The organism is Rathayibacter sp. AY1F2, assembly GCF_002930885.1.
Lineage (GTDB): Bacteria > Actinomycetota > Actinomycetes > Actinomycetales > Microbacteriaceae > Rathayibacter.
Genome location: NZ_PSVG01000002.1, coordinates 167,076 through 222,017, shown reverse-complemented (window position 1 = coordinate 222,017; position 54,942 = coordinate 167,076). Strand labels below are relative to the sequence as shown.

Genomic DNA, 54,942 nt, shown 5'->3' with positions numbered 1-54,942 from the left:
AGCGGAGTGAAGGTGCTCGCGGGCACCGACGCGCCCAGCATCCCTCCGACGAAGACGCGGACCAGCGCGCCGGGCAGCTCCACGGGAATGCCGCGGTGGTGCTCGAAGAACGGATCGACGAGCCGTGCCTCCTCGGGCAGCGCGACCCAGAGCTGCACCCCGTGCAGGACGGGCGCGCCCCCGGTCGAGACCTCCGAGTGCGAGATGCCGCGTCCGGCCGTCATCAGGTTGAGCTCGCCCGGGCGCACCACGGCGAGGCTGCCGACGCTGTCGCGGTGCTCGATCTCGCCCTCGAAGAGCCAGCTCACGGTCTGCAGGCCGGTGTGCGGGTGCGGCGGGACGTCCATCCCGGCCTCCTCGCCGAGCCGCACCGGGCCGTAGTGGTCGGCGAAGCACCATGCGCCGATCGTCGAGCGCGAGCGCTGGGGGAGGGTGCGGCGCACCTCGATCGCGCGCGGACCGCCGAGCGGGACGAGCCGCGCCGCCAGGATCTCGACTGCGCCGGACTCGCGAGGGTCCGGCTCCGCGGCGACGGGGAGCTCGTCGGGATGCTCCTCCAAGTTGCTCATGCGGGAAGTGTATGCCTTCGCATGGACCGGTGGACGGGACCGCCGCCCGCACCCCTCCGGATCGCGTGCACGCCCAGGGCGAACAGGCCTGCTCACCGGGGGGAGCGCTGGTTACAGTCGACGTATCGGAGCCCACCCCTGCGGGTTCTGTAGGGAGTGACAGCATGTTCGAGAGATTCACCGATCGCGCGCGGCGCGTCGTCGTCCTGGCCCAGGAAGAGGCCAAGATGCTCAATCACAACTACATCGGCACGGAGCACATCCTGCTCGGCCTGATCCACGAGGGCGAGGGAGTGGCCGCCAAGGCGCTCGAGTCCCTCGGGATCTCGCTCGACGCTGTGCGCGAGCAGGTGCAGGACATCATCGGCCAGGGGCAGCAGCAGCCGACCGGCCACATCCCCTTCACGCCTCGGGCGAAGAAGGTCCTCGAGCTGTCCCTGCGCGAAGCGCTGCAGCTCGGCCACAACTACATCGGGACCGAGCACATCCTGCTCGGCCTCATCCGCGAGGGCGAGGGCGTCGCCGCTCAGGTGCTGGTCAAGCTCGGTGCCGACCTGAACCGCGTGCGCCAGCAGGTCATCCAGCTGCTCTCCGGCTACCAGGGCAAGGAGCAGGTCGCCGTGGGCGGTGAGCAGCAGCAGCCTCAGGGGGGATCGCAGATCCTCGACCAGTTCGGACGCAACCTCACCCAGGCGGCGCGCGACAACAAGCTCGACCCGGTCATCGGGCGCGAGAAGGAGATCGAGCGGGTCATGCAGATCCTCTCCCGCCGCTCCAAGAACAACCCCGTCCTGATCGGCGAGCCCGGCGTCGGCAAGACCGCCGTCGTCGAGGGCCTCGCCCAGGCGATCGTGCGCGGCGACGTGCCCGAGACGCTGAAGGACAAGCAGCTCTACACGCTCGACCTCGGCTCGCTCATCGCCGGATCCCGCTACCGCGGTGACTTCGAGGAGCGCCTCAAGAAGGTCACGAAGGAGATCCGCACCCGCGGCGACATCATCACCTTCATCGACGAGATCCACACCCTCGTCGGCGCGGGGGCCGCTGAGGGCGCGATCGACGCCGCCTCGATCCTCAAGCCGCTGCTCGCCCGCGGCGAGCTGCAGACCATCGGCGCGACCACGCTCGACGAGTACCGCAAGCACTTCGAGAAGGACGCCGCTCTCGAGCGCCGCTTCCAGCCGATCCAGGTCGCGGAGCCGTCGCTGCCCCACACGATCAACATCCTCAAGGGCCTGCGCGACCGCTACGAGGCGCACCACAAGGTGTCCATCACCGACGGCGCGATCGTCTCGGCGGCCAACCTGGCCGACCGCTACATCAGCGACCGCTTCCTCCCCGACAAGGCGATCGACCTTATCGACGAGGCAGGCGCACGCCTGCGCCTCTCGATCCTCTCGGCGCCGCCGGAGCTGCGCGACTTCGACGACCGCATCGCCGTGGTCCGCTCCGCCAAGGAGGCCGCGATCGAGGACCAGGACTTCGAGAAGGCCGCGTCGCTCCGCGACGAGGAGAAGCAGCTGCTCGGTGAGCGCCTGCGCCTCGAGAAGCAGTGGAAGTCGGGCGACGTCAAGGCCACCGGCGTGGTCGACGAGGGCCTGATCGCCGAGGTCCTCGCCCAGGCGACGGGCATCCCGGTCTTCAAGCTCACCGAGGAGGAGTCCTCGCGGCTCGTCTTCATGGAGAAGGCCCTGCACCAGCGCGTCATCGGCCAGGAGGAGGCCATCGCGGCCCTCTCGCGGACGATCCGCCGCACCCGCGCGGGCCTCAAGGACCCCAAGCGCCCCTCGGGCTCGTTCATCTTCGCCGGCCCCACGGGCGTCGGAAAGACCGAGCTGGCCAAGGCGCTCGCCGAGTTCCTCTTCGACGACGAGAACGCGATGATCTCGCTCGACATGTCGGAGTACGGCGAGAAGCACACCGTCTCGCGGCTGTTCGGCGCCCCTCCCGGGTTCGTCGGCTTCGAGGAGGGCGGCCAGCTCACCGAGAAGGTGCGCCGCAAGCCGTTCAGCGTGGTCCTCTTCGACGAGATCGAGAAGGCGCACCCGGACATCTTCAACTCGCTCCTCCAGATCCTGGAGGAGGGTCGACTGACCGACGGCCAGGGCCGTGTCGTCGACTTCAAGAACACCGTCATCATCATGACCACCAACCTCGGTGCTCGTGACATCGCCGGTGGTCCCGTCGGGTTCCAGATCGAGGGCGACAACGCCACCGGCTACGACCGCATGCGCGGCAAGGTCAACGAGGAGCTCAAGAAGCACTTCAAGCCCGAGTTCCTCAACCGCGTGGACGACGTCATCGTCTTCCCGCAGCTGTCGAAGCCCGAGCTGCTCCAGATCGTCGACCTCTTCATCAAGCGCCTGGGCGACCGTCTGCTCGACCGCGACATGACGGTGGAGCTGACGCAGCCGGCCAAGGAGCGCCTGATCGAGGTCGGGTTCGACCCGGCCCTCGGTGCGCGCCCCCTGCGCCGCGCGATCCAGCGCGAGATCGAGGACCAGCTGTCCGAGCGGATCCTGCACGGCGAGCTCGGCGCCGGAGACCACATCCACGTGGACTTCGCCGAGAACAGGTTCGTCTTCACCACGACCCCGCGTCTGATCTCGATCAGCGCCGGCGCGTCCACCGGAGCAGCCACGGCCGGCCCGGCGACGCCCGACCTGATGTCGTAGCAGGCTGCCGAACGACCCCGTGCCCGTCCCCTTTCGCGAGGGGGCGGGCACGTCGTCGTCCGGGGGTGCGCGCCTGCTCGCAGGATCCCGCGCCCGGTGCGCCCTAGGCTTGTCGAATGGCCGATTGGAAGTACCCGGTGCGCCGCGCGCGCACGAGCGATGTCCCCTTCATCCAGGAGCTCAGCGAGCCGCTCGTGAACGAGCGCATCCTCCTGGGCAAGGACCGCGTGGTGCTCTACGGCGCCGTGCAGGAGTTCCGCATCGCCGAGGACGGCCACGGGACGGCGATCGGCTGCGGTGCGCTGCATGTGATGTGGGACGACATCGCGGAGGTGCGCACCCTCGCGGTCGCGCAGGACTGGCTCGGGAGGGGTGTGGGCCACCACATCCTGGAGCGCCTCGAGAACGACGCGCGCGAGCTCGGCCTGAAGCGCCTGTTCTGCCTCACCTTCGAGGTCGACTTCTTCGCCCGCCACGGCTTCGAGCCGATCGGCGAGAAGGTCGTCGACCCCGAGGTCTACGCCGAGCTGCTCCGCTCTCCCGACGAGGGAGTCGCCGAGTTCCTCGACCTCGCCCGGGTGAAGCCGAACACGCTCGGCAACACCCGCATGCTGAAGACGCTCTGACCGCCGCCACGTCGTAGCCTGTCCCGGTGACTCCGCCGCCCCGCCGCCTGCCCTCCCGGGTCTACCGGCGACGCCGCGCGGGAGTGCTGCTCGCGCTGGTCGTCATCGTCGGGGGCCTGGCGGTGGTGCTGTCGCTGCTCCCGCGGATGACCGGCTCCGACGCCGCGTCGAGCCCCACGCCGACCGTCGTGCTGCCGACGCTCTACCCGACCACCTCGCCCGGTGCGACGCCCGGCGCCGCACCCGCCTGCTCGGCCGACTCCGTCGCCGTCACCGCGGTCACGGACGCCACGAGCTACGCGCCCGGCGAGGATCCGCAGCTCTCGCTCTCGCTGGCCAACATCTCGAGCACCGACTGCGTGATCGACGCGGGCACGAGCAAGCAGGTCTTCACGATCACGAGCGGCTCCGAGCAGATCTGGACCTCGACCGACTGCCAGACCGGCGCGGCCGATCTGCCGGTGCTCCTCCAGGCGGGCCGCTCGGTGATGGGCAGCGCGCTGACGTGGGACCGCACCCGCTCCTCCGCCGACACCTGCTCCGGCGGACGCGAGGCGGTCGAGGCGGGCGGCGCCGCCTACAACCTGTCGGTGTCGGTCGCCGGCATCCCCTCGGGCTCGCCCACGCAGTTCCTGCTCCAGTAGTCCGCCCGGGGGACGTGCCGGGCGTGCGTCGGCGCGTAGCATCGCAGGCATGTGGGGGCTGCTCGGCACGATCCTGTCCGCCTCGACCGGCCGGGCGGGGGTGGTCGCGCGGCGCGCGGCGGCCGTGGCCCTCGCGGTCCCGCTGCTGGTCGGCGGAGCGGCGGCGCAGGCCGTGGCGGCTCCGCACCCTGTCGCGGCTCCGCAGCCCGTCGCGGGTGTCGTGCGCGCGGATGTGGACGGCTTCCGGTTCTCGGAGTACTCGGCCGACTTCCGCCTCGACCGCGACGAGGAGGGCCGCTCGACGCTGACCACCGTCGAGACCTTCGTCGCCGAGTTCCCGCCGTCGCAGAACCGCGGCATGCAGCGCGCGATCCCGCTCGACTACGAGGGGCACCCGACCGACGTCGACCTGGTGTCCGTCACCGACGGCGACGGGGCGGCGCGGCCGGTCGACACCGAGCGCGAGGACGGCTTCCTCCTGGTCACCAGCGCAGCGGACGAGTTCGTCAGCGGCAGCCAGACCTACGTCTTCACCTACACGCAGCACAACACGACCCTCCCTGGATCCGGCACGCGCAGCGGCGAGGACGAGTTCTACTGGGACGTCAACGGCACGGGCTGGCGCCAGTCCTTCGACCGCTACGACGTGCGCGTCGAGCTCGCCGGGTCGCTGGCCTCCGCCGCGACGGGGACCGTCAGCTGCTACCGGGGACCGGAGGGCTCGACGACGCCCTGTCCGATCGGCCGCGACGGAGCGGTCGTCACGGCATCGGGGGAGTCGCTGGCTCCGGGGGAGAACGTGACCGTGGCGCTCGGCTTCGCTCCCGGGACCTTCACGCCGCGCGACGACCGCTACCTCGCCTCCGGCTGGTCCTGGGTGCAGCTGGGCGGCCTCGCCGCGGTCCTGATCGGCCTCGCGCTCGCCGTGCGCCGGCGCCGGACCGTGCTCCGCGACGCTCCCGGCCGCCCGACCGTCGTCGCCGAGTACGACCCGCCCGCGGAGGGGCTGTTCCTCTCCGCCGCGCTGCTGCGGAAGACGTCGAAGGCCCCCGCGGCCGGACTCCTGGACGCCGCCGTCCGCGGTCTCGTGCGCATCGAGGAGACGGGGGAGGGGCGGAAGCAGGAGTACGCCGTGCGGGTGCTCGACCCTGCGACGACGCCGACGCGACGCGCGGGACGCCCGCGGCCCCTCGCCTCCGACGACCGCGAGTTCCTCGACATCGCCCTCGGCCGCGTGCCGGGGACGGTGCGTGAGCTCTCCGGCAAGGACAAGGAGTTCGGCAAGGCCGTCGGACAGTTCCGGACCGCGCTGGGCAACCGGGTGACCGAGGCGGGACTGAAGAAGGCCGGGACGATCGGCGGCAGCGTGCTCGTGATCGTCCCGCTGCTGCTGGGTGTCATGGCCGCCTTCCTGGGCGCGATCCTCCTGATGACCCGCTCCTTCGGCGGAGCGCTCCCGCTCGTGCTGATGCTGGTCGCGATCGTCGCGGCCGTCGTGGGGACGGTCCTGGTCTCGAGGGTGCCGCTGACGGCCGCGGGCGCTGAGCTGCGCGACCATCTGCGCGGACTCGAGCTGTACATCCGCCTGGCCGAGGCCGACCGGATCGCGATGCTGCAGTCGCCCCGCGGGGCGGACCGGCGCAGGATCGGACCGGTCGAGGTGGTCGAGGTGACGGAGCGCCTGCTGCCGTGGGCCGTGCTCTTCGGTCTCGAGAAGGAGTGGTCGGCGGAGCTCGCGTCGGCCTACGAGCGCACCGGCGAGGAGCCGGTCTGGTACTCCGGACCGAACGGCTTCCACGCGGCGGCCTTCGCCGGCAGCGTGTCCTCGTTCTCGTCGTCGACGTCGAGCTACGTCGGATCCTCGTCGAGCTCCTCGAGCGGCGGCGCGGGCGGCGGCGGCAGTTCGGGTGGGGGCGGCGGAGGCGGCGGCGGGGGCGGCGTCTAGGGGCAGGCTGCGACGGGCGGCCGCGGCGGAGCGGACGCGTGCGGTGGTCGCGCGGAGCTGTCGGGTAGTGCCCATGGAGCCCGTGTTCGCCTCCGGTGGCGATCCTCGACCATGCGGTGGACGGGGGCACCCGCGGCTCCGAGCGGTGGACGGGTGCCTGTGCAGCATGCCGGGGACGCGGCCGTCAGTGCGCGGGGACCCGCTCCGGACGGATGCGCTCGGGAACGGGGACGAGCGCGTGGGTGATCGCGCTCGAGAGGGTGAAGGCGCTGGAGTCGAGGTGCGAGGAGTGCCCGAGTCGTGTCGCTTCGGAGGCGCGCTGCTTCGCTCCGGAGGCGGGCCGGATGTCTCCCGAGAGGCTGATCTCGCCGAACGCGGCGATCCCGGGCCGCAGCGGCGTGTAGGCGTGGGCGGAGGCGATGGCGACCGCGATCGCCAGGTCCGCCGCCGGCTCCATGAGCTTCACGCCGCCGACAGTCGACACGTAGACGTCGCAGCGCCGCAGGGGGATGCCCGCCTGCCGCTCGAGGACCGCGAGGATCATCGCGACCCGGGACGCGTCGACTCCGTTCGTGACGCGGCGGGGGTGCTCGCCGTCGTTCGCGATCACGAGCGCCTGGATCTCGACGGGGAGCGCGCGGCGTCCCTCCATCGCGACCGTGACGCAGATGCCCGGGGTGGGGAAGCGGGTGCGGCTGAGGAACAGACCGCTCGGGTCGGGGATCTCGGCGATGCCCTCGGCGGTCATCTCGAAGCAGCCGACCTCGTCCGTCGGGCCGAAGCGGTTCTTGAGCGAGCGGACGAAGCGCAGCGCCGTCTGCCGGTCGCCCTCGAAGTGGCAGACCACGTCGACCAGGTGCTCGAGCAGGCGCGGCCCCGCGATGGAGCCGTCCTTCGTGACGTGTCCGACGAGCACGAGGGGGAGCGCCCGCTCCTTGCAGACGCGGATGAGGGTCGCGGCGACCTCGCGGACCTGGCTGGGACCGCCGGGCAGGCCGTCGACGGTGTCGCTCGCGACCGTCTGCACCGAGTCGACGATGAGCAGGTCCGGCCGGACCTCGTCGATCTGGCCGAGCACGGTGGCGAGGTCGGTCTCGGCCGCGAGGAAGAGGCTGTCGTGCATCGCGCCGGTGCGCTCGGCCCGCATGCGCACCTGCGCGGCCGACTCCTCCGCGCTGACGTAGAGGACCCGCTGGCCCTCGGCCGCAGCGCGGCTCGCGACCTCGAGCAGGAGGGTCGACTTGCCCACGCCGGGCTCTCCCGAGAGCAGCACGACCGCGCCGGAGACGATCCCGCCGCCGAGCACGCGGTCGAGCTCGCCCACGCCGGTGGGGCGGTGCGCCGCCGACGTGATCTCGATCTCGGTGATGGGCCGCGCGATGCGGCCGGCGGCCGGAGCCACAGCGGCGACCGCGCGGACGAGGCCGGTGCGCTCGGTGCTCTCGATCACGGAGCCCCACTGCTGGCACTCGCCGCAGCGGCCTACCCACTTCGCGGTCGTCCATCCGCACTCCGAGCAGCGGTACGGGGCGGTGCGCGTCTTCGAGGAGGCCATGAGGTCCTTTCGGGGCGGAGGAGGGGGACGAGCGCGACGCTACGGGGGACCCCCGACACCGCCGCTCGTTCGAACGTGTCTTCGACAGTACCGTCGACCACCGATGCCGGGAGCGGGGCGCGCCAGGCCGGGGGAGAGGTCGCGTGGAAGCCGTCTGTGGAGGAGCGTCGTCGCGGAGGGGGCGGAGGCGGAGGATCGCGCCACGGAAGACGACGCCGCCCCGAGCGCCGCTCCGTCGGCGTCGGACGTCTGCGGGAGACTGGGGGACATGCCCTCGACAGTGCACGTCCTCAAGTCCGGCCGCCCGCTCGGAGTCAGCTGGTCCGGCCTCGAGGGCGCCGAGCGGGTCGTCGTCCTGGCGCATCCCGCTCCCGGCTCCTCGGACTTCGACCCCGACCCGGAGGCGACCGCGCGCCACGGGGTGCGCCTGCTCTCGTTCGACCGCCCGGGCTACGGCGCCTCCTCCCTCCTGACCGACCTCGACCCCGCCGGAGCGGGCGTCGGAGCCAGCCCCGAGCAGGCCGCCGCCGACATCGCCGAGTACCTCGCGACCGTCGGCATCGCCTCCGTCAGCGCCGCCGGCTGGTCGGCGGGAGGCCGCGTGGCCCTCGCGCTCGCCGCGAACTACCCCGGCCTCGTGGAGCGCGTCGCCGTGATCGGCACGCCCGCTCCCGACGGCGCCGTGCCGTGGGTCGGCGACGAGAACCGCGCCGAGCTCGCCCGCCTGGCCGACCTCCCGCTCGACGAGGCCGTCCGCGCGCTCACCCGCACCCTCGAGGGCGCCTTCGGCCCGACCCCCGCCCCGGACGCCCTGTTCGGGATGCTCGGCTCCGGCGACGCCGACACCGCGGTGCTCGAGGCCCCCGGAGTCCGCGAGCGGCTCTCCCGCATGCTCGAGCGCGCCGTCGCCCAGGGCGCCCTCGGCATGGCCGCCGACCTCATCGGCTACGGCGTGCAGGAGTGGGGCTTCGCCGTCGAGTCCGCCGAGCCACCGGCGCTCCTCCTCTACGGCGCGGAGGACGCAGTCGCCGGCCGCCGCCACGCCGAGTGGTACGCCGCACGGCTGCCCGACTCCCGCCTCGAGGTCGTGCCCGGCCGCGGCCACCTGCTCGCGATCCCGGAGTGGGACCGCGTGCTCGGCTTCCTCCTTCCCGCCTGACGGCGGCCCGTCCGCTCGATTGGCGCGACTTCCGGCCGTCGCGTACACTCGACCCCGGTACCGTGTCCGAGCGGCCGAAGGAGCATGTCTCGAAAACATGTGTGGGCTTGCGTCCACCGTGGGTTCAAATCCCACCGGTACCGCCAACGAGAAGGCCCCCCGCTTCCACGGAAGCAGGGGGCCTTCGTCGTTCTCGGCGTCGTGCGGCGGTCGCGACGTGCGGGTCAGCCGGCGCGGAGCAGCCAGGAGCGGCCGGCGCGCAGTGCCCGGTACAGGCGCCTGATCGCGTGGTCGGCCTCGGCCGAGCCGACGTCCGAGAAGGAGCCCGCCCCGCCCCAGAGCCCGAGCGCGTCGGCGGCCGCCGCCCGGACGTCTCGGCGGGTCGTCGCTCCGGCGAACAGCTCGTCGAGCCGGTCCGCGACGCGGGCCCGCGCGCCGTCCTGCTGCGACCGTCGACGTCGCGCACCTCGGCGACGGCCGCCGTGATCTCGGCGAGCACAGCGGGGATCGTGCGGTCCATCCTCCTGAGCCTAGGAGCGGGAGCGCGAGCGCTGCGAGGCGGCGTGGGTCAGGAGCGTCGCCACGACTCCGACGAGCACGCCCAGCGCGGTCTCGAGCGCCCGGTCGCGCAGCAGCACGAGCTCGTCGACGGGATGCGCGAGCTCGACCATGAGGATCGCGAGCGGAGTGACGAAGGCGAGGGTCAGGCCGTAGTTGCGGCCGACGACGAGCTCGGCGGTCATCTGGAGGAGCACCACCACCACGATCACGGCGAGCGGGGAGAGCGGCAGGGCCAGGAGCGCGGCCGCGATCAGCACTCCGACGATCGTGCCGAGCATCCGGTGGCCCGCGCGCACGAGCCGGGCGCCGGCGTCTGCTCCCGAGACGGCTGCGACGGCGGAGACCATCGCCCAGTAGGGGTGGCCCAGGCCCGTCGCGGTCGGCACGGTGCCTGCCACCAGGACGACGGCCCCGAAGCGGAGCAGGGCGGCGCGCGTCGCCGGACGGGCCGCCGCCGCGCGGAACGAGGTGCGCCACGGCGTCGGGGCGAGGCGGCGTGCGCGGGGGAGGGCGAGACCGCTCAGGCCGACGACGAGCGAGAAGGCGGCGGAGCCCGCAGCGAGAGCGACGGCGAGTGGGATGCGCGAGGGCTCGGACGGGACGGACGCGCACGCCGTGACGGCGAACACCGGGAACAGCGGGCCGGGCGGATGCCAGTGCAGGGCGTCGCTGAGATAGGCGGCCGCGACGGTCACGGCGACCACGACGGGGATGATCAGCCAGTCGCGGTGAGGAGAGAGGGAGACGACGGTGCCGAGGGTCACGGTGGTGACGAGGAACGCGGCTGCCGACAGCTGCATCAGCAGGCGCGGCCGGTGCGTGTGCTGGCGTCCGTAGAGGGCCGTGAAGGCGCCGAAGGTCGCATAGAGGGCGAGATCGGTGCGGCCGAGCGCCCAGAGGACGAGCAGCGGGACGGCGATCGAGACGCCGGCGCGCAGGGCGACGCGATGGGCGCCGGCGTGCGGGCCGAAGGCGAGGAGCTCGCGGGGGTGGGGCAGAACGGGGGTGGCGGCCATCGAGTCCTCTGATCGGGGTCCGAGCGGCGGCGGCCGGAGAAGTGTTTCACGGGTGAAGCAGATATACTTTACGTGTGAATCAGTCTGAAAGCCAGCCGGGCGACGCGGTCGACGAGATCACGGCGGGCTGGGCGGTGCTGCGGCCCGAGCTCGACACCTCCGCCGTCGACGTCGTCGGGCGGGTGATCCGCGCCTCCGCGCTGATCGTCCGGGCGACGGAGGAGCTGCTCGCCGCCCACGGGCTGACCCGCGGCGAGTTCGACGTGCTCTCCACGCTGCGTCGCGCCGGCGCTCCGCAGTCGCCGACGACCCTCCGGACGATCGCCCTCGCCTCCGCTCCCGCAATCACCAAGCGCGTGCACTCGCTGGAGCGTCGGGGCCTGGTGCGGCGCGCCGCGAACCCGGCGGACGGGCGCGGCTCGCTCATCACGCTGACTCGCGAGGGGGAGGAGCTGGTCGACCGGGCCTTCCCCGAGGTGCTCGACGCCGAGCGGGTGCTGCTCTCGGGGGTGCCCGCCGATCTGCGGGCGGAGGCGTCGCGCTCGCTCCGCGCGGTGCTCGCGAGCGTCGAGGCGGCCGCGAGCCGGTGATGCGCGCGGGGACCGCGAGGCAGCGGGTGCTCGCTACCGTGGTCCCATGCGCCTGACCTCGAGCTTCACCGTGCCGACGCGGCCGCCGGTGCTGCAGCTGGTCAAGACGGCGGCGGCCACGGTCGTCACCTGGCTCCTCGCCGGCGTCGTCTTCCCGGGGACGCTGCCCGTCTTCGGCGCGATCGCCGCGCTCCTCGTCGTCGCGCCGAGCATCAACCAGTCGTTCTCCAAGGCCCTCGAGCGCTCGGTCGGCGTCATCATCGGCGTGATCGTCGGATCCGTGATCGGCACGGTGCTCGGCGGCGAGAGCATCATCGTGCTCCTCGCGATCGTGGCCGCGATCGCCGTCGGGTGGGCCGTGCGCCTGACCCCCGCCTCCGCGGTGCAGATCCCGATCAGCGCGATGCTCGTGCTCTCGGTGGGCGCGGTCACGCCGAACTACGCGCTCGACCGCATCCTCGAGACCCTCCTCGGCGCGGCGGTGGGAGTCGTCATCAACGTGCTCATCGTCCCTCCGGTCGTGCTGGCACCGGCCGAGCGGGCGATCGGAGACCTCACCGCTCAGCTCGCCGCCGCCCTCGACGACCTCGGCGACGCCCTCCAGGCCCCCGTCCCGCGACGCCGGCTCGACGAGCTGCTCATCAACGCCCGGCTGCTGCAGACCATGCAGAGCAAGGCGGAGGAGGCGATCGCGACCGGCGAGGAGTCCCTCCGCCTCAACCCGCGCCGCTCCGCCCACCGCGACCGGCTGCTGGCCCTCGACTCCGTCGTCCCGCGGCTGGGGCGCATCGTGACCCGGGTCCGCGGCATGACGCGGACCGTTCACGACCTCTACGACGACGAGCTCGTCGGGGAGCCGACGATCGCCGACATCGCCGTCCAGCTGCACCGGGCCGCCCACGATCTGCGGCTCCTCGTGCAGTCCTCGGTCGACGTTCCCGAGCCGGAGGCGATCACGGACGAGCTGCCCGCTCTCACCGCGCCGCTCGTGATCGCGACCCCGCATCCGCAGCACTGGATCCTGCTGGGGGCGCTCGCCGAGGATCTGCGGCGCATCCGCGAGGAGATCGTCGGCGCGGAGTCCTGACGGGCGGGCGCCGAGTGGCGTCGGCGGGAGGGCTGCTCTTTCTGCGCTCGGCGTCTCACGCCGCGCGACATGCGGCTCGTGGTGGCCTGCGGTGGTCAGCCGTCCTGCTCGCCGTCCTTCCTCGGTCCGCCGCCCTCGACGAGCTCGCCGTCGCCCGGGTCGGGAGCGACCTGGCGCAGTGCCTCGGGGTCGCTCGCCTCGGCGTGGAGGGTCTTGCCCTCGGCGATGAGGGAGTCGTCGTCCACGAGGATCCCGGCCAGCTCGGTGATGCGTCCCCGGAGAGCGCCGATCGGGTCCTCGGTGGGCGCGTCCTCCTCGGAGTGATCGACCTCCGAGTCGGGGTAGCGGCGGAGGGCGGCCTCGTCCCGGTCGGGCCGCGGTGCACGGGCGTGCTCGACGCAGAGGCGGGCGACCTCCTCGGCGTGCGCGTGCATCACGGAGTGGGAGGCGTCGGGGATCTCCCAGGCCCGCGCATTCGGCATCGACCGGGCGATCTCCTCCGCCCACTCGCGCGGAACGAGCCGGTCGAACTCGCCGCGGATGACGAGGGCGGACGCGCGGATCCGGGGGACGGTCTCCTCGATCCGGTAGTGCATCATCTCGGGCAGCACGCGGGAGAACCAGCGCGGTCCGCAGAGGAGGTAGGCGCCCGCGGCGAGGATCGCGACCTTGAGGGGCTCGCGGACGCTCGACTGGGCGAAGCGGAGCGCGGCGGTCGGGAGGCGGCGCTCGTGCCGGTTCATCACGGGTCCGAGCAGGACGATGGTGGTCAGCTCCGGACGGCGGGCGGCGAGCTCGGCCACCACCTGCGTCCCCATCGAGTGGCCGAGGACGACGGGATCGTCGAGGCCGAGCTCGTCGATGACCGCGCCGACCAGCTCGGCGTAGTCGCCGATGTCCATGCGCCGCGCGTCGATCGGGTGCGGCACGCCGCCGAAGCCCGGCAGGTCGAGAGCGTGCACCGGGCCGAACTCGTTGAGCGCGGGCGCGAGGCGCTCGAAGTACGTGGCCGCGACTCCGATCCCCGGCACGAGGACGAACGTGCGCTCGCCGTCGCGCCCCACTGTGCTCACCCGCGCCCAGACGTCGCGGTGGTGCACGCGCTGGACCGAGACGTCGGTGCTGCGGGTGCGGCGGTGCGGATCCCGCCCCCGAGAGCGCGTGGTCGCGAAGACGTCGCGGACTCCGCGCCGCAGAGTCGTGGCGAGAGTGGGGAGGAGGTCGCTCGGGCGGAGCACGGGGCCTCCTTCGATCGGGGGAGTCGGTCGCTGCGAGCCTAGGCGCTCGCCGCCGGGCTCAGATCAGCATGTCGTCCGACCTGTGGAGGATCAGGCGGGCCGGCCCGGTGTGGAGGACGCCGTTCGTCAGGGGGGCGGTGCGGACGCCGCCGCGCCTCCGCATCGCCCGGAACGCCCCGGGGGCGAGCACGACGTCCATCCAGGCGCAGGGGTTGGCCGGTCGTCCGCCCTGGAACTCGATCCGCTCCCCGCCCTGCTCGATCGCGAACGTGCGGCCGGCGAGCGCATCGACGTCGGCGCCGCGGACGATGATGTTGCGGCGGGCGTCGGCGGGGTCGAAGGGCCCTGCGCCGAGCTCGGCGGCGATGTGCTCGAGGGTCTCGACCGCGAAGAGCGTGATCGCCGCGGGGCGGTGCGCGCGCTGGGCGAAGAAGCGGTCGCCGACGATGCCGAGGCCTGCGCGGATCTCGATCCGCTCGGGCTGCTCGTTGCCCTCGGACGGCACCGGGCCATCGGCGGGGCGGCCCTCGTAGCGGTGCAGCGGAGAGACGACGAAGCCCACGAGCTCGATCGCGGCGGCCTCCATGAGCCCACGGTACGCCGTGAGGGGGAGCAGCGGCGTCCGCCCGTCGGAGGCTCTGCGAGGCGCTCCGGGACACCGCGACGGAGCCTGGGTTCTCGTGGCTGCGGCGGCGTCCCGAGACGGAGCCGTCTGCGCCGCCGCCGCCGATTCGCGGAGGGGGCTCCCGGCATGTATAGTCGTACCTCGTTGCGTGCGCCTCTGGCCCACGCGATGGACTGCGCCCGTAGCTCAACGGATAGAGCATCTGACTACGGATCAGAAGGTTGGGGGTTCGAATCCCTCCGGGCGCACTCTGGTTGAGACAGAGCAGAACGGCCCGCTTCGGCGGGCCGTTCTCGTTTTAACGGTCGCTCGTTCCGGTGGCTGTCGGCGTCGGTCTCCCGGAGAGCGCGGGGCGACGGAACGGCCGGTCCTCCGTCTCGCAGGACGCCTCTTCGCGCCGTCGACGGCGCCGACCGTCTTCCGCCCGCATCCGCGATCAGTCCTCGCCCGCGCTCGCGGTCACTCCGCGCAGGCTCCGCGATCACCCGTCGCGAGCACGCCGCTCGGCTCTTCTCGCGCGCCGTTTCCTCCTCCACAGCGCCCATCTCGCGCCGTTCTCCACGGATGCAGCCGTACCGGCCGCGGTGACGTCGAACCGAGCAATACTCTCCTTCCGTGGGGCTGAACGGTCGCCGCCGACGCAGTGCGCTCGGTCGGCAGAGGAGAGGACATCGGATGAGTCGAACGGAACAGTCGGGGCGGGACGAGCGCGGACGACCCCGAGCGCGGACGGCGCGAGCGCTGGTCGGCACGACGGCGGGCTGCGTGCTCGTGAGCGGGCTGCTGGGCGGAGGCCTCGCACCGCTGCCCGCCCTCGCCGCCGACGGTCCTCACACGACGATCGAGAACACCCTCCTGCAGGGAGGCGCGACGAACGCCGGCGTGACGACCGTCTCGGCCTGGGTCCAGAAGGGCGAGACGCTCCGGGTGGACCTCCACCCGCTCCAGGCGGGCTCGGGGACCGGCGAGGGCGAGACCGGCGGCGGTACCGCCCGGGTGACGGCTCCGGGCGGAGCCGTCCTCGACGAGCAGGACTTCGCGCCCGGAGCGGCGCCCTCGGTGTCCGCCGGCGGCTCGTTCGTGGCAAACGAGACCGGCGTCTTCCAGATCCGGGTGTCCGACGACGACGTGACGGCGCCGGTGAACCTCGTCTGGAGCATCGGCGTCCAGGACGCGCGGGGCGCGGCGGTCGCGGGCCGCGTGTGGTCCGACTCCTATGCGATCCAGTCCGGGGCGAAGGAGTCCTACTCCTCGCCCGAGGAGCGGCGCTCGTCCTTCACGCTCCACGCCGTCACGGAGACGGGCGCCCGCTACGAGCTCGGGCTGCGCGGCTACGACGGGGTCGCCTCGACGGTCCAGGCCACGAACAAGGGCAACGTGAAGGTCGGGTCGTCCGATCCGTCCTACCTCTCGGTCCCCATGCCGCAGTCGAGCGAGGCGGGCGGCATCGGGGCGCAGTACGTGCAGGCGTCCGGACGCTCCGGGATCGACGGCCTGCAGACCTACAAGCTCTTCCTGGACCCGCCGTCGTCCGACCTGCCGGAGTCGATCGCTCCGGCCTACCGCGCGCCGACGATCGAGGGCCTCGCCTTCCGCCGGTCGACCGCGGGCTCCGACGCGGGCACGCTGACCGGCGTCCTGGGGACGCAGCCGGGCACCGTCGTCGTGGACGTCGATGCGGACGGGGACGGCTCCTACGACGGCGAGCGCGACGTGCACCTCACCCGGATCGCGGGGACGACCGGTCCCTTCTCGGTCGACTGGGACGGACGGGACGCGAAGGGCGGGACGGTCGACGTGACCGACCCCGACGTCACCTTCCGCGCCTCCATCGGCCGCACGAACGAGTTCCACTTCACGCGGGTCGACGCCGAGACGTCCGCCGGCGGCGTGTCCGTCGTGAGGTCGACCGGCGGCGGCGACGACCCGTCGATGGTCCACTGGGACGACTCGCTCCTCGCCGGATCGAACTCGGAGCGGTACTCCGGCACCTCCGCGGTGACGTCCGGCGACGGCGGCACCGACTCATCCGGCGGGGTGCACCGCTGGGAGGGCGACGACTCCGGGCGAGGCCGCATCCCCAACGCCAACGACTCGGTGCACGGCTCCTACGGCGACCTGCGGGCGATCGACGACTGGGCCTACGGCTCGGACGGTGCGGTCGCGGTCGCACGCCTCGATCCGCTCGCGCCGCACGTGACCATCGCGAAGACCTCGTCGGTCGACTCCACCACTCCGCTGCTCCGCGGCGCCCGCGTGCCCTACCGGGTGACGCTGACCTCGGACGGGACCGGGGACTACTCCGACGCCGCCGTCATCGACTACCTCGACAAGGGCGTGCTCGACGACGCCGAGCTCGACTCCGGCTCCCTCCGCGCCTCGCAGGGCACGGCCACGATCGATGCGGAGACGGGCCGCATCTCCTGGGCGGCCGGCAGCCTGCCTGTCGGGGCGACGGCCGAGCTGACCTTCGACGTGATCGTGACCGGCGAGGGGGACCGCGCGCTGACGAACACGGCCTGCCTCGCCGATGCGCCCTTCGCTCCCGCCTCGTCCGGCACGGGGACCGACGCGAACCCCTGCGCCACCGTCCCGCACGACATCGGCGAGGGGTCGCTCCTGATCCGGAAGACCGCGTCCCAGGCGAGCGCCGAGCACGGCGGCACGGCGGGCTTCGACATCGTCGTGGCGAACACCGGAACGGTCGACGCGACGGACGTGACCGTGACCGACGTCCCGACGCTCGACCACCTGCTCGAGGCGACCATCGAGAACGGCGCCGGAGGAACGCAGCCGGCCACGGAGCCCGTCACGGGTCTCGACATCCCCGCCGGCGGCCAGGTGTCGCTGCACGTCAGCGGCCGGGTCGCCGACGGGTACGACGCCGCGACCCTGCCCAACCGCGTCTCGATCACCCACCAGCCCGAGGGCTTCGACCCGCCGACGGTCGAGAACGCCTGCGCTGACGATGCGACGTCGTCCTGCGCCGAGATCCCGGTGCCGCCCGTCGAGGGAAGGCTCTCCATCGAGAAGACGGCGATCGGGAATCAGGTCGACCACGGCGGGCGTGCCGGGTTCCGGATCGTGGTCGCCAACGAGGGGGCTCGGCCGGCGGACGGGGTGACCCTCACCGACATCCCCGAGCTCGCGCACCTGAGCGACGTCACGATCTCCCGGGACGGCGGCCCGGCGTCGTCCGACCTGACTGTCGAGAACCTGTCTCTGGCCCCGGGAGCGTCGACGACGTTCACCGTGACCGGACGGGTCGCCGACGGCGTGGACGCGTGGACCATCCCCAACCGGGCACGCCTGACCGAGGTCCCGGAGGGCTTCGATCCGACGACCGTCCTGCACCCGTGCGCGGACGACGGCGGAGCCAGCTGCGCCCAGGTGGCGGTGCCTCCGGTCGGACTCGTGCCGACGGTCCTCGCCTCGACGGGAGCGGCGGCCGGGCCCCTCGCGGCCGGAGCCGGCGCTCTGCTCCTGGCCGGCGGCGCCCTGACGGCGCTGCGCCGTCGCTCGACCCGCACCTCGTGAACCGGAGCCCGGGCCGCTGCAGCGCGGCCCGGGCTGCCGGACCCTCTCCTCGAAAGGCACTACTGCATGACCGAGCACGGCCTCCCCTACCGCATCACCGAGCGCTTCCCTCTCCCCGATGGACGCGTCGGCGTCAGCACCTGGTGGTCCGCCGACCCGGAGCAGCTGGAGCAGCAGCTCCGCACGCGCTCCGGGCATCCGCATCCCGAGAGGGAACCGGTCCGGAGACTGCACCTCGCGACTGCGACGATCGTGCTGATCGAGGAGCGGACCGCGGGAGGCTTCCGCCCGCTCGACCCCCGCCTCCGGGCCCGCACCGATCCGCGCTGGCGCCGGGCTCTCCTGCGGTCGCGCAGGTCGGCCCGGCTCCGGCAGATCATCGGCCCGCGGGACCTGCCGAGGACGGATCCGCCGGTCGAGGTGTCACGGCACGTCGATCCGACACGTCGAGTGTGAAGGAGGCGGGCGGAGAGCTCGGCACCTGATGCGCGGTGAGGGTCTCCCCGCAAGGACGCCGTCAGGTCAGGCGGCTTCCTCGAGGTCGTCCTCGACTGCGACGGGCGCGTCGACCGGGGCGCACGGGGGAGCCGACTCGGCTGGGGATGCCGAGGCCGCGATGCGCGAGCGCTCGAGCCCGGCGAGGAGCACGGCGAAGGCCTCCTCGAGCTCGGCGGTGTCGCGGAGCAGGACGCGCTCACCGCTCGTCGGATCGAGGCGAACCGTCCGGTAGGCCGGGCGGGGGAGATCGGAGACCAGGGTGATGATGCCGAGGACGACGCCGCTGCGGCGGGCGCGCGCGGTCCAGCGGTTGGCGTGGGTGCGGAGAAGGATCATGACCGGGGCCGTCCTCGGTGACGTGGTGCAGGAGCGGGGGGAGGGGGGTGTCGCTGGCGGTGCGGGGATCCTCTCGAAGCTTGCTGCACGAAGGGCCTCCGCTTCCTGTGCTTGACAGCAGAGCCGAGCAGCGGTCACCGGCGCCGGGCGGCCGCCGCGGCGTGCAGGGCCCGCAGGAACTCGGGGACGACCGGGTTCCCGGTGTCGCGGGCGAGCACACCGATCTCACGGCTCGCGCCCGGATCGTCGATCGGGATCTCGCGGACGTCGTCGTCGACCGAGGACGGGCTCGGCGGCAGGATCGTGAGTCCGAGGCCGGCTGCCGCGAGTCCTCGGGCGGCGCGGTAGTCGCCGACCTCGAACGCCGGCACCGGGTCGCGGCCGTCCACGGCGAGCAGGCGCCGGGCCGACTCGTGGAGGCCTTAGCCGGGCGCCAGCATGATCAGGTCGAGGCCGCGGAGGTCCTCGACCGTGACCGAGCGCCGCGAGGCCAGCGGATGACGAGGGTCCACGACCGCGAGGAGAGGCTCCGAGTAGAGGGTCGTCGTGGTGGTTCCGGGCAGATCGGGCGGATCCGCGACGATCGCCAGCTCGGACTCGCCCTCCGCCACGGCCCTCAGGCAGAGGGCTCGGGAGCCGTGACGGAGCCCGAAGCCGACCTGCGGCCAGCGGCGGCGGAACCGGCGGATCACATCCGGCACGAAGCTCTCCCCGAGGAGCGTCTGGAAGGCGAGGTCGATCCGGCCGTGCTCCACGTCGCCCGCCTGCCGCACCTCCGCGAGGCCGGCGCGGATCACCGACATGCCGTCCTGAGCGGCCTCGGCGAGACGGGTCCCCGCCTCCGTCAGCACCACCCCGCGGCCCTCCCGGCGGACCAGGGGAGTGCCGACCAGGGCGGACAGCCGGGCGAGCGACCGGCTCGCGGTCGGCTGCGGGATCCCGAGCTCGGCGGCCGCCGCCGTGACGCTCCCGGTCTGGGCGACCGCGACGAGCAGGGGCAGGAGGCGGAGGGTCGCGGGCCAGTCGTCGGACACGCCACCACCCTAGATCCGGACATGACCAGAACGCATGAACAGTACGAGGAAGGACATTAGTCATGCACCCGCAGGCGGTCTACCGTCGGAATCATGAGCACCGCCGCACGCCTCCGACCGATGCGCGCAGCGGCACCCTTCTCGCAGCGGCGGCTGACCATCGCCCTCCTCGCCGCCGGAGTAGCGACCTTCGCCGAGCTCTACGCCGTGCAGAGCGTCCTCCCGCAGCTCGCGCGGGAGTGGGCCCTCGCCCCGTCCGACGCCGCGCTCACCGTCTCGGCCGCGACCCTCGGACTGGCGCTCTCGGTGCTGCCGTGGGCCTCGGTGGCCGAGCGCATCGGACGGCTCGAATCCATGCGGATCGCGGTCCTCACGTCCGTGGTCCTGGCGCTGCTCGCCTGCGTCGCCCCGACCTTTGAGCTCCTCCTCGTCCTGCGCTTCCTCGGGGGAGCGGCACTGGGTGCCGTCCCGGCCCTCGCCGTCGCGGCGATCCACGACCGGGTCGGAGGCGCCGGAGCGACGGCCGCCGCGACGGCGTACGTCTCCGGGACCACGATCGGCGGTGCCGCCGGACGACTGCTCGCCGGACCGCTCGCGGCGGCGCTCGGATGGCGCGGCGCACTGCTCGTCGTGACGGCCGTCTGCGCGGCGGCGGCGATCGTCTTCGCCGTGCTCGCGCCCCGGGGCGGCGGCGCGCGCGAGGCTGCTCCCGGCGGCTGGCGAGGGAAGACGGCGCAGGTGCTCCGCGATCCGATGCTCGTCGCGATCGCGCTGCAGACGTTCCTCGCGGTCGGCGTGTTCGTCGCGGTCTACAACTACCTGGCGTTCCGGCTCGAGGCGCCGCCGTTCGCACTCGCGCCCGCGCTCGTCTCCCTCCTCTTCGCCGCCTACCTCGCGGGAACCGTCTCCTCCCGGCTCGCGGGGAGATGGGGGCCGCGGATCGGCCCCCGCCTCGTCATGCGGATCGGCGTCGCCCTGATGATCGTCGGACTGCTGGTGATGCTCGCCGAGAACGTCGCCGTGGTGATCGCCGGACTCCTCGTCTTCACGGCCGGCTTCTTCGCCCTGCACGCGACCGGCGCCGCCTGGACGGGAGCGCGCGCGGCTCCGGCACTCCGCGGGCACGCCGGCGCGGTCTACACGATCGCCTTCTACGCGGGCTCGGCCGCCGGAGGCTGGCTCCTCGGCCTGGCCGTCGGAGCCGGTGGCTGGCCGGCGCTGACGGCGGTGACGATCGGCCTGCTGCTGGTAGGAGCGGGGATCGTCGGCCTCCCGTCGCGCACCACCGCGGCCGGGCGCTGAACCCCCGCCTCCGTCGACCGCACCCCGAGCTCCGCCCGGCACCTCCCCGCAGCGGGCGACGTGCGACATGATGGCCCGACTGCACGAAGCGGGGGACGGCATGGCGCGGAGCACCGGAGCGGACGGCTCCCCACGCGAGAGCGGCGGGACGGACGAGGGCGGCACCGACCCGCGCTACCACGCGGGCTTCCAGCGCGGCTACGACGGACGCGAGGCCGAGCGGCGCGGCAGCGGCGAGGAGCGCCTCCGCTCCCCGTTCCTGTCGGGCGGGACCTCGGGCATCGGGCGATCGGCCGGCCGGCGAGGTGGCGGGTCCGCTTCTGATCAGGAGGACGTGCGATCGGTCGGCGGCCCGACGGGCTCCCGAGTCTCCGGCCGACGGACCGCTCCGGAGCGCGCGAGAGCGGCGGTGCGGGCCGTCCCGACACCCGCGGAGCCGACCGCGCCGCGACCCGCGGAGCCGACTGTCCCACTCCCGACCGAGCCGACCGTCCCGCTCCCCGCCGAACCCGACTCCGCTCCCGGCGACGCGGCGCCCGACTCCGGTGACCGTCACGACGCGACCGACGCCGACCCCCGCCCTGCTGTCTCCACTCGACGCATCGCCGGAGCACTGGCGGTCGTCGGCGCCGTGAGCGTCCTCGTCGGACTCCTCGCCCTCTGGAACAGCTCCCACAGCTGGTACGACTACTCGCCGTCGCAGAGCGCCTTCGGGCCCGAGCAGTACCTCCGCGTGCTCAGCGACAACGCGATCGGACCGTTCCTCACCGTCGGCCTGATCGCGCTCGGCCTGGCGGTCGTGGTGCCGCTGCTGAGGGCTCCCCGCCGATGAAGCGGGTCCGCCTGCTCTGGGCCGCCGCCATCGCGGTCACCGTCGTCCTCTGGGCCGCAGTGCTCGCGCTCCCGGTCGTGGTCCTCCTGCTGCCGAACCAGTACCAGGGCGATTCGATCACGGTCCCGCCGGAGCTCTACGTGCGGCAGGCGCTCGCGATGGTCGCGCCGCCGCTCCAGACCGCCGCCCTGGTGATGCTGGGGGCGCTGATCGTCGTCGCGGTCGCGCGGCGCCCGCCGGCGAAGGCCCGTACGACGGACGCGGCGAGCGGCTGGGACGACGCCGTGCTCCTCGACCCGGACGGCCGCGAGCAGCACGGGACGGGCCCCGCAGGCCGCTGAGCATCCCCTGCTCGATCGGAGTCCGCCTCCCGGGAGCACCCGCTGCTCCCCGGTCTGAGCCGCTCCTCCGGACGCACCCGCCCCTCACGCCGACAGCAGCTGGAACCGCTCCCGCGCCGCCCCGCCGGCGACGAGGTCCGCGAGCAGCTCGCCCAGGACCGGTCCGAACGTGAAGCCGTGCCCCGAGAACCCGGTCGCCAGAGTCACGCGGCCCACGCGGTCGAGCACGAAGTCCTCGCCGGGCGTGCTGTCGTAGAGGCAGCTGATCGGAGCGGCGCTCTCCGCGTCCACGCCCGGGATCCACTCCGCGACGTAGCCGACGAGGCGGGCGAGCGCTCGGGGCTCGGGTTCGAAGGTGCGCTCGTCCGGATCGACGACGACACCGGTGCCGTGCTCGCCCACCTTCACCCCGACTCCGGGCGTCGCGAGCCCGTAGACGACGGGCAGGCCGGGGCGGTGGTGGGCGAAGCTCGGCCAGGAGTCGAGGGGCAGGTCGGTCGCGAAGTGCGCGGGCTGCTCCTGTGTGACGCGCAGCGGAGGGAGGCATCGGCCGGCCGCGCGGACGAGGCCGTCCACGAGGGGCGGCGTCCAGGATCCGCCGGCCACGACGACCGCGTCGGCGTCGAGGGCGCCGTCCGAGGTCAGCACGCGCACGTCGTCGGCGCGCTCCTCGATGCCCAGCACGCGCGTCCGCGTCCGGAGGACGGCGCCGCGTCCGAGGGCGGAGTCGAGCATCGCGTCGATCGCGGCCGCCGCGTCGAGGCGTCCGCCCTCGGGGTGCAGCAGGACGTCGGTCTCGAAGCGGAGTCCCGGCCAGCGCCGTTGCGCCTCGTCCGCCTCGATCCGCACCACGGGGATCCCGTCGCGCAGGAGGACAGCCTCGACGACGGCCAGGACGGCGGGGTCGCCGTGGTCGATCGCGCCGACCGGGTGCAGCAGGCGGCGGCCGGTCTAGGCTTCGAGCCGTGCCCAGGCGCGCCCGGCCCGTCCGGTGAGGGCGCGGTAGTCGTCCTCGAGGTAGCCGCGGCGGAAGATGCGCGTCTCGCCGTGGGACGAGCCGCGGTCGTGGCCCCGCTCGAACTGCTCGACGAGCACCACGCGATCGCCGCGCTCGGTGAGGGCGCGGGCTGTCGCCGCTCCGACCAGGCCGGCTCCGACGACGACGACCTCACGGGTCACGGGGTCTCCCGGGAGGCGCGGCGCACGCCGAGCAGGACGACCAGGCGGAGGAACCCGACGAGTCCCGTGCCGATCAATGCGGCGATCAGCATCAGCACGGCGACACCGGCCACCCAGGTCGTGTCGCCCGTCACCGACTGCGCCGCGAACTCGGTGCAGAACAGCGCCAGCCCGGCGTAGCTCAGGATGAGGACGGTGATCGTCCCGGGACGGCGGAGGCGCTGCGCAGGCGTCCGCCAGAGGGCGGGCGGCTCGAGCCAGCGGCGCAGCAGCCGGATCACGAGGGTGCCGACCAGGCCGAGGAAGCCGGCCGCGATCAGGATGATGCCCGCGCCTCCCAGCCCCGACGCCTCGACGCCGGCCAGCTCGAGGGCGATCCCGATCGCGACGCCGACGGCTCCTGCGCCGCCCGCGATCATCGCCGCCCACACTCCGAAGCCGCCGCGGAGGACGCTCTCACGCTCGGGACGTGACGGGTCGGCGTCCATCGGACGCTGCTGACGCGGACGGATCGGCGCAGGGGGAGCCGACGCCGGCGCTGCTGCCGGAGCGGCCGCGGCCTCGGACACGCCCCAGACCGGAGCGGCGTCCGGCGTCTGCGACTCGATCACGTTCTCGCGCACCGGCACGTAGCGCAGCGGCGCGTCGATCCGCACCTGCGGGCGCCCGCGCACGACGATCGTCGCCCCCAGGTCGGCCCCGCGCTCCAGCGCGACGGGTCCGAGGAGGAGCCCGACCGCCGGATCGATCCGCCACGCGTCCGACCGGGGAGCCGACCCGTACCACTCCGCTGACACGGCTCCGCCGAGGTCGACCGAGATCGGCCGCCCGTCGCTGTAGCTCGTCACCGGCACGAGCGACCGGCCGGAGTTGCGCACCCGCACGCCCACCCGCCACCAGTCGTCCCCGGCGTGCGTCAGCCGCACCTCGACGTCGACCAGCGACGCCGGCACCGCCCGCCGTCGTCCGATGACCACCGCGACGACCGCGAGCCCGGCGATGACCAGCCCGCCGAGCAGGCCGACCACTCCGATGAAGATCTCCATGGGAGCAGTCAAGCAGGCGCGGGTCGCCGGCGCGGGCGCGACGAGGTGGCCTCCGGGAGGCTTGATCCCGACCGTCGACGCCGTCGCTCCGCGCGGCCGCCCCGTTCCCGACGCTCCGCCCGACCGTCGAGCCCGGAGCGGGTCACTCCGCATACTGAGGAGGCGCGTCGCGTCGACCGCATCGCGGGTCTCGTCGCAGGAGGGGGCGATCATGCGCCACTGGTCGGCCGCCCCCGTGCGCCGGCGCCCTCGTCGACGGGCCGGTGCGGTCCTCGCTCTGCTGGGGGCCGCGGCGCTCGCCGCCGCAGCCGTCGCGCTGTCGGACACGGCGGGAGGAGGCGGACCGGAGGTGGTGTCCTCCTCGGCCGGTGCTTCTGCGGCGTCGAGCAGTCCCGCTGCTCCCGCGCCGAGCAGCCCGCCGGCGGCCGTCGAGCCGTCCGCTCCGGGAACGGAGCCGTCCGCTCCACAAACGGAGCCGTCCGCTCCACAAACGGAGCCGTCCGCTCCGTCCCTCGCGACGCTGGCCGCTCTCCCCTCGGTCGAAGGCCCCGCCGCCGTCCCCTACGACCGCGACCTCTTCGGACAGGCGTGGTCGGACGTCGACCGCAACGGCTGCGACACCCGCAACGACGTCCTCGGCCGCGACCTGCTCGCCCCTGTGTTCAAGCCCGGCACCCGCGACTGCAAGGTCCTCACCGGCACCCTGATCGACCCCTACGACGGCACCTCGGTCGCCTTCGTCTCCGGGACCGACACTTCCCGCCTCGTACAGATCGACCACGTCGTCGCCCTCGGCTGGGCCTGGCACCACGGCGCCTGGTCGTGGACGGACGACCAGCGCCTCGCCTTCGCGAACGACCCCGCGAACCTCGTCGCCGCCTCCGAGCAGACCAACCGCGCGAAGAGCGACGCCGGCCCGGGGGAGTGGCTGCCACCGGCCGCGGAGCTGCGCTGCGGGTATGTGGAGCAGTTCGTGGAAGTGCTCAGCGAGTACGGGCTGGGGGTCGGGGCGCAGGACCGGGAGGCGGCGGAGGCGGTGCTGGCGGGGTGCGGGGAGTGAGGGGGAGAACCTCTTTCCTCTGATGGAGGGTCGTCCCGACGCCGCAACAGCGGCAGACGCGACCGCATTAGCGTCTTTCAACTCTGGCGATAGTGAGTAATGATCTTTTCCGTGACCTCTTTTCTGGGACCTATGCGGCACAAAGTTCGGCAGTTACGCAAAATGAGTAACTCTGTCGCTAACACGAGTGCACCTCGACAGAACGCGCTCCGAGCATTCCTAGTCTCGCGAGATGCCTCCCGTTACTCCCGCCACACTCTCACTTGAACTGGGCGTTTCTCAGCGTCGAATCCGAAGCCTCCTCCGCTCCTCCTACGGAACTCTTCCCGCTGAGGAATCTCGGTGGGATCTGACCGAAGAGCAGGCGGAGGCTGTCCGCTCCCGTCTGCTTCGACGAGACACCACCGAGCGTCGGTTCACCTTGGAAGTGGGCGACCAGGTCCTCCGGCGTGATATCCACCGCGCCTACGGAGGGCAGCAGCAGCAGGGGATCGTGACGCCGCGAGCGCTCCGTGAAATCTTCATCTTCACCGATCCGGCGAAGGGAGCTCGATACGGCTACGACCGGTTCGAGGGACTTCGCGAGGACGGGTCCTACTCCTACACGGGAGAAGGGCAGGTCGGTGACCAGGTTTTTCTTCGCGGCAACAAGGCTCTCCGGGACGCGGCGCAGGATGGGCGGGTGCTTCGGCTGTTCACGGTGCAGGGAACGAGCGTGACCTACATCGGTGCCTTCACGACAGGGACTCCGACCTACCGGTGGGAGATCATCCCGGACACCGAAGGGACGCAGCGACGCGGCATCATCTTCACTCTCCTGCCGCTTGCGGCGGACATCACTCGGCTGCCGACCTACGGTGGCACACAGGAGTCCGCCGCCTCGCTCGGCGACTGGACGCCTCCCGAGCACTCCGACATCGTCATCGCGGGTGCGGATGTCAGCCCTCTCGATGACCGGGTCGTCTCCCGAATCGAGTTCGAGCTGCAGTCCGACTTTGGGCTCTGGCTGACCGAGAACGGCACGCCGCCCAGTCGTCTGACGCTCCCGGTCGGCAGCTCACGGGTCGAGCCGGACCTCTACGTCCGATCGAGCGGCTGGATTGTCGAAGCCAAGAAGTCGACCGCCCGGTCCTTCGTCCGCATGGCCATCGGGCAGGTGCTCGACTATGCCCATCTTGCGCAGCGCGAGGGCTACGCGGCAGTCCCCGTCATCCTGCTTCCCGGTCGCCCGGAAGAGGACATGCTGGATCTCATCCGCAGCCTCTCGATCATCACAGCGTTCAGGTCTGACGAGGGCTTCGACCTCATCGATCCGTAGAGGAAAGAAGCCGAACGGCCGGCAGATCGGGGTGGGCCCACTCCAGTCCGGGGAGTTCGCTCGGAAGGAGCCAGAGGAGTTGGTCGTGGTCGGTGCTCTCCGTGGGGCGTGGGCCACGAACCACGGCTCGGAAGCAGTGCAACCGAATGGTGAGAGCGCCGACCTCCGTTTCGTCTGACGTCAGCTTGGGGCCGACCTCGATCTCCACGCTCAGCTCCTCACGGATCTCCCTCGCGAGGGCGCCTTCAGGTGTTTCGCCAGGTTCTCTCTTGCCGCCGGGAAATTCCCAGAGCCCGCCAGCCGCCTTGTCCGCCCGCCGACGGCAGGCGAGAATACGGCCGCGATCGCTGATGACCGCCGCAACGACGTCGAGAGTGTCCACGTGTCCATCATGCCGACACCGGTGCAACGACCGCCCTATACGCGATGGCCGTGCGCACCCCCCTCTTTGACGCCCCACCCACCCCCGTGTTAGCGTCACTCTCGGACATGTGACTGGTCGTGCAGGCAGGATCCGACGAAACGCGTAATGAGCGTCGTCGGGTCCTTTTTTTGTGCCCGGACGCCTCCTGACGCTCCGCCGGAGCACCGATGACGGTGCCGGAGGGGGGCGGGGACGGCGACGGACGGCCGGGCAGCACAGCGCAGGGAAGCGCGCGTCCCCCCACACCCGGAGGAGTACCGATGAGTACCCAGGAGAGCGCGAAGGCGATCCTCGAGCACGTCGGCGGCGCCGCCAACGTGGCGAAGCTGCAGCACTGCTCGACCCGTCTGCGGTTCGCGCTGGCGGACGACGCGAAGGCCGACGTCGAGGCGCTGAAGGCGGTGCCCGGCGTGATCGGCGTCGTCACAGGCCCGCAGACGCAGGTCATCGTCGGCAGCGGCGTCAGCGAGATGTACGCGGCGGTCGAGAAGCTGCGCGGCGGCACCACCGCATCCGCGGAGCAGGCGAAGCAGCCGCGGTCCCTCAAGCGCCTCGGCGCGACGATCATGGACTTCGTGGTCAGCGTGTTCACGCCGATCATCCCGGCCATCGCGGGCGCCGGCATCTTCAAGTCGTTCCTCGTCCTCGCCTCGGCGCTGGGCTGGCTCGACCCGGCCTCCGACAACTTCAAGCTGCTGTCCGCCATCCCGGACGCGGTGTTCGGCTTCCTGCCGTTGCTCGTCGCCTACACGAGCGCGAAGAAGCTCGACGTGAACCGGCCGCTCGCGCTCGGGCTCGTCGGCGTCCTGGTCTTCCCGGCGTTCACGACGCTGCTCAACCAGGAGGGCGGCGTCGCGCTCTTCGGCATCCCGGTGCCGGTCATCGCCTACAACGCCCAGGTGTTCCCGGCGATCCTGGCCGTGCTGCTGCTCTCGGTCGTCGAGCGCTTCTTCACGAAGCACTCGTGGGGCCCGATCCGCACGTTCTACGTGCCGCTGATGTGCCTCGTGATCGTCGCTCCGGCCACGATCTTCCTGCTCGGCCCCCTCGGCTACTGGCTCGGCTCCATGCTCACCGGCGCGATGATCGGCCTCTACGGGGCGCTCGGCTGGGTGGCCGTCGCGCTGCTGGCCGGCGTGCTCCCGCTGATCATCTCGGTCGGCATGCACAAGGCGTTCATCCCGCCGACCATCGCGACGATGGCCAGCGCGGGCAAGGACACCTTCTACCTCGCCTCCTCGCTCGCCCACAACGCGGCGGAGGCGGGCTCCAGCCTCGCGATCGCCCTGCGCACCAAGAGCGCGACCCTCCGCGCCACCGCCTTCTCGGGCGGCCTCTCGGCCCTCTTCGGGATCACCGAGCCGGCGCTCTACGGCGTCACGCTGCAGAACAAGCGCGCCCTCGTCTCCGTCATCACGGGCAGCGTGGTCGGAGGCGCCTACATCGGTGCCACCCAGGTCGCCGCGTTCGCCCTGGTCAGCCCCGGCGTCGCGAGCATCTCGATGTTCATCGACGGGCTGAACCCCTGGAACCTGCTCAACGCCGTGATCGGCCTGCTGATCTCGGTCGCCGTCTCGTTCGTCGTCTCCTTCGTCATCTGGCGCGACGACGCCTCCGCCAGCGTCCAGGCGCTCGGCGACGTGGCGGCCGCCGCCGGGAGCCCGCTCGCGCTGCAGGCGCCGCTCACCGGCTCCGTCATCCCCCTCTCGGAGGTTCCGGACCCCGTGTTCTCGGCGGGCGTGCTCGGCGAGGGGCTGGCGATCCGCCCCACCGACGGAGCCGTCCGGGCGCCGTTCGCCGGCGAGGTCATCGCGCTGCTCTCCTCCCGCCACGCCGTGGGGCTGCGCCGCGCGGACGGCGTCGAGGTGCTCATCCACGTCGGCATCGACACGGTGCAGCTGGACGGCGCGCCGTTCGAGGCGCACGTCGCGGTCGGCGACCGGGTCGAGGCCGGGCAGCTGCTCCTCATCGCCGACCTGGCCGCGATCACCGCGGCCGGCTACGACACCACGACCCCGGTGCTCGTGACCAACTCCGCCGAGTACACCGTGCTCGTCGAGGCCGCCGAGCGGATCACCGCCGGCGACCGGATCATGACCGTGACGCAGAGAGAGAAGGAGCTCGCCGATGGCGCTTCCTGACGGATTCCGATGGGGCGGCGCCCTCGCCGCCAACCAGGTCGAGGGCGCGTGGCGCGAGGGCGGGCGCGGCCCGGCGGTCAGCGACGTCGCCTCCTACAAGCCGAAGGCGGACCCGAAGGAGTACGCGATCCACCACCGCAACACGGTGGAGAGCATCACGGCGGCGATGTCCGACGACGACACCGAGTACTACCCCAAGCGCCGCGGCATCGACTTCTACCACCGCTACCCCGGCGACCTCGCGCTGTTCGCCGAGATGGGCTTCACCACCCTCCGCGTCTCGATCGCCTGGACCCGCCTCTACCCGACGGGGGAGGAGGCGGAGCCGCTCGAGGAGGGCATCGCCTACTACCTCGCCCTCTTCACCGAGATGCGGCGCCTCGGGATCGAGCCGCTGGTCACGCTCTCGCACTACGACCCGCCGCTCGCGCTCGCGCTGAAGCACAACGGCTGGGTCGACCGCCGCACGATCGGGCTGTTCGAGCGCTTCGCCCGCACCTGCTTCGAGCGCTTCGGCCACCTCGTCGACATGTGGCTGACCTTCAACGAGATCGACGGCATCATCCGCCACCCGTTCACCTCGGGCGGGATCATCGAGGAGACCGTCGAGGGCAGCGTGGAGCAGGCCTGCTACACGGCTCTGCACCACCAGTTCGTCGCCTCCGCCTCGGTCACGAGGACGCTGAAGGAGCTGTGGCCCGAGTCGCGGATGGGCTGCATGCTCACGATGCTGACCACCTACCCCAACACCTGCCACCCCGACGACGTCGCGGCGACGCAGGCGAAGGAGCGGATGCTCTACCTCTGCACCGACGTCCAGGCGGGCGGCGCCTACCCGCGCCTGGCGCTGCGGGCGCTCGAGAGCCGCGGAGTCGAGATCCCGTTCGAGGCGGGCGACGTCGAGCTGCTGCGCGAGCACCCCGTCGACTTCATCTCGTTCAGCTACTACATGTCGATGACGGAGTCCGTGCGCCCCGACGCCGAGCGCACCCCCGGCAACACGGTCCTCGGCGTCAAGAACCCGTTCCTCGAGTCGAGCGAGTGGGGCTGGCAGATCGACCCCGTCGGGCTGCGGATCTCGCTGATCGACCTCTACGACCGCTACGGCAAGCCGCTGTTCATCGTCGAGAACGGGCTCGGGATGCGCGACGAGCTGACCGAGGACGGCCGGGTCCACGACCCGTACCGGATCGACTACTTCCGCGCGCACTTCGAGCAGATGATCCAGGCGGTGGACGAGGGCGTGGAGCTGCTCGGCTACGTGAGCTGGGCGCCGATCGACCTGATCAGCGCCTCCAGCTCGCAGATCTCGAAGCGCTACGGGTTCGTCTACGTCGACATGGACGACCTCGGCCACGGCAGCACCGAGCGCTACCGGAAGGACTCGTTCTTCTGGTACCAGAAGGTCATCGCCTCCAACGGCGCGGATCTGGGATGATCCTCCTCTGCCCGGAGGCGCCGTCCGGCTCTCCGGGCAGAGGCCCCGCCACCCCCACCCCAGCCCTGACGCGGCCGTCGACGGAGACACGCATGCAGACCATCAAGAAGGTGCTCAACTCGAGCGTCGTCCTCGTCGTCGACGAGCGCGGCGTCGAGCGCGTGCTCCTGGGCAGGGGGATCGGCTTCGGAGCGAAGGCCGGCGAGGCGATCGAGCCCTCGAGCGTCGACCAGGTGTTCGTGGCGCTGGACGACTCGGACCAGCGCAACCTCGTCGAGCTCCTGGCCCAGATCCCGCCGGAGTTCGTCGAGCTCACCCGCGCGGTCGTCGCCGACGCGGAGGAGCAGGGGCTGAAGCTCGACCCGCACGTGTACCTCGCGCTCACCGACCACCTGCACTTCGCGGTGGAGCGGCAGCGGCGCGGGCTCTCGGTCGCCAACCGGCTGGCCTGGGAGATGCGGACGGTCTACCCCGTGCAGTACGCGGTGGGGGAGCGGGCGGTCGAGCGGATGCGCGAGCGCCTGGACGTGGAGCTGCCCGCCGACGAGGCCGCGAACGTCGCGTTCCACCTCGCCAACGCGGAGCTCGGCAAGGTCGGGATCGACTCGCTCCGGATCGTGCAGCTCATCCGCTCGGTGACCGCGATCATCCAGCACTCCAGTGGAGCCGCGCTCGACCGCGACGACCTCCGCTCCGCCCGCTTCGTGGCGCACCTGCAGTACTTCGCCGAGCGCTTCTTCTCGGGCGGCCTGCTCGAGAGCGAGGACGACTTCCTCTTCACCAGCCTCAGCGCCCGCTACCCGCGCGCGATCGCCTCCGCCGAGCGGGTCCGCTCCTTCGTGGCGGCCGAGTACCAGGCCGCCCTGCCCAACGAGGAGGTCGCCTTCCTGGCCCTCCACATCGCGCGCGCCGCTCCGGAGTAGCGCGCTGACCCCGGAGAACCGCATGCACCGCACCACCTCCGCCCGCCCGACGACGCCCGCGAGCGCGCGCCCGTGACCGGCACGATCCACCTCGTCCGCCACGCCGAGACCCTCTTCAACGTCGCCGGCCAGCTGCAGGGCTGGTGCGACTCGCCGCTGACCGAGCGCGGCGAGCGCCAGGCGGCGGCCCTCGGCGAGCGGATGCGCGGCGTGCCGCTCGTCGCGGCGTTCACGAGCGACCTCACCCGCACCCGCACCACGGCGGCGGCGGCGCTCGCCGGGCACCCGTCGCTCGAGGCCGAGCCGATGGTCGAGCTCCGCGAGTGGCACTTCGGCGCCTTCGAGGGGCAGCCGAACGCCTCGCTCTGGGAGCCGGTGTTCGCCGACCACGGCTACTCCTACGTGCCCGCCTCCGCCGACTGGCCGCGGATGACCGACGCCGGTCTCGACTCGGTGCTCGACGCGATCCACCGCCACGACCCCTCCGGCCGGGCCGACAGCGGTGCCACCGTGCGCGCCCGCGTGGAGGCCGCGATCGCGCGGTTCGCGCCGGCGGCCGAGCACGGGGACGTGCTGGTCGTGACGCACGGAGCGGTGCTCGGGAGCATCCTCCGCGCGCTCGACCCCGCGCACCGGCCGCAGCGGGGCTACCCGAACTGCGCGGTCGTGTCGGTGACGGACGGCGTCATCGGCGAGGTCGACGGGAGCTGCGCGACGGCCTGACCCCGCCCCTCCTCCTCCACGGACGCCCCTGTGCGCTCCGGTCGCCGACCGGACGAGCACGGGGGCGTCCGTCGTGCTCGGGACGCAGGCGGCCCGCACCCGGGCCGCCCCCGGACCTGCACGCGCGGCCGCCTCGGGACCTGCACGTCCGGTGATGCGGGACCTGCACTTTCGGCCACCTCGGCGCTGTACCGAAGTACAGGAGCCCGTCGCGAGAGCGTCCGTAGCGTCTGAGGAGTCAAGAGAAACGACTTCGAGGAGATGACATGCGAGGGCTTCAGCTCAGCGGCGTGAGCCGTGCATTCGACGGCCACCGGGTCCTGCACGACGTGGACCTGTCCGTGGGCCGCGGCGAGATCGTCGGCTTCATCGGCGGCAACGGCGCCGGCAAGACCACGACGATGCGGCTGATCCTGGGCCTGCTCACCCCCGACACGGGGACCATCACCTGGGACGGCGCGCCGATCACCGCCGAGGACCGCCGCTCGATCGGCTACATGCCGGAGGAGCGCGGCCTCTACCCGCAGATGCGGGTCCGCGAGCAGGTGATCCACTTCGCTCTGCTCGAGGGGCACGACGCCCGGGGAGCCCGTGAGACCGCCGAGGAGGTGATCGACGCGCTGGGCCTGGCCGAGCGGGCCGACACGCTGGTGCAGGACCTCTCGCTCGGCAACCAGCAGCGCGTGCAGCTGGCCGTGTCCCTGGTGGGCGATCCGTCGCTCCTGGTGCTGGACGAGCCCTTCTCGGGGCTCGACCCGGTCGCCGTGGAGACGATGGCCGGCCTGATCCGGCAGCAGTCCGCCCGCGGCGTCGGCGTGCTCTTCTCCTCCCACCAGCTCGACCTGGTCGAGCGCCTCTGCGACACCGTCTGCGTGCTCGACTCCGGCCGTGTGACCGCGAGCGGAGCGGTGGCCGAGCTGCAGGACGACGGCCGCAGCCGCTGGCAGCTGCAGTTCTCCCGCCCCCTGGACGACCTGCTCGTCGCCGAGCTCGGCGTCACACCGGGACTGTCGGCCGAGCCGGTCCCCGGTGAGCCGGAGTCGCTGCTCGTCTCGATCGAGGGCAGCGGCCGGGACGTCCCCGAGCAGGTGCTCGCGACCCTCACCCGCCACGGCGGCCTCCGGAGCATCCGCACCGAGCAGCGCTCGCTGACCGAGCTGCTGTCCGAGCGGCTCACCGCCGCCTCCACCCCTGCGGCCGAGCGCCGCCTCGAGATCCAAGGAGCAGGACGATGACCACCACGCACCCCCGCGCCGCCCACGCCCCGACCGCCGAGAGCTCCGCTCCTCCGACGCCGGCCCGGGGAGCCGCGACGATCGTCCGCCGCGAGATCCTGACCCGCACCGGGAACCGCACGATCCTCACCGCGACCCTCGCGCTGGCCGCGATCGCCGGCCTCGGCGCCGGGATCGGCGGCTGGTTCCTGGTCGACGCGACGAGGGAGGCGGGGACCGTGGTCCTCGACACCCGGATCCTGTTCGCGACCGCGATGATCAGCGCCCTGCTCGCCGCGATGGTCTACTCCTCGTCGAGTCTGGCCTCGGGGGTGGTCGAGGAGAAGTCGTCCCGGATCGTCGAGATCCTGCTGACGAAGATCGGCGTCGCCCCGCTGCTCGCCGGGAAGATGATCGGCGTCGGCCTGGTGACCCTGGCCCAGCTGCTCGTGATCGGCGGCGCCGTCGTCGGCGGGTTCAGCGTGGTCGGCGGGTGGTCGGTCCTCGAGATCGAGCTCGGCCCGAGCCTGGTCTGGTTCCTCGTCTGGTTCCTGCAGGGCTACGTGCTCTTCGCGCTCCTCAGCACCCTGCTCGCCTCGACCGTGTCGAGGCAGGAGGACCTGGGCACCGCCGCCATGCCGCTCTCCGTCGTGCAGATGGCGCTGCTGATCATCGCGCTCTACGTGGTGCCGGCGAACCTCGACGAGGCCTGGGTGCACGCGCTCTCCTTCGTCCCCCTCTTCTCCTCCTACCTGATGCCGATGCGCTTCGGCCTCGACTCGGTCGGCACCCCCGAGATGGTGATCGCCGCCGTCGTCGCCGCGATCACGGTGCCGCTGCTGTTCCGCCTGGTCGTCCGCGTCTACCGCAACAACGCGCTCCGCACCGGCTCCCGCGTCTCGCTCCGCGCCTCCCTCAAGGCCGCCGACGCCTCCTAGGCCCGGCTCCCGATATCCACCACCACCACCCCTCGGAAGGACACCACCATGACCACCTCGCGCACCGCCTCGACCCGCCCCTCGCCCCTCAAGAAGCTGCTCGTCAACACCGCCCTCCTCGTCGGGGGAGCGGGCGGCGCCTACCTCGTCGTCACCTACCTCTTCTGATCCGCTCGACCGACCGAAGGACACGATCGTGACTCTCCTCGCGACTCCCGGGCTCCGCCCCGCGACCCCCGGGCACCGCCCCGCGGATCCGGCGGCCCTCCGGGCGGCGGCCTCGACCGAGCGGCTGCTCGGCGGCGGACGCCACCGCGTCGCCGCGATCGACCGCCCCGCCTTCGCCGGCCGGAACGCGTCGTGGACGATGACCCTCGACGACGGCGCCCGCGTCTTCGTCAAGCACGTCTCGCCCCGGACGGCGGGCCCCGCGGCCTTCCGCCGCTCCAGGGACTTCGCCGGCTTCGCCGCCCGGAGCCCCGAGCACGCCCCGGCCGGACCCCGCCTGCTGGCGGCCGACGAGGACGACTCCCTGCTGGTGTTCGAGCACTGCCCCGGCACCAGCCTGGCCCTCCTGCTCGTGGAGGAGCGCGTCCCCGCGGACTTCCCCGAACAGGCCGGCCGGCTCCTGGCCCGGCTGCACGCCGGCCCGGTGGCGGGCCTCACCGCGACCTCGCACCCCAGCCCTCCCGTCGAGATGCTGCGCGTCGGCATCCCGCACACCCGCTACGTCGACCTCACCCTCGCCGAGCTCGCCTTCTGGGGCGACCTGCAGCACGACGAGCAGCTCGTCTCGGCCACGGAGGATCTCCGCGAGTGGGAGAGCGGCAACCGCACGGCCCCGATCCACGGCGACCTCCGCCTCGACCAGTTCCACCTCCGCGACGGGCGCCTCCAGCTGCTCGACTGGGAGGAGTTCGGGATCGGGGATCCGGCCCGCGACCTCGGCACGCTGGCGGGGGAGTGGATCCACCGCGCGGTGCTCGACACCGTGACCACCCGGGAGGGCGCCTCCGCTCCTCCCCTCGCCTTCGACACCGCGGCCGCGGACGCCCGCATCGCGGAGCGGATGGCGGCACTGGTCCCGAGGATCCGGCGGATGTGGCTCGCCTACGCCGCCGAGACCGCCGGCGCGGACGACGCCCTCGCCGTCCGCGCCACCGCCCACCTGGGCTGGCACCTCGTCGACCGCACCCTCGCCCGGGCCTCGATGGTCTCCCGCCTCCCCGGGATCGAGCGGGCCGCCGCCGGCATCGGCCGCCGCGTCCTGCTCGCCCCCTCCGCCTACTCCACCGCCCTCGGATTCGACAGGAGCCCGCGATGACCGCCCTCACCACCCGCTCCGTCCTCGACGAGGCCGTGATCAGCGTCGACGCCGCCCGGCTGCGGGCCGAGGTCGACGGGACCGTGATCGAGGCCACCGGGCCGATCGAGCTGCGGGCCCGACTCGCCGCCACCCTCTACACCCACCTGCACCTCCGGAACCCGCTGCTCGGCGAGACCGCCGGAGGCGACGGCCAGGACCTCGCCCCCCGGCTGATCGACGCGATCCCGCACCGCACGGTCCTGCAGCCCGCTCCCTCCGGGGTGCTCGGCTCCGCCACTGTGCAGGGGGAGGAGCGCCGGGTCGTCGAGCTGGGCCGCGTCCGGGTCCTCGTGCCCGAGGTCGATCTCGTCCGCTCCGCCGACGGGGCCGTCGCCGGCGTCCGGCTGCCGAGCTGGCGCACCCGCACCACTCCCGGCTACCTCCTCGCCCTCGGCCCGATGGGACTCGATCCCGCCGACCGGGTCGTGCGCCTCTCGCTCGTCGCCGACTCGGCGGAGGACGCGCTCGCCCTGTGGGGCCCGCTCCTGGAGGCGCTCGCCGCCTCCGGAGCCCGCCACCAGGCCAAGGCGCTCTCGGACCCGCGGGCCTTCCCCCGCTCCGACGCCCTCGTCGTCTACCTGCCCGCCGACTCCGCCGACGACGTCGCCCGGAGGGTCACTCCGCTGCTCGATGCCCGGCCCTCGCCCCGCACCGCCGTCTCGGCCTTCGCCGAGAGGCTCGCCGACGGCCTCGCCTACGCCGAGGACCCGGCCGACGAGCGCTCCTCCTACCGCGGACTGAGCTTCGGCCAGCACCGCTCCCGCGTCCTCGCCGAAGCGCTCCTGCGCTCCTCGGCCGAGACGATCCCCGCCGCCGACGCCTGGGCCGACGCCGCCCGCGCCGCGCGCATCGACCCGGACCGCCCGGGACTCACCGCCCGCTAGGGCCCCACGAACCTCCCCTCGATCCCGAGGGGACCACCACCTCAGCCCGAGGTACTCCACGAAAGGGACACATCATGACCACCATCTCCACCGACGCCCAGTCCGCCGACCTCACCGCCCTCGCGGGAGCGCACGACACCTTCGCCACCGTCGACGAGCTCGGCTCGGACGCCGCGACCGAGGCGCCCGCCACCACGCCCCTGTGCGTCGGCATCATCGTCGGCGCCACCCTCGGCGCGGGCTGCTGACCCGGCCCTCCTCCCGCCCGGGTGCTCCCGCAGCACCCGCTCCCCGGCCCTCCGGCCGGACCACCCGCACCACTCCCCGCACGACCCGGCGGATCCGCCGCCACCACTCATCCAAGGAGAACACCATGTCGACCATCACCGCCCAGACCGTCCAGTCCGCCGACCTCGCCGAGCTCGCCACCGCCCACGACACCTTCACCGCCGCCGACGAGATCGGCACCGACGCCGCCTCCGAGGCGCCCGCCACCACCCCGTTCTGCGCCGGCGTCATCATCGGCGTCACCCTCACCGCAGGGTGCTGACGGGCACGGGGCGACCGGTCCTCGACCGCGTCGCCCCGGCCCCTCCCGGGCGCGTGCCGTCCGCTCGCGCCGTCCGCCCATCCCCGTCCGCCCTTTCCGCGGGCACGGTCCGCCCATCCCCGTCCGCCCTTTCCGCGGGCACGGTCCGCCCGTCCGCCGCCGTCCTCACCGCCGGCCGCGACCCGATCCGCCCTCCCGCCCGCCGCCCTCTGAGGAGACCGCCATGACCACCCCGCCCGGTGCGCAGAGCGCCGCACTCTCCGACCTCTCGCTCGGCCGCTTCGGCTACTCCCGGGTGGCCCTCGTCCTGACCGGCTCCGCCATGACCCAGGTCATGCCCTACTGGATCCAGTGGGCGCGCGCCGCCGCTCCGGCGACCGAGTTCCGCGTGCTCGTCCGCGACTCGGCCTACCGCTTCACCACCCGGCACAACCTGGAGTCGCGACTGCGCGGCCGGATCCAGGACGACCGCTGGGACGACGAGATCGTCGTCGCCCACGTCGACCTCGCCGAGTGGGCCGACCTCATCCTGATCTACCCGGCCACCCTCGACTACGCCTCGCGCCTCGCGCACGGCATCACCGACTCCCCGTCGCTGCTCGCGGCCCTCACGACGGAGGCGCCGGTGTGCATCGCTCCGTCGCTGCCGCCGCGGGCGCTCGGCAACCCGGTCGTCGAGTCCACCCTCGCGCTGCTGCGCGAGCCGGCCAACTTCACCGTCATCGACCCCGTGCCCGGGCCGAGCGAGTCCAGCGACACGGCGCTCGCCTGGGTGCCGCCCGCGTTCCCCGCGGTGCTGCGCCACCTGGAGTCGCTGCGCACGGCACCGGCGGCCGCGGAGGAGGCGAGGTCGGCGTGAGCACCACCGCCCCTCCGCGGGCCCTCGTCACCGGGCTGCTCGTCACCGAGCTCTCGGAAGGACCCGACGGGACCACCGTCTGGACCCGCCGCCTCGGAGAGCAGGCGCCGCTGCCGTTCTCGCCGGTGCCCGTCCGCCTCGCAGCGCCCGATCCCCGGATCGTGCCGGGAGGCGCCGACCCGTCGATCCGCCGCTACCGCACCACCGCCCGCGCCCTGCTGCCCGCGCTCCTCCACGAGCTGTCGGAGGAGGCGCTCGTCTCCGTCGGCCGCGAGTGGAAGGGCGCGCTGGACGCGCTCCACGGCGCCCGGCCCGCCGGGGAGCCGCTCCCTCCGCGTCCGCTGCAGCGCGCCCGCGGCTGGCTCGCCGGTGGCTGGGCGCCCGCCGCCGAGGAGCTCGGCGCCGGCGGTCTCCTCGAGCTCGCCGACTGGGCGGAGGCGGTCGTCGCCTCGCCGGCCGCGGTCGTGGTCCACGGCCACCCCGGCCTCGCCCACCTCGTCGTCGGCGGGACCCGCGTCGCTCTGCTCACGGGCGAGGACGTCGGGCTCGCCGACCCGGTCTGGGACGCCGCCTGGGTGCTCGGGGAGCTCGCAGAGCTGCACGCCTTCCACCCCGCGCTCCGCCCGGCCCTCGACGCGCTCCGCCGCGGACTCTCGCTCGAGGAGGACCACGACGCCGAGCTGCTGCGCGTCGGCACCGCGTTCCGGCTGGCCCAGCACGCCGTCGACTGGCACCGCTCCGGGGGCGCCAGCAGCGATCAGGCGCGGCTGCTGCTGCGCCTGTCCGCCGCACAGCTGGGGGAGCGGGCGGAATGAGCGCCCGCGACGTCCCGACCCTGTCCGCCGCCCTGCCCTCCGGCGCCCGCGCGCTCGTCGTGCACCGGCCGGAGGTCCGCAACGACTCGGTCGCCCTCGCCGTGCCCGCCGGTATGCGCCACGAGCGCGACGGCGAGGAGGGGATGCTGCACCTGATCGAGCACCTCGTCTACCAGGACAGCGAGGGGGTCGCCGGTCTCGTCCGGCAGACCCGCGTCGCCGAGAGCGGCGGCGTCCTCGGCGGTCACACCCACCTCGACTACTCCGAGTTCTTCGAGACGGGCTCTCCCGGGTCGGCCGCCGTGATCGCGGAGCGGCTCGTCGAGCAGGTCTTCCGCCCCGCCTTCCTGCCGGAGCAGATCGCGGAGCAGATCCGCGCGGTCGCCTCTGAGCGGGCCGCGCGCCTCGCCCCCGCTCCGGGCGGCGTGCTGCCGTGGCCGCACCTGACCGCCCGCTACTGGGCCGACGCCCCCAACGCGCACGACGGCAGCGGCGACCTCGACCTCGAGGGCCGCGCGACCGAGCCCGTCCTGCGCGCGTTGCACCGGCGCCACTACAGCCCGGCCGGCTCCGTGCTGGTCGGCGTCACGGCCGACGACCCCGCCCGGCTCCTGGACCGCCTGGTCGCGGCCCTCGCGGAGGCGCCCGATCGCGCGGCAGGACCGGTCGCCGTCCCACCTGGGACGGCCCGCCCCGAGTACCGCGCCGAGCCCGCCGCCCGCCGGCTCGCCGCGACCGCCGCCGCGCCGTCGACCCGCGTCTCCGACGAGCTGCTCGGCGACCTGATCGCCGCCGAGGCGCTCGCTGCGCAGGCCGGACTCGACGCGAGCGCCGGACTCTTCGGCCCGGGCGACACCGTCGCCGACGACCTCTTCGTGCTGGTCGACGACACCGCCGTGCCCGTCGATCCGTGGCACCGCCTCCGCGCCCTCGCGGTGAGCGACGACTCCGCCCTCGAGCACGCCCGGCATCGCGCGGTGCTGCGTGCGGAGCGGCTGGTGCACGACGACGAGCGTCTGGCCCGCACCGTCGCCCGGGATGCCCTGCTGCGCGGTGCGCCCGGCTTCGCGGGCGAGCTCGTCGACTCCCTCGCCGCGCGGCCGCCGCGCCCGCTGCTCGCGGACGCCGCGGCCCGCCTGGCCGAGCAGCCCTTCGCCGCACTGGGCGTTCCCGCCGCCTCCACCCCTCCAGGAAGGAGGAGCCCATGACCGCCGCACCCCCGCTCGCCGTCGTCGACGAGCGCTCCCGCTTCGCCGTCGTCGCCCTCGGCTGGCGCGACCCGGCCGGAGACGACGGGCCCGACCGCGCTGCCCGCCTCCGCTCGGCCGTTCCCCCCGGAGCGGTCTCGCTCGCATGGACGGCGACGGCCGGGGCGCAGAGCCTCACCGCGGTGCTCCCTCCGGAGGGCGCCGCGGCCTGGACCGCCCTGACGCTCGAGCGCGCCCAGGGAGCCGGGGATCCGGTGCTCGCCGTGGTCGGGCCCGAACGCGCCGTCTGCGAGACGTCCCGGCCCGTCTCCGTGCCCGCCGCGGCTCCGCTGCCGAGCGCTCTGCACCAGTCCCGCGAGCAGGGCTACGAGAGCACGATCGTCACCGGCGCGGACCCGTCCGGCGAGGTCGGCCACGCCGCGACATTCCTGGCGCTGTGCCGCCTCACCGCGGGGGCCGAACCGCTCGTCCCCGCCGCACTGCGCTCCGCCGGCGGCGATGCGGTCGCCCAGGTCGCGCGGGGCCTGCGCTCGAGCCGCCCCTCCCTCACCTGGCAGGTCGTCTCCCCGGCCGGCCAGGGCATCCCGACCCTCGAGACCGTGCTGCGCACCGTCCTCGACGGCCGCGCCGCGCACGGGGAGGGAGCACGCGCCGCGCACGCGTTCGCGCGGGCGAACCTCCTCCGCGCCTGGCGGTCGCCCGAGACGCTCGCGCGCACCCTGGTGGAGTACGAGGTGATGGGCTGGGGCGGCGCCCTGGTGCTCGATCCGGAGCCGGCGCTCGCCGCGGTCGACGAGAGTGCGCTCGAGCGGGCGGTCGCGGGGCTCGTGCGGCCCGTCGCCGACGTGGTCGGCTGGGGCTGAATCCGGCGGGCTCGATCAGCTCCGGCCGGGACGCGTCCCCAGGTCGACGAGCCCGTGCTCGATCGCCGAGACCAGGATCTGCACCCGGTCGCGCACGCCCAGCTTCTCCATCACCTTCACGAACCGCGCCTTCACGGTCGACTCGGTGACGAACAGCTCCTGCGCCATCTCGCGGTTGCTCATCCCGCGGGCGAGCAGGCGGATCACCTCGAGCTCCTTCTCGGTGAGCGCCTCGAGCAGATCGGGGTCCGGCACCGTCTCCGCCGGCACCGACTCCTCGAGCCCCTTCACCACGTGGCGCGTGACCTCGGCGGAGAGCACGGACTCGCCCGCGAGCACCGCGTGCACCGCCGCGATGATCTCCCGCGGCTTCGTGTCCTTGACCAGGTAGCCGGAGGCGCCCGCGCGGAGCAGGTCGACGACGTAGCGGTCCGTGGTGAACGTGCTGAGCCCGAGGATCGCGATGCCCGGGTGCTCGGCGTGGATCCGCTCGGTCGCAGCGACGCCGTTCATGACCGGCATCTGCATGTCCATCAGGATCAGGTCGGGCTGGAGCGTCGCCGCCTGCTGCACCGCGATCCTCCCGTCGGAGGCCTCGCCCACCACCTCGATCGCCGGGTCCTGAGAGAGGTAGTCGCGGAGGATCTCGCGGGTCATCGATTCGTCGTCCACCAGCAGCACGCGGGTCATCGCTCTCGTCCTTCGTCGGTCGCCCCCGCGACGAGCGCACCGGACGCCCGGCCCTCGAGGGGGATGGTCATGGTCGTGGTCCAGCGGCCGCCGCGGGCTCCCGCGTCCAGCCGCCCGCCGAAGACGGCGCAGCGGGCAGACATCGCCTCGATCCCGAGGTGCGAGGAGACGATCGGAGCCGCGGAGGCGATCGCGTTGGAGGAGCTCAGCTGCACCTCGCCCTCCGACACCTCGAGCCGGAGCTGCACCTCACCGGCGGTGTCGCCGTGCTTGAGCACGTTCGTGCCCAGCTCCCGGACCGTGCGCCGCAGCACCTGGCGGAGGCTCGCGGGCACCTGCGCCACGGAGCCCGCCACGTCGAGGCGGACCCGGAAGCCCGCGCGCTCGATCGCGTCGGCGACGTTCCGCACGTCGTGGACGAAGCCGACAGCGGTGGTCGTGGCGCCCGAGACCTCCGGGGTCCCGAGCAGGTCGGAGTCGCCGCGGGCGGGAGCGCCTGCCTCGTCCTCGTCCTGGAGGAGCGTCACGAGGCTCCGCAGATCCTGCAGCGCCTGCTGCGCCGCGTCGCCGATGCTCTCGAGGATGCGCTCGGTCTTGGCCGGGTCCTCGACCGAGGTCGCGCGGCGGGCCTGCATGGCGATGATGGTGACCTCGTGCGCGACGATGTCGTGCAGCTCGTGCGCGAGCCGGGTCCGCTCCTCGTTGCGGATCCGCGCCTGCTCCTCCTGGATGCGGTCGGCCCGGCGCTCGCTCCGCTCGCTGCGGCCCCGGAAGGCGTTCAGGCCCAGCCCGGCGGTGCCGCCGAAGAGGACGAACGCGCCCAGGACGTAGACGGCCGTGCCCATGGCGCGGTCGACGAGCAGCACCGCGGGCAGGAGGACGAGGGTGCCGAGCACGAAGACGAGCCCCGCGCGCCAGGGGAGGAGGAAGGTGACGAAGCCGACCACCACGATGGTCGGGAAGATCAGCGCCGCGAGCAGCAGCGGCGGGGCGCCGAGCATCAGGACGACGGCGTAGACGAGGTAGAGCGAGACCGCCGCGGGGATCGCGCCGGCGAGCAGCGCCAGGAGCGGCAGGTAGGGGAGCGCCAGCTCGATCCAGCCGCGGACCGACGTGAGGTCGACGCTGCCGCCCATCAGGTCGATGACGACGAGGAGCGTGAAGGAGCCGAGGAGGAGGGACCGGGTGATCCAGCCGCCGGGCAGCGTCCGCACGTCGTTCGTCCACCGCGTCGTCCCCACCACGGGACCAGGGTACCGAAGCCTTCTCCGAGCCCCGTCGGCCTTCCGTACAAGGGCGGACTGGTCTTTCGTACAGGAGCGGTGCGACGGGGCGTCGCCATGCTGGTGGAGCGGTCGAGCCGATCGCACCCCTCGATCACAGGAGAACGACCATGGCCCCGATCCTCGCCGCCGCCGCACTCGCCCTCGGAGCCGTCCTCGCTCCCGCCGCTGCTCCTGCCGCCGCTCCCGTGCAGGCCGCCTCGTCCGCCGGCGTGCAGACGGTCGCCGCCTCCTACGAGTTGCCGAAGGTGCAGAAGCCGGGCGGCATGGAGTCGATCCAGGACCGCGGCGCCCTCTGCAACCTCTTCGGGATGTGCTGAGCGCAGCTCTCGGACCGGGTCAGCCCTTCAGCGGGTCGTTGCCCCAGTTCATCAGGGAGTAGCGCCACTTCGTCTCGGTGACATCGCCCGAGGGACGCTGCTTCGCGTGCCGGTGCACGTAGCCGACGACCTTCGTCATGTGGGCGTAGTCGTCGTCGCTCAGGTCGGCCTGCTTCGTGCCGAGCAGGTCGACGATGCGGCGCCCGCTCTCGTGGCCGACGGACTCGCCGCCGCCCTCCGGCTTCTGGCCGACCTCCTTCGACTCGTCGGTGCCGAGCCACTCCTCGAGCTCCTTCGCGGTCATGTTCACGGCGTCGTGGAACTCGTCGCGGGTCGTCCGCTTCTCGTCGTCGGTGGGCATCGCGGGGCTCCTCGGGTCGGTCGGTCCGGGTCGGTCGTTGACCTCCAGCGGAGCGTGTCGGAGGGGGAGAGGTCAAGCCCCGTGCGCGGTTCCAGGGCGCGCGTAGCGTCGGAGGAGTCCGCACCAGCCGACCACCGCCGACGTCCGCCGCCGGCAGAGAAGAGGCCCACATGCCCTCCCGCAACACCCTCGTCCGCAGTCTCCACGACCTCGGAGCCGCCGCCTGGTTCGGCGGCTCGCTCATGGGCGCCGTCGGCCTGAACGGCGCCGCGTCCACCTCGTCCGACCCGGCGGAGCGCCTCCGCCTCTCCTCGAACGGCTGGGCCCGCTGGACCCCTGTGCAGCTCGCCGCGATCGCCGCCCACGGCGTCGGCGGCATCGGACTCGTTCTCGCCAACAAGACCCGCCTGGCCAACCAGCAGGAGAGCCGCACGAACACCGTCGTCAAGACCGTCGTGACCGGGCTCGCCGGTGCCGCCTCGGTGATCGCCGCGGTCGCCGGAGCGACGCAGGCCAAGCACGCCGACGAGGGCGCCCCCGGCGTGACCGAGGCGTCGGAGCACAACTCACAGGAGCTGACCACGGCCCTCCGCGTGCAGAAGGTCACCCAGTGGGCCATCCCCGTGCTGACCGCCGTCATCATCGTCCTCGGCGCCCAGCAGGGCGAGCAGCAGCGCCCCGTGAAGGGCCTCTTCGAGACCACGGCGCGGATGTTCCGCAAGTAGTCCCCGCGCTCGCGCGCAGACCGTCGGCTGAGAGTGCCCGCCGTCCCCCGAGGGTGGAGGGCGGCTGCTCTCGGCCGACGTTCTGCGTGCGGGGTCCGGCTAGCGGCGCGAGGGCCGGCGGCGGACGGTCAGCGCGAGGGCTCCCGCTTGCGAACACGTCGCCTGGTCGGCGTCGGAGCCCTCGGTCCCCTTTTCGACCGTCTCCGGGAACACGCGCCCACCGATCGCTGCCTCTCGATCAGGCGCTACGCTCCGGCATCCCGCTGCTCCTTCTCGGACGTCAGAGCGTCGATCCCGTTCTCGTGCCCGACACAGCTGGCGACCGTGTCCGGATCGATGCCCAGCGCGTAGCGGACCTCTTGTCCGGCGCTCTGCTGTTCAGTCGTGGCCTCAGGGAACGTCGAGTAATAGGCGTCACTGAAATCGGCCGAGTTGGCCATCGTGTTGAGAGTGGACATCTCGGCGATGTAGGAGCCGCGGATCGTCGCGATCTGCTCGGAGACATCGCTCGGCCAGTGGTAGTACGAGTCGTCCAGGAGCGTGAGTGTCCGTCTTGTCAGATCGAGCCGAGCAGACGCAGCGGCGTGCACGCCGGAAGGGTCCGGGTCGCCACCGTTCAGAAGCTCGTCCTCGCCGGATGAGAAGGCGTCGCTCAGATTCTTGATCGCGATGTTGTTGGGGCAGACGAGGTCGAGATAACGGGACGCCGCTTGTGCGGTGTCGAGCTCGACGAACGCAGGTGTCGCGGGCGCCGCAGGTGCAGGGGTCGTCGACTCGGCCGGAGCTGCTGCGGGCGCGGAAGCCGTGCAGGCAGTCAGGAGGAGCATTGCCGCACTGAGAGCTGCAGGGAAAAGGGCTTTACGCACGGCGGCTACTCCGGGGTCGCCGAGCAGAGCGCCGACGCGAAGGCCCCGGTGCTGGTCTGCTCGGCGATGACCTCGCCGTCGAGGGTGATTCGGCAGCTGATCTCGCCTTCGTCATCGCTGCCGTTCGAGGCGGTCAGCGTGAAGCTCTGGAAGGTGAAGTCGCCTCCGGTCTGGACTTGCAGCTCCTTCGTGAAGGGGAGCGCCTGACCGGTGGCCTGCTCGGAGCCGGAGGTTCCTCCGTCGTAGGTCGACCAAGTGATGGAGGCCGCGGTAGCCGAGCCGGTGACCTCATAGACGAGCGTCCGCGGCACGGCAGCGGCCTCGGAGCTCTCGGCCTGCGCGGTGGCGATCGCGTTCGAGACGCCGCTCGCGAATCCGGCCGTGTAGACGATGGCGAGAATGATCGAGAGGACAAGCGCGATCACGTTGAGGACGGTGCCGGCGATGGCCGTGCCGCGAGAGCGGCCCTTGAGGAAGAGGCCGATGATGCCGAGGACGAGTCCGATGAAGGCGAGGAAGCCCGAGGCGTAGTTGACGATCGGGATAAGGGCGCCGATGAGCGCGAGGATTCCGATTATGAGGGAGGCGAGGCCCAGCCCGTTGCCGGTCTTCTTCGGAGCGGAGGGGGCGGAGCCGGGGAATACGGCGGGGTTGAACTCGGTCATCTGCGGAGTATGTCAGAGGCTGACAGGCAGCTGAGAATCCAGAGAGCGGTATTGCTTAGAGATGCCGTCCCGCCTGTGTTGACCCGGCTATCTCTACATAGGTAGCCTCAATCCCGTGCAGCCACTCCCTCGCCTCACGTCCGCCACCGCGGACGTCCTCCGGACCCTCCTCGACGCCGACGGCCCGACCTGGGGCATGGTCGTGATCAAGGCCACCGGGCGACCGGCGGGCAGCGTCTACCCGATCCTGGAGCGGCTCGAGGGAGCGGGCTGGGTGGTCTCGGAGTGGGAGGCCGCGAGCGAGCGGAGCGGCCCGCGTCGCCGGCTCTACGAGCTGACCGCGGAGGGCGCCCCGGCAGCCCGGGCCGCCGTCGAGCGGATGAGGTCGACCGCGCGGACGGCGCCGCGAGCGGCGGAGGCGACCGCGTGAGCGCGCTCCTGCGGCTCCTGTCGCTGTTGCTGCCCCCGCTCGCCCGCGAGCGCTACCTCGAGGAGTGGCGGGCGGACCTGGCCGGGGCCGCCGAGCTGGGACTGCCCCGGCGCGGCGTCGTCCTCGGAGCGCTCGCCCTGCTGGTGAGCGTCGACCGCGACCTGCCCGCGCACACCGGCGAGGCGCGGGGCACGCTCCCGCGCCGCCTCGCCCGCCGAGGACTCGCGCTCTTCGCCGCGGCGGCGCTGATGCTGAGCGGCATCGCGCTGACCGGCGGCGGGATCGTCCCCGAGCCGGGTGCCGCCTCCGACACCGCCCTTGCGGCCGTCGGCGCCGTGCAGACCGCGGTGCTCGTCGCCGCCGTCGCGGTCGCGGTCCTCGGCGCGGTCCACCTCCTCGGCGCTGCGGCGTCGGCCCGCACGGTGCTCGCGCGGATCTCCCTGGTCGCCGCCGTCGTCGGCCCGGTGCTCACCGCGGCCGGCCTCCTCCTCCCCGGACCCCTCGCCCTCGTCGGCCTGCCCGTCTCCCTCGCCGGACTCGTCTGCGGGGCGATCGTCCTCGGCGGCTCGAGGACCATCGCCCTCGCACCGCGGACGGCGACCCGCGCTCAGCGCCTCCCCGTCGCCCTCGCGGGCCTCGCGCTCGTGGCGGGCGTCACGGTGGTGGGTGCCGTGGATCTGCTGGTCTGGAATCCGCAGGCGAAGGTCCCCGGCGTGGCCCTGGCGGAGATCTACGCGACCATGTCCGAGCGCGACGGCTTCGAGTTCGGCTCCCACGCGATCTGGGTCACCGGGTGGGCCGCGTTCTGGACGGCCGCCGCGATCGTCGTGACGGTCGGCGCCCTCGTCGGCCGGAGGTCGCCGCTCACTCCGCGGCGGATCGCGGTGCTCATGCTGGCCCTGGTCGCCGGCGCCGTCGTCTTCCGCTTCTTCGCCGGGTTCGGCTTCGGGATGTCGGTCGCCGACACCTTCGTCACCTCCGGCGGCGACGGCTCCCTGGTCTCGGCGATCCTGCCGCCGCTCGGACAGCTCGCGCTCGCCGGCGCCGCGATCGCGGTGGGCTGGGCGCCCCGGGTCGCCCGGCCGGCGGCGGCCTCCGCGGCCTGACAGTGCTCGTGCGGGCGGAGACTTTCGCCCTGGCGGCTCGGGATCCGCGAGAACGGGACTGCCTGCCGACGTACTTCCCTTCGTGGTGAACACGAACGGCCCGTTCCGGCGCGGCCGAGCGGCCGCCGGCCTACTCCAGTCGCCGCAGGAAGCGGGCCGGCTGGTCGAGGAAGCCGCGCCAGGTCCGCACCAGGTCGAGGTCGTCGTAGCGGCAGGGGCGCAGGCCCGTCTCGTCGAGCTCGTAGAGGTCGGCTCCGGGGAGGGCCGCGAGGATCGGCGAGTGCGTGGACAGAACGACCTGTGAGCCGCCGGCGACCAGATCGCGCAGCTGCCCGATCAGGGCGAGGCAGCCCGACACCGAGAGGGCCGACTCCGGCTCGTCGAGGAGCCACAGCCCGCTGATCCGGGAGCGGTTCGCCACGATGTCGAGGAACGACTCTCCGTGGCTCCGCTCGTGGTACCCGCCGTCGATCCCCACCTCCTCCAGGTAGCTGAAGAAGCCGTGCATCGTCTCGGCGCGGAGGAAGAAGCCGCGCTTGGACGCCCCGGCCCCGCGGATCAGCTGGAGGTGCTCGGCCAGGTCCGACTCCGAGGCGCGGGAGGAGTGCATCGCACCCGTGGATCCGCCCTCCGCGTTCAGCCCGTAGGCGAAGGCGACCGCCTCGAGCAGCGTCGACTTGCCCGAGCCGTTCTCGCCGGTGATCACCGTCACCTGGCCGAGATCCCAGCCCTCGGCCAGCACCTGCCGCACGGGCGCGAGCGTCGCGGGCCAGCGCGAGAGGTCGGCGGGGTGCTCGGGTCGGGCCTGCACGCGGCGCACCGGGAGGGTCGAGAACACCCGGTCAGTCAAGCAGGTCGACGCTCCAGCCGGCCTCGGCCAGCGCGCGGGCCGTGTCGGCGCGGGGGGAGTAGGGGAGGTCGTCGGCGCCGACCACGCGGTAGTCGGTGTCGCCGGGGCCGACCCAGAGGACGGAGTCGGACGGGCCGGCCCGGTGCAGCGCGGCGCGGACGGCGTCGGCCGGCTCCGCTATCTCGAGCACCTCGCAGCGCTCGACGCGGCGGGCGCCGTCGACCAGGGCGCGACGGATCCGCGCGGGGTCCTCGAAGCGCGGGTGGTGGTCGGTGACGATCACCAGGTCGGCGCGCTCGGCGGCGGCCCGGCCCATCGGCGCGCGCTTGCTCGGGTCGCGGTCGCCGTCGGCGCCGAGGAGGACGAGCACGCGGCCGGGCGTCACCTCGCGGAGGGCGTCGACGGTGCGCGCGACCGAGTCGGGCGTGTGCGAGAAGTCGAGGAAGACCCGCGGCCCGTCGGCGCCGGACACGAGCAGCGTCCGCCCGGGCACGGTGACGTCGATCCCGGAGCCGACCGCCGCGGCCACCCGGTCGCGCGCGTGGCCCGCCTCGATCAGCATCACCAGCGCGAGGGCCGCGTTCGAGGCCATGTGGCGGCCGAGGAGCGGGACGGAGGTGGTCGTCGACCAGCCGTCGCGGGCGGTGAGCCGGAAGCGGGTGCGGTCGACCGCGGTCTCGAGCACGTCGATCCGCCAGTCGGCTCCGTCCCCGGCGGAGAGCGTCACGACCGGGACGGAGGCCTCGCGGGCGACCCGGCGCCCGCCTCGGTGTCGACGACCACGACGCCGCGCCGGCTCCGCTCGGGCGTGAACAGGCGCTGCTTGGCGCGGAGGTACTCGTCCAGGTCGCCGAAGTCGTCGAGGTGGTCGTGGCTGAGGTTGGTGAACCCGGCGACGTCGAGCACGATCCCCTCCATCCGCGAGCGCACGAGCGCCTGGGCGCTGACCTCGATCGCCGCCGCCTCGACGCCGTCCTCTGCCATCCGGGCGAGGAGCGCGTGCAGCTCGGAGGCCTCGGGCGTGGTGAGGCGGCTGGCGACGACGTGGTCGGCGCTGCGGCGCTCGGCGGTGGAGCTCAGCCCCGAGACGACGCCCAGCTGCCGGAGCACCGCGTCGAGGAGGTGCACGGTGCTGGTCTTGCCGTTGGTGCCGGTCACGCCGAGGAGCACCGGTCCGCTCCTCGTGCCGTACACCTGCGCGGCGACCGGGCCGAGGGCGGTGCGGGGGTCGTCGCTGAGGAGGACGGGCAGTCCGGAGGCGCGCGCCTCGTCGAGCCCGCCCGCGTCGGTGAGCACGGCGACCGCTCCTGCCGCCGCCGCGTCGGCCGCGAACCGGGCCCCGTGGCTCCTCCTCCCAGGGAGCGCGGCGAAGAGGGCGCCGGGGCCCGCTTCGGTGTGCGCGACGGTCACCGCGGTGATGCGGACGTCGGAGCCGTCGCCGTGGAGGCGGAGCCGATCGCTCGCGAGGTCGGCGAGCGCGACACCGGCGGCGTGGAGCGGTTCGAGGAGCCGGAACACCGGCATGCGGGCCTCCTGCGGGGCGGGCGGGGCGGCGTCGCCGAGGGCCCGCGGGCGCCGCCGGGCGACCGGAGGGGGAGGGCCGGGAGGCCCATGCCTCAGCCTGCGCGCCGCTCCCCCCGATCGGGGAGGCCCTTGCCACCGCCCGCGCGGGCCGCTACCCGCCTCCGCCTACTGCCGCGAGAACGCCTCCTGGTACAGCGCCGCGAGCTCGGGGGAGCTCTCACCGCTGAGGCCGCAGGTCAGGATCGTGTCGCCGTCGGCCGCGACCAGGTAGTCGACCCCGGTCTCGAAGACGATGGGGGCCCCGTCCACCGCCGTCTCCCTGCCCTGGGTGACCGTGACGCCGTCGCCGACCTCGCCCGCGTAGCGCTCGAGCACGTGCAGGGTGACGGTGCTCCCGTCGATCGAGCGGACCTCGGCCCGGAACGCGAGCTGAGCGGGGGCCAGCGCGGCGGCCGTCACCGGCGAGCACGCGGCCATCGGCCCGCCCGTGCTCGGCAGGATCAGCGTCGAGGTGCTGCCCCCGCCCACGCCGAGCGCGAAGGGCAGCAGGAGGGAGGCGGCGGCCCCGGCGCTCAGCGCGCCGACTCCCACGATCAGCCAGGGGGAGCGGCGGCGGGAGTGCACCGTCCGCGTGCCCTCGCCCGTGGCGGCGGCGATCTGCTCGGCGAGCTCGTCGCGGTCGAGCGCGGGGAGGCTCCGCGCGGGGTCGACCGTGCGGAGGAGGCGGCGGACGTCCTCGTCGTCGGTTCCGGTCATCGGAGTCCCCCTTCGGGCGCGTGCGGGTCGGTGGAGTCGTAGAGCTCGGCGAAGCGGCGCCGCGCGCGATGAAGGCGGATCGAGACGGCGTTCGCCGTGACTCCGAGGACCGCGGCGATCCCGCGGACGTCGAGCTCCTCCCACGCCCAGAGGCGCAGCAGCTCGGCGTCCTGCTCGCGCATCCGGGCGAGCACGAGGCGCACGGTCTCCTCCGCGCCCGACGCCTCGCCCTCGTCGATCTGCACCTGGGGCGGATCGACGACCGCGATCCGCTGGGCGAGCATGACCTGCCGGCGCTGCATCCGCCGGGCGTTCTGCAGCTGGAGCCGGGCGACGCCGATCGCCCACGGCACCGGGTCGTCCTCGGGGACGTCGGCGCTGCGGCGCCAGAGCACCGAGAGCGTCGCGGCGAGCACGTCGTCGGCGGTGGCGGAGTCGGTGCGCCGCCAGAGGTAGCGGCGGACGGGATCGGCGACCGCGGCGGCGACCGCGGCGAACCGGTCGGGACCCGCGAGGGGAGCTGGCATGTGCCTCATGCTCCCTCCTGTCCGGGATCGGCGCACATCTTTCACCGGCGCGCCGAGCGGGACTCCGCGCTCTTCCAGCAGCGCGGGAGCGCGGGTCGGCGCTCAACGCCGCGAGGCGCCGACGAACTCCAGCCAGCCGGCCACGAACGGCTCGATGTCGTCCACCTCGTCCAGCGCGAGAGCGTCCAGATCGACTCCGCGGCACTCCAGCGTGAGGACGTGCCCGCGCACCCACGCGGCCGCGCGCACCGCGCCGGCTCCCTCCCACACCTCGAAGGGCTCCGGAGCCCCGTCGACGGGGATCTCCGCGATCCGCGTGGGAGCGGGCAGCGCCTCCGGCTGCACGAACGAGACGGGCGCCTCCTCCCGGCAGCAGAGCAGCGCGACGTCGTGCCGCGGATCGCCGAGGGTCGTGCGGATCTCGACGGAGGGCCCCGTCCCGCCCGGGACCGCGTCGTCGGCGAGGAACGAGAGCCCCCGCGGGCCGCCCGTCAGCGTCCACTCCGCCAGCAGCCGCGGACCGTTCCAGCCCGAGACCGCCCAGAGCGGGAGGTCGCCGAACGACCCGCGGATCCGCGCGACCCGCTCGGCGAGGTGCGCGGAGAACTCCTCCTCACCGAGACGCCGCGCTCCGTCCATGGCCCGATCGTAGGTCGGGTGCCGCGGCACGGCCAGACCCCTCGCTACTGTGAACGTCGACCCCCGCCTCCCTTCCCCGCCGAGGAGCCCCATGCCCATCTGGACCCTGCACGGAGACGGCCGCACCGTCGAGCCCGGCGCCGTCGTCGCCCCCGGCGAGCGGCTCGCCTGGCCGGCGACGATCGCCATCGGCATCCAGCACGTCGTCGCCATGTTCGGAGCGACGTTCCTCGTGCCCGTGCTCACCGGGTTCCCGGTCGCCACGACCCTGCTCTTCTCCGGAGTCGGGACGCTGCTGTTCCTCCTGATCACGCGCAACCGGCTCCCCAGCTACCTCGGCTCGAGCTTCGCGTTCATCGCGCCCGTCACGGCCGCGACCGCCGTCGGAGGGACGGGGTCGGCGCTCGCCGGAGTCGTCGCCGTGGGCCTCCTCCTGGCCGCCGTCGGCGTCCTCGTGCAGGTCGTCGGCCTCGGCTGGATCGACAGGCTGATGCCCCCGGTCGTCGCCGGCGCGATCGTCGCCCTGATCGGGTTCAACCTGGCTCCGACCGCGTACCTCAGCTTCAAGCAGGCGCCGATCACCGGGACGATCACGCTCGCCGCGATCATCCTGTCGAGCGTGTTCCTCCGCGGCTTCCTCGGCCGCGTCTCGATCTTCCTCGGCGTGGTCATCGGCTACGTCGTCGCCCTGCTCCGGAACGAGATCGACTACTCCGCGGTCGGCGCGGCCGACTGGTTCGGCCTGCCGCCGTTCACCTTCCCCGACTTCGCCTCCGGATCCACGTGGTCGGGCATCGCGATGTTCCTGCCGGTCGTGCTCGTCCTCATCGCCGAGAACGTCGGACACGTCCGCGGCGTCGCGACGATGACCGACGCCTCCGCCAACGCCAGCACCGGCCGGGCCCTGATCGCGGACGGTGTGGCGACCACCCTCTCCGGCGCCTTCGGCGGCTCCGGCACCACGACCTACGGCGAGAACATCGGAGTGATGGCGGCCACCCGCGTGTACTCGACGGCCGCCTACTGGGTCGCCGGCGTCACCGCGATCCTGCTCAGCCTCTCGCCCAAGGTCGGCGCCGTCTTCAACTCGATCCCGGCCGGAGTGCTGGGCGGCGCGACCACCGCGCTCTACGGCCTGATCGGCGTGATCGGCATCAAGATCTGGATCGACAACCGCGTCGACTTCTCGCGCCCGGTCAACCAGTACACCGCCGCGGTCTCCCTCGTGATCGCGATCGCCGGCTTCTCGTTCTCCTCCGGCGGCTTCGAACTCGGCGGCATCGTCCTCGGCGCCGGTGCCGCCCTCGTGATCTACCACCTGGGCAACGCCATCGCCCGCTGGCGCCGCACCGGCGCCGACGACGGCGGCCCCCTCCCCGCCATCGGCCAGCTCGGCGGCGACCCGCAGGACCGCTGACCGCGGCCTGCTCCGAGACACCGCTCCAGCGCCGAGGCACCGGCCACGACGCGGTGTCTCGGTGCTGAGGGCGGTGTCCGGGTGCGGCGAGTCGCTTCGACGGGCCGGCGTCCCTCGATCGCCCGGGTCGTAGGGTTCGAGGGTGCTCGAACCCCTCGTCCCCGTGCTCTCCTTCACCCGCTACGACATGAGCGCCGCAGGATCGGCGGCATCGCTGTTCCTCGACCGCACCACTCTCTGCGGGATCTACGTCCTGGAGTTCGAGAACGGCCAGCGGTACGTCGGTCAGACCACGAACATCGTGAGCCGGTACGCGACGCACAGACGCCACCACGGCGACGTCGTCGCCTTCCGCTTCGCTCCGTGTCGACGTGACGACCTCGACCGCGCGGAAGTGGCCGAGATCCGGAGGCAGGAGGCCGAGCACAGCCTGCGCAACCTCGCGCTCACCGGCTGGCCGGGAGGCGTCGACGACCTCGGTGTCACCCTGGAGGAGGGGCGGAGCGTCCTTCTGCCCTGGAACAGGGCCGACCGTCCGCGTGTGGGCGAGGAGGGCGAGGTGACGATGCCGGGCCGGTTCTGGGAGCTGGTCCGCCGCGAGGACTACCTCGACCTCTCCGCCGCCCTGGGCAGGTACATCGGCGAAACGGTCCCCGATCCGTTCGGAACACAGCAGATCCTGTGGACGGTGTCCGCTCTGCCGTCCACGAGGCGGACGAAGAAGCGGCGCCGCCTCCTCACTCTGAGCTGCGGAGTGCTGGAGACGGTCTTCGTTCAGGAGGACCTGGAGACCGGGGAGATCGTCATCGCTGTCAATGTCGATGCACCGACGTTCGCGGAGCGGCTGGGTCAGCAGGGAGTCAGTGAGCTCCCGCCCGCTTTCGGCATCGAGTACTCGACCAGCTACAAGAGCGCGGAGGTCAGCGCCTGGGAGTTCGAGTCGTGGGAGCAGTTCTGGGAGGCGCTCGACTTCGAGCCGTTCGTCGAGGCCGCATACAAGCTCAATACGACGCTGATGCGGCGAGGCGGCAGCCCCCTCCGCCGTCATCACAACCCGTTCTTCGCCAGCGACCTGCTGTTCTCCGCGGTCAGGTTCGATGCCGAGGGCGATCGACCGATAGAGGAGCCGGCCGGCTGAGCGGCGCTGCCGCTCCCGAGACGCCGCCGTGCCGTCCGGACGCCGCCCTCCCGCGGACGTCCCGGCGCGCACGGCGGCGTCTCGGGCGCCCGCCGGAGCCGTCCCGGCGCGCGCACCGCAGCACCGCCTCCGCTTACCACGTTCGGGGCAGTCCGCAACCCGGTGCGCTCCCAGGCGGCTCCCGCCTAACGTCGAGCGTGACGACCGCAGCAGCGGAACGCCGCACACCGAGTGAGACAGCAAGGAGCACCACCGTGCCGCAGATCATCGAGACCGTCGACGTCAACGTCCCCGTGTCCGTCGCCTACAACCAGTGGACCCAGTTCGAGGAGTTCCCGCGCTTCCTCGACGAGGTCGAGTCGATCCAGCAGGTCACCGACACCCTCACCGTCTGGAAGGTGAAGGTCGGCCCCGTCGAGCGCGAGTTCGAGGCGAACATCACCGAGCAGCACCCCGACGAGCGCGTCGCGTGGAACAGCACCGGCGGCGAGACCGACCACGCGGGCGTCGTCACCTTCCACAAGCT

54 protein-coding genes, 2 tRNA genes and 2 pseudogenes (2 of these 58 running past the window's edge) are annotated in these 54,942 nt (G+C 73.1%); 37 read left to right on the top strand and 21 right to left on the bottom strand.

What is annotated here, in order from left to right; translation table 11 throughout:
* On the bottom strand, positions 1-569 hold the 5' portion of the coding sequence (locus C5C54_RS02775) for a pirin family protein (protein ID WP_104287735.1). It extends 421 nt beyond the left edge of the window; 569 of the gene's 990 nt are visible here — the first part of the coding sequence; it begins with the start codon at positions 567-569; its stop codon lies beyond the left edge, outside the window.
* 164 nt (positions 570-733) lie between these two features.
* Between C5C54_RS02775 and C5C54_RS02770 the strand changes: the two genes are divergently transcribed.
* From C5C54_RS02770 to C5C54_RS02755, 4 genes are all read left to right on the top strand, one after another.
* A complete protein-coding gene (locus C5C54_RS02770) occupies positions 734-3,244 on the top strand; it encodes an ATP-dependent Clp protease ATP-binding subunit (RefSeq protein ID WP_104226003.1) in 2,511 nt (836 codons plus the stop codon).
* A gap of 116 nt (positions 3,245-3,360) precedes the next feature.
* Positions 3,361-3,870: an amino-acid N-acetyltransferase gene (locus tag C5C54_RS02765; RefSeq protein WP_104224089.1), complete on the top strand. Its 510-nt coding sequence runs from the start codon at positions 3,361-3,363 to the stop codon at positions 3,868-3,870.
* Between the two features lie 26 nt (positions 3,871-3,896).
* Positions 3,897-4,514 carry a hypothetical protein gene (locus tag C5C54_RS02760; protein ID WP_104287734.1) on the top strand — a complete coding sequence of 206 codons (618 nt, stop codon included), beginning with the start codon at positions 3,897-3,899 and terminating at the stop codon, positions 4,512-4,514.
* Between the two features lie 49 nt (positions 4,515-4,563).
* The gene (locus tag C5C54_RS02755; RefSeq protein ID WP_181127837.1) at positions 4,564-6,459 is read left to right on the top strand and encodes a DUF2207 domain-containing protein; all 1,896 of its coding nucleotides are present in this window, start codon (positions 4,564-4,566) and stop codon (positions 6,457-6,459) included.
* Positions 6,460-6,643: 184 nt separating this feature from the next.
* Here the strand turns inward: C5C54_RS02755 and radA are convergent, their stop codons facing one another.
* Entirely contained in the window at positions 6,644-8,014 is a 1,371-nt protein-coding gene (radA, locus tag C5C54_RS02750) for a DNA repair protein RadA (protein WP_104287733.1), read from the bottom strand.
* Between the two features lie 268 nt (positions 8,015-8,282).
* On the opposite strand from radA, the gene C5C54_RS02745 reads away from it, so the two are divergent.
* Both C5C54_RS02745 and C5C54_RS02740 read left to right on the top strand, forming a co-directional pair.
* A complete protein-coding gene (locus C5C54_RS02745) occupies positions 8,283-9,173 on the top strand; it encodes an alpha/beta fold hydrolase (protein ID WP_104273782.1) in 891 nt (296 codons plus the stop codon).
* Positions 9,174-9,229: 56 nt separating this feature from the next.
* Positions 9,230-9,319, top strand: a tRNA-Ser gene (locus tag C5C54_RS02740).
* A 384-nt stretch (positions 9,320-9,703) separates the two neighbouring features.
* On the opposite strand, the gene C5C54_RS02735 is transcribed toward C5C54_RS02740, so the two are convergent.
* Positions 9,704-10,750 carry an FUSC family protein gene (locus tag C5C54_RS02735; RefSeq protein WP_104225998.1) on the bottom strand — a complete coding sequence of 349 codons (1,047 nt, stop codon included), beginning with the start codon at positions 10,748-10,750 and terminating at the stop codon, positions 9,704-9,706.
* Positions 10,751-10,824: 74 nt separating this feature from the next.
* Between C5C54_RS02735 and C5C54_RS02730 the strand changes: the two genes are divergently transcribed.
* Both C5C54_RS02730 and C5C54_RS02725 read left to right on the top strand, forming a co-directional pair.
* On the top strand, positions 10,825-11,340 hold the full coding sequence (locus C5C54_RS02730; protein ID WP_104273783.1) for a MarR family winged helix-turn-helix transcriptional regulator: 516 nt from the start codon (positions 10,825-10,827) through the stop codon (positions 11,338-11,340).
* Positions 11,341-11,386: 46 nt separating this feature from the next.
* Positions 11,387-12,427, top strand: a complete 1,041-nt coding sequence (locus C5C54_RS02725; protein WP_104225996.1) for an aromatic acid exporter family protein — start codon at positions 11,387-11,389, stop codon at positions 12,425-12,427.
* Positions 12,428-12,522: 95 nt separating this feature from the next.
* On the opposite strand, the gene C5C54_RS02720 is transcribed toward C5C54_RS02725, so the two are convergent.
* Both C5C54_RS02720 and C5C54_RS02715 read right to left on the bottom strand, forming a co-directional pair.
* Positions 12,523-13,665: an alpha/beta fold hydrolase gene (locus C5C54_RS02720; RefSeq protein ID WP_181127836.1), complete on the bottom strand. Its 1,143-nt coding sequence runs from the start codon at positions 13,663-13,665 to the stop codon at positions 12,523-12,525.
* Between the two features lie 58 nt (positions 13,666-13,723).
* A complete protein-coding gene (locus tag C5C54_RS02715; protein ID WP_104248232.1) occupies positions 13,724-14,251 on the bottom strand; it encodes an MOSC domain-containing protein in 528 nt (175 codons plus the stop codon).
* Between the two features lie 214 nt (positions 14,252-14,465).
* On the opposite strand from C5C54_RS02715, the gene C5C54_RS02710 reads away from it, so the two are divergent.
* The 3 genes from C5C54_RS02710 (at position 14,466) to C5C54_RS02700 (ending at position 18,283) form a co-directional block, all read left to right on the top strand.
* Positions 14,466-14,538 (top strand) — tRNA-Arg (locus C5C54_RS02710).
* A gap of 427 nt (positions 14,539-14,965) precedes the next feature.
* Entirely contained in the window at positions 14,966-17,827 is a 2,862-nt protein-coding gene (locus C5C54_RS02705) for a DUF11 domain-containing protein (RefSeq protein WP_146078773.1), read from the top strand.
* 66 nt (positions 17,828-17,893) lie between these two features.
* Positions 17,894-18,283 (top strand): hypothetical protein, encoded by a 390-nt coding sequence (locus tag C5C54_RS02700; RefSeq protein WP_104268538.1) that lies wholly within the window; start codon positions 17,894-17,896, stop codon positions 18,281-18,283.
* A gap of 66 nt (positions 18,284-18,349) precedes the next feature.
* On the opposite strand, the gene C5C54_RS02695 is transcribed toward C5C54_RS02700, so the two are convergent.
* Complete coding sequence (locus tag C5C54_RS02695) at positions 18,350-18,661, bottom strand: hypothetical protein (protein WP_104233493.1); 312 nt, start codon at positions 18,659-18,661, stop codon at positions 18,350-18,352.
* Between the two features lie 134 nt (positions 18,662-18,795).
* Positions 18,796-19,695, bottom strand: a pseudogene (locus C5C54_RS02685) (LysR family transcriptional regulator).
* Positions 19,696-19,788: 93 nt separating this feature from the next.
* Here C5C54_RS02685 and C5C54_RS02680 point away from each other — a divergent pair.
* From C5C54_RS02680 to C5C54_RS02670, 3 genes are all read left to right on the top strand, one after another.
* A complete protein-coding gene (locus C5C54_RS02680; RefSeq protein WP_104287728.1) occupies positions 19,789-20,997 on the top strand; it encodes an MFS transporter in 1,209 nt (402 codons plus the stop codon).
* Positions 20,998-21,097: 100 nt separating this feature from the next.
* Positions 21,098-21,829, top strand: a complete 732-nt coding sequence (locus C5C54_RS02675) for a hypothetical protein (RefSeq protein WP_104287727.1) — start codon at positions 21,098-21,100, stop codon at positions 21,827-21,829.
* Entirely contained in the window at positions 21,826-22,170 is a 345-nt protein-coding gene (locus C5C54_RS02670; protein ID WP_104287726.1) for a hypothetical protein, read from the top strand. Before C5C54_RS02675 ends, C5C54_RS02670 begins: the two co-directional genes overlap by 4 nt.
* Positions 22,171-22,254: 84 nt before the next feature.
* On the opposite strand, the pseudogene C5C54_RS02665 reads toward C5C54_RS02670, so the two are convergent.
* A pseudogene (locus tag C5C54_RS02665) lies at positions 22,255-23,349 on the bottom strand (FAD-dependent oxidoreductase).
* Positions 23,346-24,395, bottom strand: coding sequence for a hypothetical protein (locus C5C54_RS02660; protein WP_104287725.1), 1,050 nt, complete (start codon positions 24,393-24,395; stop codon positions 23,346-23,348). Before C5C54_RS02660 ends, C5C54_RS02665 begins: the two are co-directional and overlap by 4 nt.
* Positions 24,396-24,606: 211 nt before the next feature.
* On the opposite strand from C5C54_RS02660, the gene C5C54_RS02655 reads away from it, so the two are divergent.
* A complete protein-coding gene (locus tag C5C54_RS02655) occupies positions 24,607-25,455 on the top strand; it encodes an HNH endonuclease family protein (protein WP_104287724.1) in 849 nt (282 codons plus the stop codon).
* Between the two features lie 427 nt (positions 25,456-25,882).
* Positions 25,883-26,773 (top strand): hypothetical protein, encoded by an 891-nt coding sequence (locus tag C5C54_RS02650; RefSeq protein WP_258063190.1) that lies wholly within the window; start codon positions 25,883-25,885, stop codon positions 26,771-26,773.
* On the opposite strand, the gene C5C54_RS02645 is transcribed toward C5C54_RS02650, so the two are convergent.
* Entirely contained in the window at positions 26,760-27,155 is a 396-nt protein-coding gene (locus C5C54_RS02645) for a (deoxy)nucleoside triphosphate pyrophosphohydrolase (RefSeq protein ID WP_104287723.1), read from the bottom strand. The genes C5C54_RS02650 and C5C54_RS02645 overlap by 14 nt on opposite strands.
* A gap of 302 nt (positions 27,156-27,457) precedes the next feature.
* Here C5C54_RS02645 and C5C54_RS02640 point away from each other — a divergent pair, with 302 nt between their 5' ends.
* From C5C54_RS02640 to C5C54_RS02585, 14 genes are all read left to right on the top strand, one after another.
* Entirely contained in the window at positions 27,458-29,338 is a 1,881-nt protein-coding gene (locus C5C54_RS02640; protein WP_104287722.1) for a beta-glucoside-specific PTS transporter subunit IIABC, read from the top strand.
* On the top strand, positions 29,325-30,776 hold the full coding sequence (locus tag C5C54_RS02635) for a glycoside hydrolase family 1 protein (protein WP_104256263.1): 1,452 nt from the start codon (positions 29,325-29,327) through the stop codon (positions 30,774-30,776). Before C5C54_RS02640 ends, C5C54_RS02635 begins: the two co-directional genes overlap by 14 nt.
* A gap of 92 nt (positions 30,777-30,868) precedes the next feature.
* The gene (locus C5C54_RS02630; protein WP_104225973.1) at positions 30,869-31,699 is read left to right on the top strand and encodes a PRD domain-containing protein; all 831 of its coding nucleotides are present in this window, start codon (positions 30,869-30,871) and stop codon (positions 31,697-31,699) included.
* Between the two features lie 72 nt (positions 31,700-31,771).
* Entirely contained in the window at positions 31,772-32,422 is a 651-nt protein-coding gene (locus C5C54_RS02625) for a histidine phosphatase family protein (protein WP_104225972.1), read from the top strand.
* Positions 32,423-32,688: 266 nt separating this feature from the next.
* Positions 32,689-33,657: an ABC transporter ATP-binding protein gene (locus tag C5C54_RS02620; protein WP_104287721.1), complete on the top strand. Its 969-nt coding sequence runs from the start codon at positions 32,689-32,691 to the stop codon at positions 33,655-33,657.
* Positions 33,654-34,574 (top strand): ABC transporter permease, encoded by a 921-nt coding sequence (locus tag C5C54_RS02615; protein WP_104246979.1) that lies wholly within the window; start codon positions 33,654-33,656, stop codon positions 34,572-34,574. The genes C5C54_RS02620 and C5C54_RS02615 overlap by 4 nt, the downstream gene beginning before the upstream one ends.
* Positions 34,575-34,770: 196 nt before the next feature.
* The gene (lxmK, locus tag C5C54_RS02610; protein ID WP_258059357.1) at positions 34,771-35,898 is read left to right on the top strand and encodes a class V lanthionine synthetase subunit LxmK; all 1,128 of its coding nucleotides are present in this window, start codon (positions 34,771-34,773) and stop codon (positions 35,896-35,898) included.
* Complete coding sequence (locus tag C5C54_RS02605) at positions 35,895-36,824, top strand: T3SS effector HopA1 family protein (RefSeq protein WP_104287720.1); 930 nt, start codon at positions 35,895-35,897, stop codon at positions 36,822-36,824. The genes lxmK and C5C54_RS02605 overlap by 4 nt, the downstream gene beginning before the upstream one ends.
* 74 nt (positions 36,825-36,898) lie before the next feature.
* Positions 36,899-37,072: a hypothetical protein gene (locus C5C54_RS17835; RefSeq protein WP_181027122.1), complete on the top strand. Its 174-nt coding sequence runs from the start codon at positions 36,899-36,901 to the stop codon at positions 37,070-37,072.
* A gap of 125 nt (positions 37,073-37,197) precedes the next feature.
* Positions 37,198-37,374: a hypothetical protein gene (locus C5C54_RS17830; RefSeq protein WP_181027123.1), complete on the top strand. Its 177-nt coding sequence runs from the start codon at positions 37,198-37,200 to the stop codon at positions 37,372-37,374.
* A gap of 223 nt (positions 37,375-37,597) precedes the next feature.
* Positions 37,598-38,233, top strand: coding sequence for a flavoprotein (locus C5C54_RS02600; RefSeq protein ID WP_104225100.1), 636 nt, complete (start codon positions 37,598-37,600; stop codon positions 38,231-38,233).
* The gene (locus tag C5C54_RS02595; protein WP_104225968.1) at positions 38,230-39,048 is read left to right on the top strand and encodes a hypothetical protein; all 819 of its coding nucleotides are present in this window, start codon (positions 38,230-38,232) and stop codon (positions 39,046-39,048) included. Before C5C54_RS02600 ends, C5C54_RS02595 begins: the two co-directional genes overlap by 4 nt.
* On the top strand, positions 39,045-40,256 hold the full coding sequence (locus C5C54_RS02590; RefSeq protein ID WP_104246981.1) for a pitrilysin family protein: 1,212 nt from the start codon (positions 39,045-39,047) through the stop codon (positions 40,254-40,256). Before C5C54_RS02595 ends, C5C54_RS02590 begins: the two co-directional genes overlap by 4 nt.
* Positions 40,253-41,119: a hypothetical protein gene (locus C5C54_RS02585; RefSeq protein WP_104225097.1), complete on the top strand. Its 867-nt coding sequence runs from the start codon at positions 40,253-40,255 to the stop codon at positions 41,117-41,119. The genes C5C54_RS02590 and C5C54_RS02585 overlap by 4 nt, the downstream gene beginning before the upstream one ends.
* A 15-nt stretch (positions 41,120-41,134) precedes the next feature.
* Here C5C54_RS02585 and C5C54_RS02580 read toward each other — a convergent pair whose 3' ends face one another.
* Together C5C54_RS02580 and C5C54_RS02575 are read right to left on the bottom strand one after the other, a co-directional pair.
* A complete protein-coding gene (locus tag C5C54_RS02580; protein ID WP_104225096.1) occupies positions 41,135-41,809 on the bottom strand; it encodes a response regulator transcription factor in 675 nt (224 codons plus the stop codon).
* Positions 41,806-43,053 carry a sensor histidine kinase gene (locus tag C5C54_RS02575; protein WP_258063189.1) on the bottom strand — a complete coding sequence of 416 codons (1,248 nt, stop codon included), beginning with the start codon at positions 43,051-43,053 and terminating at the stop codon, positions 41,806-41,808. The genes C5C54_RS02580 and C5C54_RS02575 overlap by 4 nt, the downstream gene beginning before the upstream one ends.
* Before the next feature lie 149 nt (positions 43,054-43,202).
* Here C5C54_RS02575 and C5C54_RS02570 point away from each other — a divergent pair, with 149 nt between their 5' ends.
* Positions 43,203-43,412, top strand: coding sequence for a hypothetical protein (locus C5C54_RS02570; RefSeq protein ID WP_104225965.1), 210 nt, complete (start codon positions 43,203-43,205; stop codon positions 43,410-43,412).
* A 19-nt stretch (positions 43,413-43,431) separates the two neighbouring features.
* Here the strand turns inward: C5C54_RS02570 and C5C54_RS02565 are convergent, their stop codons facing one another.
* Entirely contained in the window at positions 43,432-43,773 is a 342-nt protein-coding gene (locus C5C54_RS02565) for a DUF3140 domain-containing protein (RefSeq protein WP_104246984.1), read from the bottom strand.
* A gap of 170 nt (positions 43,774-43,943) precedes the next feature.
* Here C5C54_RS02565 and C5C54_RS02560 point away from each other — a divergent pair, with 170 nt between their 5' ends.
* Entirely contained in the window at positions 43,944-44,498 is a 555-nt protein-coding gene (locus C5C54_RS02560) for a hypothetical protein (RefSeq protein WP_104225963.1), read from the top strand.
* Between the two features lie 245 nt (positions 44,499-44,743).
* On the opposite strand, the gene C5C54_RS02555 is transcribed toward C5C54_RS02560, so the two are convergent.
* Together C5C54_RS02555 and C5C54_RS02550 are read right to left on the bottom strand one after the other, a co-directional pair.
* Complete coding sequence (locus tag C5C54_RS02555; protein WP_104257117.1) at positions 44,744-45,325, bottom strand: hypothetical protein; 582 nt, start codon at positions 45,323-45,325, stop codon at positions 44,744-44,746.
* A 44-nt stretch (positions 45,326-45,369) separates the two neighbouring features.
* Positions 45,370-46,029 carry an MmpS family transport accessory protein gene (locus C5C54_RS02550; RefSeq protein ID WP_104261034.1) on the bottom strand — a complete coding sequence of 220 codons (660 nt, stop codon included), beginning with the start codon at positions 46,027-46,029 and terminating at the stop codon, positions 45,370-45,372.
* Between the two features lie 115 nt (positions 46,030-46,144).
* Here C5C54_RS02550 and C5C54_RS02545 point away from each other — a divergent pair, with 115 nt between their 5' ends.
* Both C5C54_RS02545 and C5C54_RS02540 read left to right on the top strand, forming a co-directional pair.
* Positions 46,145-46,459, top strand: coding sequence for a PadR family transcriptional regulator (locus C5C54_RS02545; RefSeq protein WP_104249735.1), 315 nt, complete (start codon positions 46,145-46,147; stop codon positions 46,457-46,459).
* On the top strand, positions 46,456-47,565 hold the full coding sequence (locus C5C54_RS02540) for a hypothetical protein (protein ID WP_104225091.1): 1,110 nt from the start codon (positions 46,456-46,458) through the stop codon (positions 47,563-47,565). The genes C5C54_RS02545 and C5C54_RS02540 overlap by 4 nt, the downstream gene beginning before the upstream one ends.
* A 130-nt stretch (positions 47,566-47,695) precedes the next feature.
* Here the strand turns inward: C5C54_RS02540 and C5C54_RS02535 are convergent, their stop codons facing one another.
* The 6 genes from C5C54_RS02535 to C5C54_RS02515 all read right to left on the bottom strand — a co-directional run bounded on the left by C5C54_RS02535 (position 47,696) and on the right by C5C54_RS02515 (position 51,861).
* Positions 47,696-48,403: an AAA family ATPase gene (locus tag C5C54_RS02535; RefSeq protein ID WP_258063188.1), complete on the bottom strand. Its 708-nt coding sequence runs from the start codon at positions 48,401-48,403 to the stop codon at positions 47,696-47,698.
* Positions 48,404-48,407: 4 nt separating this feature from the next.
* Complete coding sequence (locus C5C54_RS18195) at positions 48,408-49,142, bottom strand: glutamate ligase domain-containing protein (protein WP_258063187.1); 735 nt, start codon at positions 49,140-49,142, stop codon at positions 48,408-48,410.
* A complete protein-coding gene (locus C5C54_RS18190) occupies positions 49,139-49,939 on the bottom strand; it encodes a Mur ligase family protein (RefSeq protein ID WP_258063186.1) in 801 nt (266 codons plus the stop codon). The genes C5C54_RS18195 and C5C54_RS18190 overlap by 4 nt, the downstream gene beginning before the upstream one ends.
* A gap of 165 nt (positions 49,940-50,104) precedes the next feature.
* Positions 50,105-50,695 carry a hypothetical protein gene (locus C5C54_RS02525; RefSeq protein ID WP_104237812.1) on the bottom strand — a complete coding sequence of 197 codons (591 nt, stop codon included), beginning with the start codon at positions 50,693-50,695 and terminating at the stop codon, positions 50,105-50,107.
* Positions 50,692-51,222, bottom strand: a complete 531-nt coding sequence (locus C5C54_RS02520; RefSeq protein ID WP_160033683.1) for an RNA polymerase sigma factor — start codon at positions 51,220-51,222, stop codon at positions 50,692-50,694. Before C5C54_RS02520 ends, C5C54_RS02525 begins: the two co-directional genes overlap by 4 nt.
* Before the next feature lie 102 nt (positions 51,223-51,324).
* The gene (locus C5C54_RS02515; RefSeq protein WP_104287719.1) at positions 51,325-51,861 is read right to left on the bottom strand and encodes a hypothetical protein; all 537 of its coding nucleotides are present in this window, start codon (positions 51,859-51,861) and stop codon (positions 51,325-51,327) included.
* Between the two features lie 91 nt (positions 51,862-51,952).
* On the opposite strand from C5C54_RS02515, the gene C5C54_RS02510 reads away from it, so the two are divergent.
* The 3 genes from C5C54_RS02510 to C5C54_RS02500 all read left to right on the top strand — a co-directional run.
* Positions 51,953-53,278: a uracil-xanthine permease family protein gene (locus tag C5C54_RS02510; RefSeq protein WP_104225956.1), complete on the top strand. Its 1,326-nt coding sequence runs from the start codon at positions 51,953-51,955 to the stop codon at positions 53,276-53,278.
* 142 nt (positions 53,279-53,420) lie between these two features.
* A complete protein-coding gene (locus C5C54_RS02505; protein WP_104287718.1) occupies positions 53,421-54,416 on the top strand; it encodes a GIY-YIG nuclease family protein in 996 nt (331 codons plus the stop codon).
* A 254-nt stretch (positions 54,417-54,670) separates the two neighbouring features.
* Positions 54,671-54,942: the 5' portion of an SRPBCC family protein gene (locus tag C5C54_RS02500; protein WP_104224157.1), read on the top strand. Its footprint extends 184 nt past the window's final position; 272 of the gene's 456 nt are visible here — the first part of the coding sequence; the start codon lies at positions 54,671-54,673; its stop codon lies off the right edge, out of view.

What these genes read in the sequence shown, in the direction of transcription:
- C5C54_RS02770 (WP_104226003.1), top strand. Translation starts at nt 734, where the DNA reads ATGTTCGAGAGATTCACCGATCGCGCGCGGCGCGTCGTCGTCCTGGCC.
- C5C54_RS02765 (WP_104224089.1), top strand. Translation starts at nt 3,361, where the DNA reads ATGGCCGATTGGAAGTACCCGGTGCGCCGCGCGCGCACGAGCGATGTC.
- C5C54_RS02755 (WP_181127837.1), top strand. Translation starts at nt 4,564, where the DNA reads ATGTGGGGGCTGCTCGGCACGATCCTGTCCGCCTCGACCGGCCGGGCG.
- radA (WP_104287733.1), bottom strand. Translation starts at nt 8,014, where the DNA reads ATGGCCTCCTCGAAGACGCGCACCGCCCCGTACCGCTGCTCGGAGTGC.
- C5C54_RS02745 (WP_104273782.1), top strand. Translation starts at nt 8,283, where the DNA reads ATGCCCTCGACAGTGCACGTCCTCAAGTCCGGCCGCCCGCTCGGAGTC.
- C5C54_RS02735 (WP_104225998.1), bottom strand. Translation starts at nt 10,750, where the DNA reads ATGGCCGCCACCCCCGTTCTGCCCCACCCCCGCGAGCTCCTCGCCTTC.
- C5C54_RS02725 (WP_104225996.1), top strand. Translation starts at nt 11,387, where the DNA reads ATGCGCCTGACCTCGAGCTTCACCGTGCCGACGCGGCCGCCGGTGCTG.
- C5C54_RS02715 (WP_104248232.1), bottom strand. Translation starts at nt 14,251, where the DNA reads ATGGAGGCCGCCGCGATCGAGCTCGTGGGCTTCGTCGTCTCTCCGCTG.
- C5C54_RS02705 (WP_146078773.1), top strand. Translation starts at nt 14,966, where the DNA reads ATGAGTCGAACGGAACAGTCGGGGCGGGACGAGCGCGGACGACCCCGA.
- C5C54_RS02700 (WP_104268538.1), top strand. Translation starts at nt 17,894, where the DNA reads ATGACCGAGCACGGCCTCCCCTACCGCATCACCGAGCGCTTCCCTCTC.
- C5C54_RS02695 (WP_104233493.1), bottom strand. Translation starts at nt 18,661, where the DNA reads ATGATCCTTCTCCGCACCCACGCCAACCGCTGGACCGCGCGCGCCCGC.
- C5C54_RS02680 (WP_104287728.1), top strand. Translation starts at nt 19,789, where the DNA reads ATGAGCACCGCCGCACGCCTCCGACCGATGCGCGCAGCGGCACCCTTC.
- C5C54_RS02675 (WP_104287727.1), top strand. Translation starts at nt 21,098, where the DNA reads ATGGCGCGGAGCACCGGAGCGGACGGCTCCCCACGCGAGAGCGGCGGG.
- C5C54_RS02670 (WP_104287726.1), top strand. Translation starts at nt 21,826, where the DNA reads ATGAAGCGGGTCCGCCTGCTCTGGGCCGCCGCCATCGCGGTCACCGTC.
- C5C54_RS02660 (WP_104287725.1), bottom strand. Translation starts at nt 24,395, where the DNA reads ATGGAGATCTTCATCGGAGTGGTCGGCCTGCTCGGCGGGCTGGTCATC.
- C5C54_RS02655 (WP_104287724.1), top strand. Translation starts at nt 24,607, where the DNA reads ATGCGCCACTGGTCGGCCGCCCCCGTGCGCCGGCGCCCTCGTCGACGG.
- C5C54_RS02640 (WP_104287722.1), top strand. Translation starts at nt 27,458, where the DNA reads ATGAGTACCCAGGAGAGCGCGAAGGCGATCCTCGAGCACGTCGGCGGC.
- C5C54_RS02635 (WP_104256263.1), top strand. Translation starts at nt 29,325, where the DNA reads ATGGCGCTTCCTGACGGATTCCGATGGGGCGGCGCCCTCGCCGCCAAC.
- C5C54_RS02630 (WP_104225973.1), top strand. Translation starts at nt 30,869, where the DNA reads ATGCAGACCATCAAGAAGGTGCTCAACTCGAGCGTCGTCCTCGTCGTC.
- C5C54_RS02620 (WP_104287721.1), top strand. Translation starts at nt 32,689, where the DNA reads ATGCGAGGGCTTCAGCTCAGCGGCGTGAGCCGTGCATTCGACGGCCAC.
- C5C54_RS02615 (WP_104246979.1), top strand. Translation starts at nt 33,654, where the DNA reads ATGACCACCACGCACCCCCGCGCCGCCCACGCCCCGACCGCCGAGAGC.
- C5C54_RS02605 (WP_104287720.1), top strand. Translation starts at nt 35,895, where the DNA reads ATGACCGCCCTCACCACCCGCTCCGTCCTCGACGAGGCCGTGATCAGC.
- C5C54_RS17835 (WP_181027122.1), top strand. Translation starts at nt 36,899, where the DNA reads ATGACCACCATCTCCACCGACGCCCAGTCCGCCGACCTCACCGCCCTC.
- C5C54_RS17830 (WP_181027123.1), top strand. Translation starts at nt 37,198, where the DNA reads ATGTCGACCATCACCGCCCAGACCGTCCAGTCCGCCGACCTCGCCGAG.
- C5C54_RS02600 (WP_104225100.1), top strand. Translation starts at nt 37,598, where the DNA reads ATGACCACCCCGCCCGGTGCGCAGAGCGCCGCACTCTCCGACCTCTCG.
- C5C54_RS02590 (WP_104246981.1), top strand. Translation starts at nt 39,045, where the DNA reads ATGAGCGCCCGCGACGTCCCGACCCTGTCCGCCGCCCTGCCCTCCGGC.
- C5C54_RS02585 (WP_104225097.1), top strand. Translation starts at nt 40,253, where the DNA reads ATGACCGCCGCACCCCCGCTCGCCGTCGTCGACGAGCGCTCCCGCTTC.
- C5C54_RS02580 (WP_104225096.1), bottom strand. Translation starts at nt 41,809, where the DNA reads ATGACCCGCGTGCTGCTGGTGGACGACGAATCGATGACCCGCGAGATC.
- C5C54_RS02570 (WP_104225965.1), top strand. Translation starts at nt 43,203, where the DNA reads ATGGCCCCGATCCTCGCCGCCGCCGCACTCGCCCTCGGAGCCGTCCTC.
- C5C54_RS02565 (WP_104246984.1), bottom strand. Translation starts at nt 43,773, where the DNA reads ATGCCCACCGACGACGAGAAGCGGACGACCCGCGACGAGTTCCACGAC.
- C5C54_RS02560 (WP_104225963.1), top strand. Translation starts at nt 43,944, where the DNA reads ATGCCCTCCCGCAACACCCTCGTCCGCAGTCTCCACGACCTCGGAGCC.
- C5C54_RS02555 (WP_104257117.1), bottom strand. Translation starts at nt 45,325, where the DNA reads ATGCTCCTCCTGACTGCCTGCACGGCTTCCGCGCCCGCAGCAGCTCCG.
- C5C54_RS02550 (WP_104261034.1), bottom strand. Translation starts at nt 46,029, where the DNA reads ATGACCGAGTTCAACCCCGCCGTATTCCCCGGCTCCGCCCCCTCCGCT.
- C5C54_RS18190 (WP_258063186.1), bottom strand. Translation starts at nt 49,939, where the DNA reads ATGCCGGTGTTCCGGCTCCTCGAACCGCTCCACGCCGCCGGTGTCGCG.
- C5C54_RS02525 (WP_104237812.1), bottom strand. Translation starts at nt 50,695, where the DNA reads ATGACCGGAACCGACGACGAGGACGTCCGCCGCCTCCTCCGCACGGTC.
- C5C54_RS02520 (WP_160033683.1), bottom strand. Translation starts at nt 51,222, where the DNA reads ATGCCAGCTCCCCTCGCGGGTCCCGACCGGTTCGCCGCGGTCGCCGCC.
- C5C54_RS02515 (WP_104287719.1), bottom strand. Translation starts at nt 51,861, where the DNA reads ATGGACGGAGCGCGGCGTCTCGGTGAGGAGGAGTTCTCCGCGCACCTC.
- C5C54_RS02510 (WP_104225956.1), top strand. Translation starts at nt 51,953, where the DNA reads ATGCCCATCTGGACCCTGCACGGAGACGGCCGCACCGTCGAGCCCGGC.